45 protein-coding genes, 3 tRNA genes and 1 pseudogene (2 of these 49 running past the window's edge) are annotated in these 57671 nt (G+C 70.4%); 19 read left to right on the forward strand and 30 right to left on the reverse strand.

What is annotated here, in order from left to right; genetic code table 11:
- Both AB0M95_RS07215 and AB0M95_RS07220 read right to left on the reverse strand, forming a co-directional pair.
- Positions 1-792 carry the 5' portion of an NAD(P)H-dependent glycerol-3-phosphate dehydrogenase gene (locus tag AB0M95_RS07215; protein WP_363760694.1) on the reverse strand. Its footprint begins 216 nt before the window's first position, so only the first 792 of its 1008 coding nucleotides appear in the window; the start codon lies at positions 790-792; its stop codon lies beyond the left edge, outside the window.
- Positions 793-833: 41 nt separating this feature from the next.
- Complete coding sequence (locus AB0M95_RS07220) at positions 834-1553, reverse strand: lysophospholipid acyltransferase family protein (protein WP_358511915.1); 720 nt, start codon at positions 1551-1553, stop codon at positions 834-836.
- A 162-nt stretch (positions 1554-1715) separates the two neighbouring features.
- Here AB0M95_RS07220 and cofC point away from each other — a divergent pair, with 162 nt between their 5' ends.
- Complete coding sequence (cofC, locus tag AB0M95_RS07225; protein WP_363760824.1) at positions 1716-2336, forward strand: 2-phospho-L-lactate guanylyltransferase; 621 nt, start codon at positions 1716-1718, stop codon at positions 2334-2336.
- Positions 2337-2398: 62 nt separating this feature from the next.
- Here the strand turns inward: cofC and AB0M95_RS07230 are convergent, their stop codons facing one another.
- Entirely contained in the window at positions 2399-4108 is a 1710-nt protein-coding gene (locus AB0M95_RS07230; RefSeq protein WP_363760697.1) for an MFS transporter, read from the reverse strand.
- Between the two features lie 236 nt (positions 4109-4344).
- Between AB0M95_RS07230 and AB0M95_RS07235 the strand changes: the two genes are divergently transcribed.
- Complete coding sequence (locus AB0M95_RS07235) at positions 4345-5082, forward strand: TetR/AcrR family transcriptional regulator (protein WP_363760700.1); 738 nt, start codon at positions 4345-4347, stop codon at positions 5080-5082.
- Between the two features lie 70 nt (positions 5083-5152).
- Positions 5153-5356: a hypothetical protein gene (locus AB0M95_RS07240; protein ID WP_358511906.1), complete on the forward strand. Its 204-nt coding sequence runs from the start codon at positions 5153-5155 to the stop codon at positions 5354-5356.
- 98 nt (positions 5357-5454) lie between these two features.
- Here AB0M95_RS07240 and AB0M95_RS07245 read toward each other — a convergent pair whose 3' ends face one another.
- The 4 genes from AB0M95_RS07245 to leuC form a co-directional block, all read right to left on the reverse strand.
- A complete protein-coding gene (locus AB0M95_RS07245) occupies positions 5455-5754 on the reverse strand; it encodes an HU family DNA-binding protein (protein WP_358511903.1) in 300 nt (99 codons plus the stop codon).
- A gap of 166 nt (positions 5755-5920) precedes the next feature.
- On the reverse strand, positions 5921-6226 hold the full coding sequence (locus AB0M95_RS07250; protein ID WP_363760705.1) for a hypothetical protein: 306 nt from the start codon (positions 6224-6226) through the stop codon (positions 5921-5923).
- A complete protein-coding gene (gene leuD, locus AB0M95_RS07255; protein WP_363760708.1) occupies positions 6205-6792 on the reverse strand; it encodes a 3-isopropylmalate dehydratase small subunit in 588 nt (195 codons plus the stop codon). The genes AB0M95_RS07250 and leuD overlap by 22 nt, the downstream gene beginning before the upstream one ends.
- Positions 6793-6805: 13 nt before the next feature.
- Positions 6806-8182, reverse strand: a complete 1377-nt coding sequence (gene leuC, locus AB0M95_RS07260; protein WP_363760711.1) for a 3-isopropylmalate dehydratase large subunit — start codon at positions 8180-8182, stop codon at positions 6806-6808.
- Positions 8183-8321: 139 nt separating this feature from the next.
- On the opposite strand from leuC, the gene AB0M95_RS07265 reads away from it, so the two are divergent.
- On the forward strand, positions 8322-9038 hold the full coding sequence (locus AB0M95_RS07265; protein WP_358511891.1) for an IclR family transcriptional regulator: 717 nt from the start codon (positions 8322-8324) through the stop codon (positions 9036-9038).
- A gap of 218 nt (positions 9039-9256) precedes the next feature.
- Entirely contained in the window at positions 9257-10903 is a 1647-nt protein-coding gene (locus AB0M95_RS07270) for a hypothetical protein (protein WP_363760714.1), read from the forward strand.
- A gap of 82 nt (positions 10904-10985) precedes the next feature.
- On the opposite strand, the gene AB0M95_RS07275 is transcribed toward AB0M95_RS07270, so the two are convergent.
- Positions 10986-12248: a transposase gene (locus AB0M95_RS07275; RefSeq protein ID WP_363760717.1), complete on the reverse strand. Its 1263-nt coding sequence runs from the start codon at positions 12246-12248 to the stop codon at positions 10986-10988.
- A gap of 34 nt (positions 12249-12282) precedes the next feature.
- On the opposite strand from AB0M95_RS07275, the gene AB0M95_RS07280 reads away from it, so the two are divergent.
- A complete protein-coding gene (locus AB0M95_RS07280; protein WP_363760720.1) occupies positions 12283-12432 on the forward strand; it encodes a hypothetical protein in 150 nt (49 codons plus the stop codon).
- Between the two features lie 220 nt (positions 12433-12652).
- On the opposite strand, the gene AB0M95_RS07285 is transcribed toward AB0M95_RS07280, so the two are convergent.
- The 3 genes from AB0M95_RS07285 to AB0M95_RS07295 all read right to left on the reverse strand — a co-directional run bounded on the left by AB0M95_RS07285 (position 12653) and on the right by AB0M95_RS07295 (position 13123).
- Positions 12653-12725, reverse strand: a tRNA-Glu gene (locus tag AB0M95_RS07285).
- A gap of 36 nt (positions 12726-12761) precedes the next feature.
- Positions 12762-12837 (reverse strand) — tRNA-Glu (locus AB0M95_RS07290).
- A gap of 214 nt (positions 12838-13051) precedes the next feature.
- Positions 13052-13123 (reverse strand) — tRNA-Gln (locus tag AB0M95_RS07295).
- 248 nt (positions 13124-13371) lie between these two features.
- Between AB0M95_RS07295 and AB0M95_RS07300 the strand changes: the two genes are divergently transcribed.
- On the forward strand, positions 13372-15366 hold the full coding sequence (locus tag AB0M95_RS07300; protein WP_363760723.1) for a M3 family metallopeptidase: 1995 nt from the start codon (positions 13372-13374) through the stop codon (positions 15364-15366).
- A 77-nt stretch (positions 15367-15443) separates the two neighbouring features.
- On the opposite strand, the gene gltX is transcribed toward AB0M95_RS07300, so the two are convergent.
- Both gltX and AB0M95_RS07310 read right to left on the reverse strand, forming a co-directional pair.
- Entirely contained in the window at positions 15444-16829 is a 1386-nt protein-coding gene (gltX, locus tag AB0M95_RS07305; protein WP_363760827.1) for a glutamate--tRNA ligase, read from the reverse strand.
- Between the two features lie 31 nt (positions 16830-16860).
- Complete coding sequence (locus AB0M95_RS07310) at positions 16861-17637, reverse strand: fumarylacetoacetate hydrolase family protein (RefSeq protein WP_363760726.1); 777 nt, start codon at positions 17635-17637, stop codon at positions 16861-16863.
- Positions 17638-17791: 154 nt separating this feature from the next.
- On the opposite strand from AB0M95_RS07310, the gene AB0M95_RS07315 reads away from it, so the two are divergent.
- Positions 17792-18160: an antibiotic biosynthesis monooxygenase gene (locus AB0M95_RS07315; protein ID WP_363760729.1), complete on the forward strand. Its 369-nt coding sequence runs from the start codon at positions 17792-17794 to the stop codon at positions 18158-18160.
- A 417-nt stretch (positions 18161-18577) separates the two neighbouring features.
- Here the strand turns inward: AB0M95_RS07315 and AB0M95_RS07320 are convergent, their stop codons facing one another.
- Positions 18578-19579: a YafY family protein gene (locus AB0M95_RS07320; protein WP_363760732.1), complete on the reverse strand. Its 1002-nt coding sequence runs from the start codon at positions 19577-19579 to the stop codon at positions 18578-18580.
- A gap of 227 nt (positions 19580-19806) precedes the next feature.
- Between AB0M95_RS07320 and AB0M95_RS07325 the strand changes: the two genes are divergently transcribed.
- Positions 19807-21534, forward strand: a complete 1728-nt coding sequence (locus tag AB0M95_RS07325) for a heparinase II/III family protein (protein ID WP_363760735.1) — start codon at positions 19807-19809, stop codon at positions 21532-21534.
- Between the two features lie 120 nt (positions 21535-21654).
- Here AB0M95_RS07325 and cimA read toward each other — a convergent pair whose 3' ends face one another.
- The 5 genes from cimA to serA all read right to left on the reverse strand — a co-directional run bounded on the left by cimA (position 21655) and on the right by serA (position 29578).
- Positions 21655-23262 carry a citramalate synthase gene (gene cimA, locus AB0M95_RS07330; protein ID WP_363760738.1) on the reverse strand — a complete coding sequence of 536 codons (1608 nt, stop codon included), beginning with the start codon at positions 23260-23262 and terminating at the stop codon, positions 21655-21657.
- Between the two features lie 401 nt (positions 23263-23663).
- Positions 23664-24761, reverse strand: coding sequence for a branched-chain amino acid aminotransferase (locus tag AB0M95_RS07335; protein WP_363760741.1), 1098 nt, complete (start codon positions 24759-24761; stop codon positions 23664-23666).
- A gap of 209 nt (positions 24762-24970) precedes the next feature.
- Positions 24971-26035: a 3-isopropylmalate dehydrogenase gene (locus tag AB0M95_RS07340; protein WP_363760744.1), complete on the reverse strand. Its 1065-nt coding sequence runs from the start codon at positions 26033-26035 to the stop codon at positions 24971-24973.
- 70 nt (positions 26036-26105) lie between these two features.
- Positions 26106-27263, reverse strand: coding sequence for an ROK family transcriptional regulator (locus tag AB0M95_RS07345; protein ID WP_358511860.1), 1158 nt, complete (start codon positions 27261-27263; stop codon positions 26106-26108).
- Positions 27264-27988: 725 nt separating this feature from the next.
- On the reverse strand, positions 27989-29578 hold the full coding sequence (serA, locus tag AB0M95_RS07350) for a phosphoglycerate dehydrogenase (RefSeq protein ID WP_358511855.1): 1590 nt from the start codon (positions 29576-29578) through the stop codon (positions 27989-27991).
- Positions 29579-29841: 263 nt separating this feature from the next.
- Between serA and AB0M95_RS07355 the strand changes: the two genes are divergently transcribed.
- Entirely contained in the window at positions 29842-30756 is a 915-nt protein-coding gene (locus AB0M95_RS07355; protein WP_363760748.1) for a hypothetical protein, read from the forward strand.
- Positions 30757-31068: 312 nt separating this feature from the next.
- A pseudogene (locus AB0M95_RS07360) lies at positions 31069-32375 on the forward strand (MFS transporter).
- A gap of 65 nt (positions 32376-32440) precedes the next feature.
- On the opposite strand, the gene AB0M95_RS07365 reads toward AB0M95_RS07360, so the two are convergent.
- From AB0M95_RS07365 to AB0M95_RS07385, 5 genes are all read right to left on the reverse strand, one after another.
- Complete coding sequence (locus tag AB0M95_RS07365; RefSeq protein WP_363760751.1) at positions 32441-35128, reverse strand: FtsX-like permease family protein; 2688 nt, start codon at positions 35126-35128, stop codon at positions 32441-32443.
- On the reverse strand, positions 35125-35922 hold the full coding sequence (locus tag AB0M95_RS07370; RefSeq protein ID WP_363760754.1) for an ABC transporter ATP-binding protein: 798 nt from the start codon (positions 35920-35922) through the stop codon (positions 35125-35127). The genes AB0M95_RS07365 and AB0M95_RS07370 overlap by 4 nt, the downstream gene beginning before the upstream one ends.
- The gene (locus tag AB0M95_RS07375) at positions 35912-36538 is read right to left on the reverse strand and encodes a PadR family transcriptional regulator (protein ID WP_358511840.1); all 627 of its coding nucleotides are present in this window, start codon (positions 36536-36538) and stop codon (positions 35912-35914) included. The genes AB0M95_RS07370 and AB0M95_RS07375 overlap by 11 nt, the downstream gene beginning before the upstream one ends.
- Before the next feature lie 206 nt (positions 36539-36744).
- Positions 36745-37269, reverse strand: coding sequence for a PIN domain-containing protein (locus AB0M95_RS07380; protein WP_358511837.1), 525 nt, complete (start codon positions 37267-37269; stop codon positions 36745-36747).
- A complete protein-coding gene (locus tag AB0M95_RS07385) occupies positions 37250-38068 on the reverse strand; it encodes a hypothetical protein (RefSeq protein WP_363760758.1) in 819 nt (272 codons plus the stop codon). Before AB0M95_RS07385 ends, AB0M95_RS07380 begins: the two co-directional genes overlap by 20 nt.
- 660 nt (positions 38069-38728) lie before the next feature.
- Between AB0M95_RS07385 and AB0M95_RS07390 the strand changes: the two genes are divergently transcribed.
- The 7 genes from AB0M95_RS07390 to dacB all read left to right on the forward strand — a co-directional run bounded on the left by AB0M95_RS07390 (position 38729) and on the right by dacB (position 47221).
- Positions 38729-39097 (forward strand): metalloregulator ArsR/SmtB family transcription factor, encoded by a 369-nt coding sequence (locus AB0M95_RS07390; RefSeq protein ID WP_358511831.1) that lies wholly within the window; start codon positions 38729-38731, stop codon positions 39095-39097.
- Positions 39081-41732: a magnesium-translocating P-type ATPase gene (gene mgtA / locus AB0M95_RS07395; protein ID WP_363760761.1), complete on the forward strand. Its 2652-nt coding sequence runs from the start codon at positions 39081-39083 to the stop codon at positions 41730-41732. The genes AB0M95_RS07390 and mgtA overlap by 17 nt, the downstream gene beginning before the upstream one ends.
- A gap of 211 nt (positions 41733-41943) precedes the next feature.
- Positions 41944-42207, forward strand: a complete 264-nt coding sequence (tatA, locus tag AB0M95_RS07400) for a Sec-independent protein translocase subunit TatA (protein ID WP_363760764.1) — start codon at positions 41944-41946, stop codon at positions 42205-42207.
- 241 nt (positions 42208-42448) lie between these two features.
- A complete protein-coding gene (locus AB0M95_RS07405; protein ID WP_363760767.1) occupies positions 42449-43867 on the forward strand; it encodes an LCP family protein in 1419 nt (472 codons plus the stop codon).
- A 595-nt stretch (positions 43868-44462) separates the two neighbouring features.
- A complete protein-coding gene (locus AB0M95_RS07410) occupies positions 44463-44771 on the forward strand; it encodes a 4a-hydroxytetrahydrobiopterin dehydratase (RefSeq protein WP_363760770.1) in 309 nt (102 codons plus the stop codon).
- 117 nt (positions 44772-44888) lie between these two features.
- A complete protein-coding gene (locus tag AB0M95_RS07415; RefSeq protein ID WP_358511808.1) occupies positions 44889-45431 on the forward strand; it encodes a DUF1707 and FHA domain-containing protein in 543 nt (180 codons plus the stop codon).
- A 227-nt stretch (positions 45432-45658) separates the two neighbouring features.
- A complete protein-coding gene (gene dacB / locus AB0M95_RS07420; RefSeq protein ID WP_363760773.1) occupies positions 45659-47221 on the forward strand; it encodes a D-alanyl-D-alanine carboxypeptidase/D-alanyl-D-alanine-endopeptidase in 1563 nt (520 codons plus the stop codon).
- A gap of 85 nt (positions 47222-47306) precedes the next feature.
- On the opposite strand, the gene ilvC is transcribed toward dacB, so the two are convergent.
- From ilvC to AB0M95_RS07445, 5 genes are all read right to left on the reverse strand, one after another.
- Positions 47307-48293: a ketol-acid reductoisomerase gene (ilvC, locus tag AB0M95_RS07425; protein ID WP_358513011.1), complete on the reverse strand. Its 987-nt coding sequence runs from the start codon at positions 48291-48293 to the stop codon at positions 47307-47309.
- Between the two features lie 39 nt (positions 48294-48332).
- Complete coding sequence (gene ilvN / locus AB0M95_RS07430) at positions 48333-48857, reverse strand: acetolactate synthase small subunit (RefSeq protein ID WP_358511802.1); 525 nt, start codon at positions 48855-48857, stop codon at positions 48333-48335.
- A gap of 58 nt (positions 48858-48915) precedes the next feature.
- The gene (locus AB0M95_RS07435) at positions 48916-50706 is read right to left on the reverse strand and encodes an acetolactate synthase large subunit (RefSeq protein WP_363760776.1); all 1791 of its coding nucleotides are present in this window, start codon (positions 50704-50706) and stop codon (positions 48916-48918) included.
- A gap of 389 nt (positions 50707-51095) precedes the next feature.
- Positions 51096-53753 (reverse strand): EAL domain-containing protein, encoded by a 2658-nt coding sequence (locus AB0M95_RS07440; protein ID WP_363760779.1) that lies wholly within the window; start codon positions 53751-53753, stop codon positions 51096-51098.
- A gap of 243 nt (positions 53754-53996) precedes the next feature.
- A complete protein-coding gene (locus AB0M95_RS07445; RefSeq protein WP_363760782.1) occupies positions 53997-54905 on the reverse strand; it encodes a 2-hydroxyacid dehydrogenase in 909 nt (302 codons plus the stop codon).
- An 82-nt stretch (positions 54906-54987) separates the two neighbouring features.
- Here AB0M95_RS07445 and AB0M95_RS07450 point away from each other — a divergent pair, with 82 nt between their 5' ends.
- Positions 54988-56184 carry a PQQ-dependent sugar dehydrogenase gene (locus AB0M95_RS07450; RefSeq protein ID WP_363760785.1) on the forward strand — a complete coding sequence of 399 codons (1197 nt, stop codon included), beginning with the start codon at positions 54988-54990 and terminating at the stop codon, positions 56182-56184.
- Positions 56185-56195: 11 nt separating this feature from the next.
- Here the strand turns inward: AB0M95_RS07450 and AB0M95_RS07455 are convergent, their stop codons facing one another.
- Positions 56196-57671: the 3' portion of a VanW family protein gene (locus tag AB0M95_RS07455; RefSeq protein ID WP_363760788.1), read on the reverse strand. Its footprint extends 948 nt past the window's final position; the window shows 1476 of its 2424 coding nt (coding positions 949-2424); the start codon falls outside the window, past its right edge; its stop codon occupies positions 56196-56198.

Consider the following 57671-nt stretch of genomic DNA (forward strand, 5'->3'; position numbering starts at 1 on the left):
GCCCAGATTCTCCCCGAAGGTGCGGTTTCTCGACAATGGGGACGTGCAGGTCGCGACGAGGTCCCCCATGCCGGCGAGCCCGGCGAAGGTGTGCTGATCGGCCCCGAGCACCGCGCCCAGCCGGGCGATCTCGGCGAGGCCGCGCGTCATCAGCATGGCCTTGACGTTGTCGCCGAGGCCCATGCCCGCCGCCACGCCCACGGCGAGCGCGATGACGTTCTTGACCGCGCCGCCGAGCTCCACCCCGACGACGTCGGCGTTGGTGTAGGCGCGGAACCACGGCAGGTGGCAGGCCTCCTGGAGCCGCGCGGTGACCTTCTCGTCCACACCGGCGACCACGGCGGCGGCCGGCTCGCGGCGGATCAGCTCGCCGACCAGGTTCGGCCCCGACACGACCGCGACCCGCTCCTCGGGCACGCCCGCCACCTCGCAGATCACCTCGCTCATGCGCTTGGACGTGCGCAGCTCGATGCCCTTCATCAGGCTCACGAGCACGGAGTGGTCCGGGATGTGCGGGCTCCAGGCGGCGAGGTTGCCGCGCAGGGTCTGCGAGGGGACGGCGAGGACGACGAAGTCGGCCCCCTCCATCGCCTCGGCGGGGTCGGTGGTGGCGCGCAGCGACGAGGGCAGGGCGACCCCGGGCAGGTACTCGGGGTTCTCGTGCCTGCGGGCGATGGCCTCCACCACCTCGGCGCGCCGTCCCCAGAGCGTCGTGGAGGTGCCGGCCTCCGCCAAGATCATCGCGAAGGTCGTCCCCCACGAGCCTGTTCCGAAAACGACGGCCTTGGTCATCTACTCACCGTACGCCCAGCCCGGCGCCCCGGCGGACGGCGTCACCCGGCGCGGCTCTCGGACTCGTCGAAGGGAGTGTCCGGTGCCTTCTCGCCGCGCAGGTCGGAGAGCAGGCCGACGACGTCGGCCATGATGTCGGCGGTCGCGTCCTTCAGCACCTGGCCGCGCATCGGCAGACCCTGGTACTTCGACAGGTCGACCGGCGGGCCGGCGATCACGCGGAAGGTCTTGCGGGGGAACAGCCGCGGCTTCTTCTGGCCGTACGGCAGCAGTTCCTGGGCGCCCCAGTGCGCGACGGGGATCACCGGCGCGCCGGTGGCCAGCGCCAGCCGCGCCACGCCGGTCTTGAACGCCATCGGCCAGTAGTCGGGATCGCGGGTGATCGTCCCCTCGGGGTAGAAGATCACGCACGAGCCCTCCTTGAGGGCCTCCTCGGCGTGCTTCAGCGAGCGCGCGGCGTCGGTGCTGCCCCGGAACACCGGGATCTGCCTGCAGGCGCGCACGACCTTGCCGATCAGCGGGATGTCGAAGACCCCGGATTTGGCCAGGTAGACGGGCCAGCGGCCGTTGTTGTAGGTGAAGTGGGCGAGCAGCAGCGGGTCCGTCCACGACAGGTGGTTCGCCGCGATGATCACGCCGCCGGTGCGTGGCACGTTGGCGCGGCCGCGCCAGTCCCTTTTCGTGAAGAGCAGCAACACCGACTTGACGATCACCGTGACGAGTGCTTCCCAGAAGATGGGCGGGCGTCCGGGGCGGCTCAATTGACTCCTCCAGTCATGCCTGTGCGCCATCAGTCTCCCGGTTGGCTCCACGAGATGTCGAGGCGGGATGCTAAGGCTATGCGTACGGCAGACGGTTCGGCAGACGGTCGGCACAGTCACGACAGCGGACGTGGCGGACACGGCACGAAACCTCACTGGACCATCGTGGTCCCGGTGAAGACTCTGATCGCCGCCAAGACACGCCTGGCGGCGCACGCGGGGCCCCACCGCGCGGCGCTCGCCGTGGCCATCGCCTGCGACACGGTGTCGGCCGCGCTGGCCTGCCCGGACGTCGCCCGCGTCATCGTCGTCACCGGCGACCCGGTGCCCGCCGAGGCCCTGGCCGCGATCGGCGCGCACGTCGTCCCCGACCCGGAGGCCGGGCTCAACGCGGCGCTGCGGGCCGGCGGCGCCGAGGCCGTGCGGCTGGCGCCCGGGGGGCCGGTCGGCGCGCTCCAGGCCGACCTGCCGGCGCTGCGGCCCGCGGAGCTGAGCGTCGTGCTCGGCTGCGCCACCGACTTCGACCAGGCGTTCCTGCCCGACGCCGCCGAGATCGGCACGACGTTCTACGGCGTGCGGCCCGGCGTGCCGTTCCGGCCGCGCTTCGGCGGCGTGTCCCGGGCCAGGCACCTCGGGAGCGGAGCCAAGGAGCTGACGCCCGACGGCGTCCCCTCGGTGCGGCGCGACGTCGACACGCCGTCCGACCTGGAGGAGGCGCTGGCCCTCGGCGTCGGCCGGTACACCGCCGAGGTGGTGACGACGATGAGGGGGCCCTCCGCGTAGGAGGACCCCCTCGGTGGCCCCGTGACGGCCCCCGTGTCCGGCGCCACGGGCGTTCGCCCCGGTCAGTGCCCGGCGGCCTCGCCCTCGCGGGCGTGCTTGGGCAGCAGGAAGGCGACGAGGAACGTCAGCGCCAGCATGCCGTCCACGACCCAGAGGATCGTCTTCATCACCTCACTGAAACCGGTCTTGCCCGCCTCGGCCCCGGCGGACGCGAGCGCCTTCTGGACGGCGGCGCCCGCCTGCGGCGAGGTGACGGCGGCGCGGGCGTCGGCCTCCAGCCGGGCACAGGACGCGGGCACCGCCTCGGAGTCCTTGGCGACCGCGCGGTCGTGGCCGCAGGCGCGCAGGCCCTCGACGACGCGGTCCTGCGCCGGGCCGGTGACCTGGACGGCGGCCAGTTCGGCGCGCAGCTTGGGCGTGACGTCATCGGCGGCCGAGGCGACGCTCGTGCCGAGCATGCCGAAGAACAGCGTGCCGAGCAGCGCCACGCCGAAGGCGCTGCCGAGCTGCTGGACCGCGGTCAGGGTGCCCGAGGCCGAGCCGTTCTCGTGGGGCTCGACACCGGCGAGCACGATGTCGAAGAAGGGCGCCATGAGCAGGCCCATACCGGTGCCGGTCACGAGCAGGGCGGGGCTGAGCTGCCAGGGGTTCACGCCGATGCCGGCGAGGTTCAGCGTGAGGATGACGGCCAGCACGCCGGCCGCCATGAGCAGCGTGCCGCCGTGCAGCAGCTTGCGCCCGTACTTCTGCAGGGGCTGGGCGAAGCCGAAGCCGATGACCATGCCGATCGACCACGGCACCATCGACAGGCCGGCCTTCAGCGGCGAGTAGCCGAGTCCGATCTGCACGTACAGGTTGAATACCAGCGAGAAGCCGACCATGCCGGAGAAGAAGACCAGGCCGGTGACCAGGCCTCCGGTGAACGCGCGCTTGCGGAACAGGCTGGGGACGACGAGCGGGTCGCCGCCCTTGGCGCTCTTGCGCCCCTCGAACCAGCCGAAGCCCACGAAGACCAGCACGGCGGCGGCGATCATCAGGAAGGACCAGAGCGGCCAGTCGTGCTCGCGGCCCTGGACCAGCGGGAAGATGATCAGGAAGCCGGCCACCGAGACGAGGACGGCGCCGGGGACGTCGAGCTTCAGCGGGTGCGGGGATCGCGACTCGGGCAGGAACCGCATTCCGGCGAGGACGGCGGCGAGGCCGAGGGGCAGGTTGATCAGGAAGATCATGCGCCAGCCGGTGCCGAAGAAGTCCGCGTCCACGAGCCATCCGGCCAGGATGGGGCCGGCCACGGTGGACAGGCCCATGATCGGCCCGAACAGGCCGAACGCCTTCTGCGTCTCGGCGGGCGGGAACATCTCCCTGATCATGCCGAGGCCCTGCGGCAGCATGACCGAGCCGAACAGGCCCTGGACCACGCGGGCGGCGATCAGCACCTCGGGCCCCTGTGCGACGGCGCACAGCAGCGAGCCCACGGTGAAGCCCACGGCTCCGATGACGAACATCCTCTTACGCCCGAAGATGTCGCCCAACCGGCCGCCCGTGATGAGGCCCACGGCCATCGACAAGGTGTAGCCGGCGCCGAGCCACTGGATGACGGCGGCGCTGCCGCCGAGTTCGGCGCGGATCGCGGGAGAGGCGATGTTGGTGACCATCGCGTCCAGCAGGTCCATGATCTCGGCGGCGAGGATCACGAAGAGCGCCGCCCAGCGCCACCGATAGGGCGTCGCCACGGTCGGCGACTGTTTCAGGGGGATTTCGATCGATGTCATTGCGGTTCCTCCGGCCGCCCACCAGGGGGCAGAACAGTGTTCAGCAGAAGCGAGCGCTGTTCTATCATTGAACTGCATACGTCGTGCAGTGAGACGCTCTCAAGATATGTCGCAAGTGCGGCAAAGACAAGATATATCGCGAAACAGAGTGGTGTTCTGCTCAGACGAGCGGTGTTCTCCAGGCCGACTAGACTGCCCGGGATCCACGCGAGAACGCCTGAAGGCGGGGGTTACGCATGACAGGACAGGACAGCGACGACGCCGTGCCCGCGCCCCCCTGGGAGCGGTCGCGCAGGCGGTCGGCGCAGGTCCGCGTCCCACTCACCCGCGAGCGCATCGTCGACGCCGCGTTCACCGTCCTGGACCGCGAGGGGTACGACAGGCTGAGCATGCGGCAGGTCGCCGGCGAGCTCGGCGTCGCCGTCTCGGCGCTCTACGCGCACGTGGCCGGCAAGAACGACCTGTTCCAGCTCATGTACATGCGGCTGTTCGACTCATGGGTGCTGCCCGAGCCCGATCCGGAGCGCTGGCAGGAGCAGGTCAAGGACTTCGCGCGGTTCGGCCGCGCCCGCCTGCTGGAACACCGCGACATGGCCCGCATCTCCATGGCCCAGATCCCGTTCCTCCCCGAGCTGCTCCCCCAGGTCGAGCGCATGATGGCCCTGTTCCGCGGGGCCGGGCTGCCCGACCCCGTCGCCGCCGCCGCGGGCGACATGCTGTCCACCTTCATCGACGGGTTCGCCTACGCCGAGGCGATGTGGGAGGAACGCCGCCGCAACACCGACGTCGGCTCCTGGGACGAGATGCGTGAGACGATCAAGGGGTACTTCGACGCGCTGCCGCCCGAGCGCTTCCCCCACCTGCTGGCCCTGTCGAGCATGATGTTCGAGGAGACCAACGACGAGCGGTTCGAGGTCGGCCTCGACATCATCGTCCGGGGCCTGGCCTCCTACATCGAGCCGAAGGACGCCTGAGCGGAAGGACGCCTGAGCGGAAGGCGCCGTCCCCGGCCCACCGGACGGCGCCGCTGTTAGACTGGCGCGCGTGCAGGCGACGGTGCGGACCTTCGACCAGCGGACCCGGTCGGGGTCGGTGTTCCTCGACGACGGCACCGAGCTGCCGTTCGACGCCCCCGCCTTCGACGCCGGTCCCCTGCGCCTGCTGCGCTCCGGCCAGCGCGTGAACATCCGCGTCGAGGGCGCCGTCATCACCGCGATCACCCTGTCCACGTTCCCGCTGCCGGACTAGCGCGCCGCTCGTGTCCGACGGGGCGGACACGCCCAGGCATACGGACGCCCGGGACCTGTGGTGGCCCCGGGCGCCGGTCGATCGTCGTCAGACGGTCGTCACTTCTTCTTGGCGGCCTTCTTGCCGGCCGCGTTGACCTGTTCCTTGAAGTCGGCACCGGCCCTGAACTTGGGCCCCCAGCTCTCGGACACCTTGATGGGCTCGCCGGTCGAAGGGTTCCTTGCCTGGCGGGCGGGCTTGTGAGCCATCTCGAAAGCACCGAACCCGGTGATCGAGACCTTCTCCCCGTTCGCGACAGCGTGCTGGATCGCCTCGATTATCGCGTTCACGGCCTCGGTGGCCGTCTTCCTGTCGCCGACCCGATCAACGATCGCGTCCACGAGTTCTCGCTTGTTCATCTCGGTTGTTCCCCCTGGTTACCGCTGTCTGAGGATGAGCGCCGGGGCCGACGGCCCGCGGCCGATCTCACCCGGTGTGGCCAAGCGCGGGGTTCCGGCACGCGCCCACCAGTCAGCGGTCAGAAACCCCTTACCCGCTTGAAATTAAGGTACACAGGGCTAGGACTCAATCACATCCGGCGATGTTTCGGCTACTCGGCGTGTCGGATTCTGCTTCCAGCGTGGCCAGGAAGTCGTCCAGGCGCGTGCAGGCGTGATCGACGTCTCGCTTGGCGAGGTCACAGATCACCACGAAACGGCGCGCGATCCGCTGCTTCTCGTCCGGGGGAAGGCGTGCGGCGGCCACGCGACGATAGGCGTCGCGCAGCCGCCGCGCCAGCATGTCCTCGCGGCTCTCGGCCTGCGAGGCTCTCGTGTGCGGCCCGGCGGTCCCGGGCGTCGCGGCATCTGTCAAACGGTCGTCGGCAGCCATGGCTGCCGACCATTCTCGTACTCCGTTATGTCATCCGCGTGCGTCAGGGTCAGGCCGATGTCGTCGAGCCCTTCGAGCAGGCGCCAGCGGGTGTAGTCGTCGATCTCGAACCCGGCGACCTCGCCGCCCCAGCGGACCTGACGTTCGACCAGGTCGACAGTGACCTCGATGGACGTGTCGGCCTCGACGGCGTTCTGCAGGGCCTCGACCGTCTCGGCGGGCAGGACGATCGGCAGCAGCCCCATCTTGGTGGAGTTGTTGCGGAAGATGTCGCCGAAGCGCGCCGCGACGACGGCGCGGAAGCCGTACTGCTGGAGCGCCCAGACGGCGTGCTCACGCGAGGAGCCGGTGCCGAAGTCGGGCCCGGTGACCAGGATCGAGGCGCCCGCGTAGGCCGCGTCGTTGAGGACGAACTCCGGGTCCTCGCGCCAGGCGGCGAACAGGCCCTTCTCGAAGCCGGTGCGGCTGACCTGCTTGAGCCAGACCGCCGGGATGATCTGGTCGGTGTCCACGTTGCTGCGGCGCAGCGGCACGGCCCGGCCGGTGTGGGTGGTGAAGGCTTCCATCTGTCCTGGCTCCTTACAGGTCGGCGGGCGCGGTGAGACGGCCGGTCACGGCGGTGGCGGCGGCGACCGCCGGGGACACCAGATGCGTGCGCCCGCCCTTGCCCTGACGGCCCTCGAAGTTGCGGTTGGAGGTGGAGGCGCTGCGCTCGCCCGGCGCGAGGGTGTCGGGGTTCATGCCGAGGCACATCGAGCAGCCGGCCTGGCGCCACTCGGCACCCGCGGCCTGGAACACCTCGTGCAGCCCCTCGGCCTCGGCCTCCGCCTTGACCTGCATGGACCCGGGGACGATCAGCGTGCGCGTGGTGACCTTGCGTCCGCGCAGGATCTCGGCGGCGGCGCGCAGGTCCTCCAGCCGGCCGTTGGTGCAGGAGCCGACGAAGACGGTGTCGACCTGGACCTGGCTCAGCGGCGTGCCGGGCGTCAGGGCCATGTAGTCGAGCGCGCGGCGGGCGGCGGCGGGGTCCGAGGTCTCCTCGGGCGCGGGGATCGCGGTGTTCAGCGGCGCGCCCTGCCCCGGGTTGGTGCCCCAGGTGACGAACGGCGAGAGCGTCGAGGCGTCGATCTCGACGACCGTGTCGAAGACGGCGTCGTCGTCGGTGCGCAGCGACTTCCAGTACTCGACCGCGGCGTCCCAGGCCTCGCCGGACGGCGCGTGGGCCCGGCCCTTGAGGTAGGCGAAGGTGGTCTCGTCCGGGGCGATCATGCCCGCCCGGGCGCCGGCCTCGATCGACATGTTGCACACCGTCATGCGGCCCTCCATGGAGAGCTTGCGGACGGCCTCGCCGCGGTACTCGATGATGTGGCCCTGGCCGCCGCCGGTGCCGATCTTGGCGATGATGGCGAGGATCAGGTCCTTGGCGGTGACGCCGTAGGGCAGCTCGCCCGAGACCTCGATGGCCATCGTCTTCGGCCGGTACGCGGGCAGCGTCTGGGTGGCGAGCACGTGCTCGACCTCGGAGGTGCCGATGCCGAACGCGATGCCGCCGAACGCGCCGTGGGTGGAGGTGTGCGAGTCGCCGCAGACGATCGTCATGCCCGGCTGGGTGAGGCCGAACTGCGGGCCGATGATGTGCACCACGCCCTGCCCGGCGTCGCCCATGGGGTGCAGCCGGATACCGAACTCGGCGGCGTTCTTGCGCAGGGTATCGACCTGGGCCTTGGACACGGGGTCGGCGATGGGGCCGAGGACGGTCGGCACGTTGTGGTCCTCGGTGGCGATGGTCAGCTCGGGACGGCGCACCTTGCGCCCCGCCATGCGCAGGCCGTCGAACGCCTGCGGGCTGGTCACCTCGTGGATGAGGTGGAGGTCGATGTAGAGCAGGTCCGGCTCGCCGTCGGCACGCCGGACGACGTGCCGCTCCCATACCTTTTCGGCCAGTGTGCGACCCATGTCGTGAACGCCTCCTTGCGTTTCAGGCCCCCGGCACGTCTCAGAAAATAAGACGGAAATTTCGGGATATGGACAGCCTACCGATCGTTCGCGTAGATACCCAGTTGCATCTCGGATAGCGAGACGGCAGTATCGGGGTATGGACAACTCTAGCGGAGTCGGCGTACTCGACAAGGCCGTGCTCGTGCTCAACGCCCTTGAGGCGGGCCCCGCGTCCCTGGCACAACTCGTCCAGGCCACCGGGCTGGCCCGCCCCACCGCCCACCGTCTCGCCGTCGCCCTGGAGCACCACCGCATCGTCTCCCGTGACACCCAGGGCCGCTTCATCCTCGGCCCCCGGCTCTCCGAGCTGTCCGCCGCCGCCGGCGAGGACCGCCTGCTCGCCGTCGCCTCCCCCGTCCTCACCCAGCTTCGCGACCAGACCGGCGAGAGCGCCCAGCTCTACCGCAGACAGGGCGACGAGCGCGTGTGCGTGGCCGCCGCCGAGCGCGCGAGCGGCCTGCGCGACACCGTCCCCGTGGGCACGGCCCTGCCGATGACCGCCGGGTCCGCCGCCCAGGTGCTGCTGGCCTGGGAGGAGCCCGACCGCCTCCACCGCGGCCTGCGCGGCGCCAAGTTCACCGCCGCCACGCTGGCCAGCGTGCGCCGGCGCAGCTGGGCGCACAGCATCGGCGAGCGCGAGCAGGGCGTCGCCAGCGTCTCGGCGCCGATCCGCGGCGCGGGCGGCAAGGTGATCGCCGCGGTCTCCGTCTCCGGCCCGATCGAGCGCCTCACGCGCACCCCCGGCCGCATCCACGCCGCCCCCGTCGTGGCCGCCGCCGAGCGCATCACCGAGGCGATGCGCCGGGCCAACTGACCCGCTGTTCGCGCAGGGCAGAGGGCAGTACGGGCCGGTCGGCGACCCGCTCGCCGATTGAGTCCGGAAGCAGGGCCAACTGATTAGAGACGGCCGCCGCCAAGCACTAGCCTGGCGGAGTGACAGATCGCATCGAGGCAGCCGCATCGGAGCTGCGCCCCCTCCTTCAAGAGTTCATTCTCTGGGCACCCCAACACGCACCGGACAGTGATCCCGACATGGTGGGACCGGCCGCTCTCTGGCACCGCCTGATCGCCCGCGACGACGTCCACCTGTGGAAACGCGGCGACCTCCGCCCGGTCCTGGTGGAGCGCATGCCGCAGGTCGTGGAGGATCCCGACACGGCGGCAGACGGCATGATCCCGGCCGTCCGCGCCTACCTCACCTTCCTGTCCGAGACCGGCCGGCTGGCCAAGGACTCGGACGACCTCGACGACCTGCTCGACGGGCTCGACGCGATCGAGGACGACTTCGTCGAGGCCATGGAGGAGGTCATCGGCGAGCGCGAGTGGGACGAAGAGGACGAGGACGAAGATCTCGACGAGGAGGAGGTCGAGGGCCTCGGCGACTTCGAGCCCTTCGCCGACGAGCTCGCCGACCTGCCGACCATCCGCCTGCGCCCCGACGCCCAGCTGGCCGACGAGGCCCGCGCCGTCCCGCTCATCTCCAAGGCCCGCGATCTGGCCGCCTGGGTGGGCACCGCGCGCAAGGTCGGCGAAGAGACGCTGCTGAGCGACGACGAGATCCGCGAGGCGCTCGCCATCGTCGGCCTGCCCGAGCCCGCCGAACGCCCGCTGGCCCAGGCCGTCCCCGCGCTGTGGAACCTGTGGAACCTCGCGGTCGACCTGGAGTTCCTCACCCCCGACGGCGAGGACACCGTCAGCGTCGACGAGGACACCGCGGCGTGGCCGTTCGAGAACGACGAGGACGTCCTGGACGCCTGGATGCTCGGGCTCCACTCCGTCGACTACGGCGACCCCGAGCTGGACGACGACGATCTGACGCTCGCGCTGTCCGGGCTCACCCGCGCGCTGCTGGTCCGCCTGCTGCTGGCCGGCGGCGAGCGTCCGCTCGGCGAGCTCACCGAGGAGCTCTCCGAGGCCGCCGCCGAGTTCGACGACCTCGGCGCCACCGCCTGGGCCGAGGCGGGCGACCCGCTGGCCTCCGTCGTCGAGTGGCTCACCGGCTACGGCATGGTCACCGCAGACGCCGGGCGCGTGCGCCTGACGCCGCTCGGCACCGAGGGCGTGGTCCACCTGCTGGACGACGACGACATCGAGGTGGACGCGCGCCCCGCGATCGACGCGATGACCGCTCTCGACCTGCTGTCACTCAGCGCCGACCTGCCCGAGGAGGAAGCCGACGCCGAGTTCGCCGCCTGGATGAAGCTGCGCGACCCCGCCACGGCCGCCGAGGAGCTCCTCGCCGCCGCCGCCGAGGACGAGGCCGACGCACTGATCCGCGTGCAGGCGGCCAGCCTGGTCGGCTCGCTCGGGCCCGTCGCCGTCCCCGCCTGGCAGGAGGCGCTCAAGGAGGCCTCGCTGCGCCCGTACGCCGCGACGCACCTCGCCCAGCTCGGCGTCGTCGGCGCGCCCGAGCCGAGCCAGAGCGACACCCACTGGCTGATCCTCGACATGTGGACGATCTCGGCGGGCCTCGGCACGCCGGAGTTCGTCAGCAGCCTGCACGACATCGGGCCGGCGCCCGTGCTGGGCAATCTGCTGGAGGTCATCTGGAAGGTGCCGCACCCGCACGTCGAGGAGCTGCTGGAGGCGATCGGCGAGGCCCACCCCGACCGGCAGGTCGCCAAGGCGGCCAAGCGGGCGCTGTTCAAGGCGCGCTCGCGCTCCGGGCAGGCCGATTGACGCGCTCCCCGGGCTGAAGGGACCCCGTTGCTGAGGCAACGGGGTCTTGAAGGCCCGGGGATTCCGCCTGTGCCGCGCATGCTCACGCGGCGGCACTTCGGTGGCTTCCTGCTTCCTCGACCGCGCCCTTCCCACCGCGCCGGGGCGCGGAGGTCCGGGTCTTACCAGTCTCCACAGGCGTTTTGGGTCTCCGCTTCCCGCCCATCTCAGGCACGGGTTTCCGTCCAGCGGCGACCTGCCGCCTCCCGGCGGCCAGGATGTTACGCGCGGCGTTGACATCCCGATCGTGGACCACCCCGCACGGGCAACTCCACGACCGGACCTTCAGCGGCATCGACCCGGCGACGGCCCCGCAGTCCGAGCACAGCTTGGAGGAGGGGAACCACCGGTCGATCCGATGAAAGACCCGCCCGTACAGCGCGGCCTTGTACTCCAGCATCCCGACAAAGGATGACCAGCCCGCGTCATGCACAGACTTGGCCAGCCGGGTGCGCGCCAGTCCCTTGACCGCCAGATCTTCCACGTAGATCGCTTGGTTCTCGCGAACTATCCGAGTGGACTGCCGATGGTGGAACTCACGGCGCGCGTCGGCGACCCTCGCATGCTGCCGGGCGACCTTCCGCCGGGCCTTGGCCCTGTTGCTCGACCCCTTGACCTTGCGCGACAGCGCCCGCTGGAGCTTCTTGAGTTTCTTCTCCGTCCGGCGCAGGAAACGCGGCGAGTCGATCTTCCGCCCGTCGGACAAGACCGCGAAGTGCCCCAACCCCAGATCGATCCCTGTCTCGGACTCGACAGGTGCAAGGGGTCGCTGTTCGACGTCGACGACGAACGAGGCGAAATACCTGCCGGCCGCGTCCTTGACCACCGTCACACTGGACGGTCCGGCGGGCAAGGCGCGCGACCAGCGGACCTCCACGTCCCCGATCTTCGGCAGGCGCAACCTCCCGCCGGGCGTGACACAGAAGCGGGCGTTCTTCGTGAAGCGGACCGCCTGCCGGTTGTCCTTCCGGGACCGGAACCGGGGCGGGCCCACCTTCGGCCCCTTCCGCCTCCCGCTGACCGAGTCGAAAAAGTTCCGGTACGCCTGGTTCAAGTCCGCCAGCGCCTGCTGCAACACCACAGCCGACACCTCACCAAGCCAGGAGCGCCCAGGCGTCCTCTTCGCCTCGGAAATGACCCGCTTGGACAACTCACCGTCCGAAACGTACGGCAGCCCGGCCGCGTGGGCGTCGGTCCGTGCGCGCAGCCCGTCGTTGAACACCACCCGCGCGCACCCGAACGCCTTGGCCAGCTCGGTACGCTGACCAGCGGTCGGGTAGAGGCGGAAGTTGTACCTGAGCTGCAAGGCGTCAACGGTATCCCGGTACCGGGCCGGGCGAATGAGTGTTCGAGAACTCGCGACCACCTGGGGCGCCTACTTCTTCACCGGTGAGCCGGCCATCGCCGAACGCCACGGCGAACCCCGCACCATCCTCGTCCACCACGCCCGGCGGATCGAACGGCACAACCATCTCGACTCCGCCGGGTAACGCCGATCCGCCCTTGGCGGCGGATCGGCTTTCCTGCCCCGCTACGCGGGACAGTCCCCTTCACCCCCGGCCTGAAGGCCGGAGCACTACGGACTAACCCGGTATCCGCCGGGCGCGCCGCTCACGCGGCCTGGGGGACGCCTCCAGGCCGCGGCCCTGGGCGGGACCCCGGGAACGCGAAAACCCCCGGAAAACGCGTTTCCGAGGGTTTTCGACCTTGTAGCCCCGACCGGATTCGAACCGGCGCTACCGCCTTGAGAGGGCGGCGTCCTAGGCCACTAGACGACGGAGCCTGGCCTGCTTGATCTCGATCTCTCGACACCGCGGCGTGGTAGTCCCGACCGGATTCGAACCGGCGTTACCGCCTTGAGAGGGCGGCGTCCTAGGCCACTAGACGACGGGACCTCGCGCGCTGCGTATCTGGACCCAAATCTCTGGATCCGAGATCTCGAACCGAGGGAGGCGCCCTTCCGGACGCCTCGCAACGGGCGTAACTCTACCGCACCCGCGAGAGCACGGCCAAACCGATGGTCATGACCTGGCGACCCGCTCGCCCGGATCACCGGAAAACGAAAACGCCTATGTCTCTGAGAGACATAGGCGTCGTTGCGGATGACCGCTGGGGTACCAGGACTCGAACCTAGACTAGCTGAACCAGAATCAGCCGGGCTGCCAATTACCCCATACCCCATTGCTCGCGGGCCCTACTTGCCGTGGGCCTCGCTCGCGACTCCGAAAGAATAGCCCAGCTTGGGGGCCAAGACCAAAACGATTGCCGAACCGCCGGATTCCTCCTGGTGAGCCCGTCGTTCGGCCGCCTCGGGCGCCCTCCGCCGCGCGCGGCCCTCACGTCTCCAGGCGCCCGAATCGGCGGTACCGAGCATGCCCAGGCTGTGTAACCCTTCAGGGAAGACATTTGCCACGTGAGGAGCAGGCGCGTTGACCGATAACCCGTTCTTCGTCCAGAGTGCCCTGCCGTACCGGCTGCCCCCGTACGCGGAGATCCGCGAGGAGCACTACGCGCCCGCGTTCGAGCGCGGCATGGCCGAGCAGCTCGCCGAGGTCGAGGCCATCGCGGCCAGCGCCGACCCGCCGACGTTCGAGAACACGATCGAGGCGCTCGAACGGTCCGGGGAGCTCCTCACCCGCGTCACCACGGTGTTCTTCAACCGCGCCTCCGCGGACACCAGCCCGGGGATCCAGGAGATCCAGAAGGAGATCACCCCGCGGCTGACCCAGCACAGCGACGCGATCCACCTGAACGCGCGGCTCTTCGCCCGGGTCCGCGCGGTCCCGGCCGACGGCCTGGACCCCGAACGCGCGTGGCTCCTCCACCGGTACGTCACCGACTTCGTCCGGGCGGGCGCCGAGCTCGGCCCCGAGGACCAGAAGCGGCTGAGAAGCCTGAACGAGGAGCTCTCCACCCTCTCGACGACGTTCGAGCAGAACCTGCTCGCCGACACGAACGCCTCCGCCATCGTGGTGGACGACGCCGCCCGGCTCGACGGCCTGTCCGACGACGCGATCAAGGCGGCGGCCGAGACCGCCAAGGCCCGGGGCCTCGACGGCAAGTACGTCATCTCGCTCGCGCTTCCCACCCTCCAGCCCGTCCTGGCCGAGCTGACCGACCGCGAGCTGCGCGAGCGGATCCACAAGGCGTCCGTCGAGCGGGGCGCCCGGGACAACGCCGCGCTCGTGCTCCGCCTGGCCGAGCTACGGGCCGAGCGGGCCGCCCTGCTCGGCTACGGCAACCACGCCGAGTACGTCGTGGCCGACCAGACCGCGCCCAGCACCCGGGCCGTCACCGAGATGCTCAGCAAGATGGTCCCCGCCGCCGTGAGCAACGCCCACAGGGAGGCCGAGCAGCTCCGCGAACTGACCGGCTTCGACCTGGAGCCGTGGGACTGGTCGTTCTACGCCGAGAAGGTGCGCCAGGCCCGCTACGCCGTCGACAGCCGCCTGATGCGGCCGTACTTCGAGCTGAACCGCGTCCTGCGCGACGGCGTCTTCTACGCGGCCCACAAGCTGTACGGCCTCGACTTCGCCGAGCGGCCCGACCTGGTCGGCTACCACCCGGACGTGCGGGTCTTCGAGGTCTTCGACGAGGACGGCTCCGCGCTCGGCCTGTTCCTCGGCGACTACTACGCCCGCGCCTCCAAGCGGGGCGGCGCGTGGATGAACAGCCTGGTCAAGCAGTCGGCCCTGGAGGGCACCCGGCCGGTCGTGGTCAACAACCTCAACATCGTCAAGCCCCCGGAGGGCGAGCCGACGCTGCTGACGTGGGACCAGGTCAACACGATGTTCCACGAGTTCGGCCACGCCCTGCACGGGCTGTTCTCCGAGGTCGGCTTCCCGTACTTCTCCGGCACGGCCGTGCCGCGCGACTTCGTCGAGTACCCCTCGCAGGTCAACGAGATGTGGGCGGTCTGGCCGGAGGTGCTGGCGAACTACGCGCGCCACCACGAGACCGGCGAGCCCATGCCGCAGGACCTCGTCGACCGGATGCTGGAGTCGCAGAAGTTCGACCAGGGCCGCGGGACCGTGGAGTACCTCGCGGCGGCGCTGCTGGACTGGGCGTGGCACACGCTGGACGACAAGCCCGCCGACGCCCTGGAGTTCGAGCGGCAGGCCCTGCGCAACGCGAACATCGATCTTCCGCTGGTGCCGCCGCGCTACCGCAGCACGTATTTCGCCCACATCTGGTCGGGCGGGTACAGCGCCGGCTACTACTCCTACATCTGGAGCGAGGTCCTGGACGCCGACACCGTCGAGTGGTTCAAGGAGAACGGCGGGCTCACCCGGCGGAACGGCGACACCTTCCGCCGTGAGCTGCTGTCCAAGGGCGGCAGCGTGGACCCGATGACGGGCTTCCGCGCCTTCCGCGGGCGCGACCCGCGCATCGAGCCGCTCCTGGAGCGCCGCGGCCTGCTCTGACCCTCCCTGAGACGGCGGACGGCGGCCCGGAAACCACTCCCGGGCCGCCGTCCCGTGTCTCGGCCCTCAGACGGCGCTCAGGCGGGCGTCGTGGTCGGCGTCGCCCCGCTGCGCAGCAGGTGGAGGGCGGCGCGCAGCCGGTCGAGGGACTTCTCTCTGCCCAGCACCTCGATCGACTCGAACAGCGGCAGGCCGACCGAGCGCCCGGTGATCGCCACCCGCACCGGGGCCTGCGCCTTGCCGAGCTTGAGCCCGTGCTCGGCGCCGACCTCCTCCAGGGCGGTCTTCAGCGACTCGGGGTCGAACGAGACCGTCTCCAGCCGCGCGAGGTAGCCGGCGAGGATCTCCTCGGCGCCCGGCTTCATGGCCTTGGCCCAGCTCGCCGGGTCGAACACCGGCTCGTCCAGGAACAGGAAGTCGACGTTGGCCGTGATCTCCGAGAGCACCGCGATGCGGGTCTGCGCCAGCGGGGCGACCTTGGCGAACGTCTCCCGGCCCCAGCTCGGGTCCAGCCACGGCTCGCACCGCCCGATGAACACCTCCAGCGGCAGCGCCCGGATGTACTCGCCGTTGAACGCCCGCAGCTTCTTCTCGTCGAAGAACGCCGGGGACGGGTTCACATCCTCCAGCCTGAACAGCGGCACCATCTCGGACCAGGGCATGATCTCGCGGTCGTCCCCCGGGCCCCAGCCGAGCAGCATGAGGTAGTTGACCATCGCCTCGGCGAGGTAGCCCTCGTCGCGGTAGGACTCCAGCGCGACCTTGTCGCGGCGCTTGGAGAGCTTCTGCCGCTTCTCGTTGACGATGACCGGGACGTGCGCCCAGACGGGCGGCGCGACGCCGAGCGCGTCCCAGAGCATCTGCTGCTTCGGGGTGTTGGACAGGTGCTCCTCGGCGCGCACGACGTGCGTGATGCGCATCTCGATGTCGTCCACGACGTTGGCCAGGACGAACAGCGGCGAGCCGTCGCTGCGGGCGATGACGAAGTCCTCCATCGCCTGGTCGGGGAACTCCACCCGGCCCCGCACCAGGTCGTCGACGACCGTCACGCCGGAGTCGGGGGTGCGGAAGCGCACCGCTCCCTCGGCGAGCCCCCGGTCGCGGCAGAAGCCGTCGTACCCCTGGTGCTCGGAGCCGGTGCGCGCCTTCACGTCCTCGCGCGTGCAGGAGCAGTGGTACGCCCGGCCGTCCGCGACCAGCTTGGCGACGGCGGCGCGGTGCTGCTCCTCGTACGCGGACTGGAAGTACGGCCCCTCGAAGTACGGCGAGTCGCCGTTGACGCCGATCCAGGCCAGGGCCGAGATGATGCCCTCGGTCCACTCCGGCCGGTTGCGGGCGGCGTCGGTGTCCTCGATGCGCAGGACGAAGCGGCCGCCCGACTGCTCGGCGAGCGCCCAGTTGAACAGCGCGGAACGGGCGCCGCCGACGTGGAACATGCCGGTCGGGGAGGGCGCGAATCGCACCCGCAACGTGGGCTCGGCGGAGCCCTGCTGATCAGTCACGCGGAACCACCCGGTTGGTGAGAGTGCCGATGCCTTCGATGCCCACGCTCACCTCGTCGCCGTCCTCCAGCGGGCCGACCCCCTCCGGCGTGCCGGTGAGGATGACGTCGCCGGGGATCAGCGTCATGACGTCGGTGATGTAGGCGATCAGCTTCGGGATGTCGTGGAGGAGCTGGGACGTGCGCCCGCTCTGCTTGAGATCGCCGTTCACGGTCGTGGTGATCGCCAGGTCGGCGGGGTCGAGCTCGGTCTGGATCCACGGGCCGAGGGGGCAGAACGTGTCGAAGCCCTTGGCGCGCGTCCACTGCCCGTCCTTGCGCTGCAGGTCGCGGGCGGTGACGTCGTTCGCGCAGGTGTACCCGAAGATCACCTCGTGGGCGCGCTCGACCGGCACCTCGCGGCAGAGGCGGCCGATGACCACGGCCAACTCGCCCTCGAAGTCGACGCGCTCGGAGAGCTTGTGCGGGTAGACGATCGCCTCGCCGTGGCCGATCACCGAGGTGGACGGCTTGCCGAAGATCAGCGGCTCGGCCGGCGGCTCACCGCCCATCTCGCGGGCGTGCGCGGCGTAGTTCTTGCCGACCGCGATGATCTTGCTGGGGAGCATCGGCGCGACGAGGCGCACCTCCTGGAGCGGGTAGCGCTCGCCGGTGAACTGGATCGTGCCGAACGGGTGCCCGTCGACCCTGGAGATGAACTCCTCACCCTGAGCGCCTTCGACCACCCCGAACGCGACGCCTTCACCTGTGGAAAACCTTGCGATACGCACCCCACAAGGCTAGTGCCGCCACGCTCCCCCGAGCACATCGGCCGCTCCGCCGGACCGGCCGTCGGGAGGGCGGACGAGGCGGATCATAGGGTGGGCTCAGTGGGGCGGCCGCGCGGCCACCCCAGGGATGGATCCGTCCGGCGAGGGAGTGGTCATGTCGGTTGTGAAGATCAACGTGCTGTCGGTTCCGGCCGAGATGCGGGAGGCGCTGGAGAGCCGGTTCGGCGGCCGCGCGGGCATGGTGGAGTCGTCGGACGGGTTCGAGTGGTTCGAGCTGCTGCGGCCGGTCGAGGGCACCGACAGGTACCTGGTGTACACCCGCTGGCGCAGCGAGGAGGACTTCCAGCGCTGGCAGCAGAGCGAGGCCTTCCAGGCGGGCCACGCCCGCGCCGCCGCCGAGGCCGCCGCGCAGGGCCAGGGTCACGGGCAGGGTCACGGGCACGGCCAGGGCGGTCCGGCCGCGACGGGCTCGGAGCTGTGGACGTTCGAGGTCGTCCAGTCGGCCGGGCGCAAGAAGGACTGACAGTTCGGGGCGCGGCGGTGTTCTGGAGGAGGAGGGAGGAAGGGGTGAGGAACGAACCCCTTCCGAGTGACGACGGAAGAACGCCGCCTAAAGGAGCGCCCCGGACCGCCGTGCCGGAGGCGCGGCCATGAGCACGGTTCGGGGCGCGGCACCGGGGCCGGTTTCAGTGCTGTCCAGCCAGGAACCTCGGGTGTTCACACCCGAGAGGAATGGCTTCCCTGCTTGTGGTTTCGGTGTTGCTCTCGGTGATGCGGTGACGGGATTGAACGCACCCGGTTCGCTGGGGAACGGCTCTCTGATCCGTTATCGGCACTGCGACACGCGGCATGGCTTGCCATGCCGGGCAGTGAGTCACGCTGCCGTACGCGGCCCGAACCGTCGACGCCATCGACGGCGAGGAGCTGCAAGCTCGGTCGTTCACGACCGAGAAGCTGACGCGGTCTCGCCGGTGCTCCCGGTCCCGGTGCTCCCGGTGGAGCGCAGGAAGCGGGCCGACCACTCGCGCAGCCGGTCGGTGAGCTCGGGCGGGTGTACCACTTCGAAGTCCGCCCCACTGACGCCCAGCGCGAACACCGGCCACTCCAGGTTCTCCGCGGTCATCCGCAGGCGGCACCGCGTGGCGTCGATCTCGTCGATCGTCGCCCACTCCCCGAGCCGACCGCGGAGCTCGCCGGCGGGCGTGTGCACGATCACCTCGACGCTCACCGGCGCGACGATCGTGTCGATGCCCGCGCGGACGAACGCGGCGGCGTCCTCGGCGGGCAGCTCGCGCGGCCGGAAGCGGTCCCGCGTGCCGCGCGGCTCGCTCAGGCGGTCGAGCCGGAAGCTGCGCCAGTCGTGCCGGGTGAGGTCGTAGGCCACGAGGTACCAGCGGCGGCCGAGCGAGACGAGCCTGTGGGGTTCGACGTGCCGCTCCGTGACCTCGCCCGCCCGCGCGGTGTAGGAGAACCGCAGCTGTTCCTCGTCGCGGCAGGCCTGGGCCACGGTGGTGAGCGTCCCGGCGTCGACGGTCGGGCCGGCGCCCCAGACGGTCGGCTGCGTGGCCGCGCGCAGCGCCTCGATCCTGCGCCGCAGCCGGGGCGGCATGACCTGCACGACCTTGGCGAGCGCGCGCACCGAGGCCTCCTCGATGCCGGCGACCGCTCCCTGAGCGGCCACGCGCAGGCCGATGGCGAGGGCGACGGCCTCCTCGTCGTCCACCACCAGCGGGGGCAGGGCGGCGCCCGCGGCGAGCTGGTAGCCGCCGTCGACGCCGCGGTGGGCCTCGACGGGGTAGCCCAGTTCGCGCAGCCGGTCGACGTCGCGGCGCAGGGTGCGGACGGAGATCTCCAGCCGCTCGGCGAGTTCGGCTCCCGGCCAGTAGCGGTGGGTCTGCAGGAGGGAGAGGAGCCGCAGCGTACGGGAGCTCGTGTTCGCCATGACTCCAGCGTGCCCGACATTGCGGCCGGAAACTGACCGCTGGTCCTCCCAGTACCTCTCGGGAGACGCCCGCGCCCCCTAAGAGGCCCTGCCTACGGCCTCGGGACGGCCGCCGTACGCATCCGGTTGTTAACGATGTGACAGAAGTGATGCGCGCCACTTGACCATACCGGTGTGATTCGGACACCATGATCCGCCTCCACCCCTGGTCAAGGAAGGAAACTGGCGTGCGCCGCCGCACACGAGCCCTCGGTATTCTCACGACTCTCCTCCTGGCCGGTGGAGCCCTCTCCCTCGCCGCCCCGGCCGGCGCCGGAACCTCCGACGCCCGTACGACAGGGGCCGCCTCGGCCACGAAGGCCGCCGCGAGGACCACGGCCGAATGCCAGGGCGACTGGCTTCCCGCCACGCCGACCTCGGCCGACATCATGGCCGGTCAGGTGCAGTTCCTCGACCTCCCGCCGGTCAAGATCGGCAAGACGATCGACTGGAACTGGAGCCCGTACAAGAACCGCTCCTGGGACATGGTCTTCTCCTCGCTGCGCTGGATCGGCCGGCTCGTCGCCGACTACGAGACCTCCGGCGAGCAGGGCCTTCTGACCCGGGCCACCGAGCTGACCAAGAGCTGGGTGGAGAGCAACCCCCGGGGAAGCTCACGCGCCAGCAAGTACGCCTGGGACGAGCACCCCATCGCGCTGCGCGCGCCCGTCCTGGTCTGCCTGAGCAGGCACGTCTCGGCGTCCTGGCTCACCGGCAGCCTCGCCGACCACGCCGTCATGCTGGCGAACCCGGCCCTGTACGAGAAGGGCCACAACCACGGCCTGGACCAGGACATCGCCCTGCTGCGCATCGGCTGCCGCACCGGGCACAAGGAGTGGGCCGACCTCGCGATCCGCCGCATGATCGGGTCGGTGAAGCTCGACATCGACGCACAGGGCGCGCTCCAGGAGCAGGCGCCGCGCTACGGCATCTACGTGCACGAACGGCTCAAGGTCGGCATGGACGCGATCAAGGACTGCGGCCGCGCGATCCCCGCCGAGATCCAGAAGCGCTGGGAGTCGCTGCTCGGGTACATCACCCACGCCACCGAGCCCAGCGGGTTCATGGTGCCGATCGGCGACGGCGGCGCGGACGTCAAGCCGTCGGGGTACGAGCACCCGAAGAAGACCGTGCAGGTGTTCAGGGCCGGATACGTCTTCGGCCGCACGGCCTGGGACAAGCCCGAGTCGGCGTACTACTCGATCCGCTTCGGCCCGGGCCTGAAGTTCCACGGCCACGAGGACCACATGGGCGTGACCTACTACGCGCAGGGCCGCGACGTGCTGGTGGAGGCGGGCTTCCACTCCTACGAGCGGACGGCGTACCGGTACTGGACGATGTCCCCGGAGGCGCACAACGTGCCGGTCGTGGCCGGCAAGCCGTTCCGCGGCCGTACGGCGACCTCGCTGGTGCGCTCGTCGATCGGCGGCGACCGGCAGTCGTACAAGCTGGCCGACAAGGCGTACGGCGTGACCCGCACGCGGTCCGTGCTGGTCAATCACGGAGACGACGTGATGGCGGTGCTGGACACGGTGCCCGCGGGCGCGAAGGCGCGGAGCTACTGGCACCTGGACCCCGCGCTGACCCCGGTGTCCACGAGCGGCGGGCGCGTCGTGGTGAAGGACAAGTCCGGCTGGAAGGCCACGGTCGTGCAGGTCGCGATGCCGTCGTGCAAGCCGGTCTCCGGCCAGTCGGTGGTGCGCGGCCGGACGAACCCGTACCAGGGCTGGATCTCCCCGTCCTACATGAGCAAGGTGCCCGCCTCGGTCGTCGTGTCGCCGCCGGCCGGGTCCCTGCTGACCATCGTCGTCCCCGACGCCGGCGACCCCGAGGTGACCTGCGCGGGCACCCGCGTCAAGGTCACGACCTCCGGCGGCACCGTCTCCTTCCGCGCCGCCTCGGGGAACCTGTCCTAGCGTCCCCGCTCGGATGATCGCTCCACCGGATGTAGCCAGGTATGCGGGGTAATGCTTGCCTGACCGTGCGAGAAGCCGACACGCCCCTCGCACGGTCTGCACCCTGCCGCTGGTTCCTGGTCAGGCGTTGTGGCCCACAGAGGTGGTCGCCGGATCTGCGCCGTAGCCCGCGCGCAGGAGGCCGTACGTGACTGCCTGCTCCAGGGCCTGCCAGGACGCTTCGATGATGTTCTCGCCGACGCCGACCGTCGCCCACTCGCCCGCCGCGTCGCTGGAGGCGATGAGCACGCGGGTGATCGCGTCCGTGCCGTGGGTGCCCTCCAGGATGCGGACCTTGAAGTCGATCAGCTCGACCTCGGCCAGCTCGGGGTACAGCTTCTCCAGCGCGACCCGCACCGCACGGTCCAGGGCGTTGACGGGGCCGTTGCCCTCGCCGGTCGCGACGATGCGCTCGCCCTTGGCGTGCAGCTTGACGGTCGCCTCGCTGACGACGTCGCCTCCGGGGCGCCGCTCGACGATCACGCGCCAGGATTCGACGCCGAAGTACCGCCTGCGCTCGCCGGCGACCGTGTCGCGCAGCAGCAGCTCGAAGGACGCGTCGGCGGCCTCGAAGGTGTGCCCCCGGGACTCCAGCTCCTTGACGCGCTCGACCAGTTCGCGGGACTGCGCGGAGGTGAGGTCGTACCCGAGGGCCTTGCCCTTGAGCTCGACCGACGCCCGCCCGGCCATGTCCGAGACGAGCATGCGCATGTCGTTGCCGACCTTGGCGGGGTCGATGTGCTGGTACAGGTTCGGGTCGACCTTGATCGCGCTGGCGTGCAGGCCCGCCTTGTGGGCGAACGCCGAGACGCCGACGTAGGGCTGGTGGGAGTTCGGCGTGACGTTGGTGACCTCGCTGATCGCGTGCGCGATGCGGGTCATCTCGGCGAGCGACTGCTCGGGCACCAGGTCGAACCCGCGCTTGAGCTGCAGGTTCGCCACGACGCTGAACAGGTTGGCGTTGCCGGAGCGCTCGCCGTACCCGTTGGCGCACCCCTGGACGTGCGTGGCGCCGGCCTTGACGGCGGCCAGCGTGTTGGCGACGGCGCAGCCGGTGTCGTCGTGGCAGTGGATGCCGATGCGCGCGCCCGTCCCCGCCGCCTCGTGGACGACGTCGGCCAGCTCGTCCGGCAGCATGCCGCCGTTGGTGTCGCACAGGACGATCACGGACGCCCCGGCCTCGGCGGCCGTGCGCAGGACCTCCAGCGCGTACGCTGAGTTGGACTTGTACCCGTCGAAGAAGTGTTCGGCGTCCAGGAAGACGCGCTGACCCTCCGCGCGAAGGTGGGAGACCGTGTCGCGGATCATCGCGAGGTTCTCCTTGAGCGTCGTGCGGAGGGCCAGCTCCACGTGCCGGTCGTGGCTCTTGGCGACAAGAGTCACGACCGGCGCGCCGGATTCGCGCAGCGCGGCGACCAATGGGTCGTCGGCCGCCTTCACCCCGGCCCGGCGGGTCGCGCCGAACGCGGCGAGCTGCGCGTGCTTCAGGTCGAGCTCTGTTCGAGCCCGCCGGAAGAACTCGGTGTCCTTCGGGTTGGCGCCCGGCCATCCCCCCTCGATGAAACTGACGCCCAGATCGTCCAGATGGCGCGCGATGGCGAGCTTGTCGGCGACAGTGAGGGTCAGCCCCTCCTGTTGCGCGCCGTCGCGCAGCGTCGAGTCGTAGACGTGGAATCGGTCGTCAGCCATGGTTTTCTCGTCTCCTTCGCGGATGCGATCGTTTCGCCGCGCGCGGATCCTCGGGGCGGAAGTTCGTGCCCAAACAAAAAGACCCCTCACGGACGTGAGAGGTCTGCGCGCCGGCGGTGTCCCTGTGTCAGCCGGCGCGCCTGCTGATAATGAGCAGACCGTAGAGCATGGTGTTCCGAAGTCTGCCACAACTCCCCACCATGTGGCACATCGATCTCACCATCCGGGATCCGGCTCCCATAGCCGACGACCTGGCTTTCGCCAGGAACATCTAACGATTTCCGGGCGGGCCGTAACCCGTTGCCATTACTTTGCGCGATGACAAAACCACGTTACGGCAACCCGCCAGGAGGGAACCCGGCCGCGAGAGAGCGGCCGGGTTCTGCCTGGTGGGTCGGGGGTCAGCAGATCTTGTGGACCCAGCCGTGGGGGTCGGGGCGGGTGCCGTACTGGATGCCCATGAGTTCCTCGCGCAGGCGCATCGTGAGGGCGCCCGGGATGCCCTCGCCGACCGTCCAGCCGCCCTCGACGCCCTTCACCGAGCCCACGGGGGTGATCACGGCGGCCGTGCCGCACGCGAAGACCTCGGTCAGCTCGCCGGAGGCGCAGCCCTCACGCCACTCGTCGATGGAGATCTTCCGCTCCTCTGCGGCGAACCCGAGGTCGGCGGCCATGGTGAGCAGCGAGTCGCGGGTGATGCCGGGGAGCAGCGTGCCGGTCAGGTCGGGGGTGACGAGGCGGTCGCCGAAGACGAAGAACAGGTTCATGCCGCCCATCTCCTCGATGTAGCGGTGCTCGAACGCGTCCAGCCAGACGACCTGGTCGCAGCCCTGGGCGACGGCCTGCCGCTGGGCGACGAACGCGGCGGCGTAGTTGCCTCCGCACTTGGCGAAGCCGGTGCCGCCGGGGGCGGCGCGGGTGTAGTCCTGGGAGAGCCACACCGAGACGGGCTTCACACCGCCGGAGAAGTACGCGGCGGCGGGCGAGGCGATCACCATGTACTTGTAGGACTTCGAGGGGTAGTTCACGCCGAGCCCCGTCTGGGTGGCGATCATGAAGGGCCGTAGGTAGAGGCTGTGGCCCTCGGTGGTGGGCACCCAGTCGCGGTCGGTCTGCACGAGCAGTTCCAGCGACTCGACGAACGCCTCCTCGGGCAGCTCCGGCATGGCCATGCGCCGGGCCGAGGTGTTGAAGCGCGCCGCGTTGGCGTACGGCCGGAAGGCGACGATCGACCCGTTCGCCTGCCGGTACGCCTTCAGGCCCTCGAACAGTTCCTGGGCGTAGTGGAAGACCGCGGTGGCCGGTTCGAGCGTGAGGGGACCGTACGGCTCGAGGCGGGCGTCGTGCCAGCCGCGGCCCTCGGTGTACTCGATCGTGATCATGTGATCGGTGAACGTCTGCCCGAATCCGGGATCGGCCAGTACCCGCTCGCGCTCGGCCGGGGTACGAGCTGCGTGGGAGAGCTGCGCGTCGAAGCTGAGCTTGGGAGCGGTGGTCATGTCGAAGATCCTTCTCTTCCGTGGTCTCGCCTGCATCCATTGTGCGACTGACCGGGTAACGGGAAACTACTGCATCATTTGGACACACGGGAGTGTGCCGGCGGGGTCTTCGACGCGAATGGTTGTACGGGCGGCCTCGGTACGCGAAAAAACGCGCACGGCGGCCCGTCCGGGGGCCACCATGCGCGTCGGTCGGCGTCGGGAGGCCCCTAGCCGGTTACTCGTGCGGTGATGTCGTCGCCGATCTCGCGGGTCGAGCGCCTCGCCCAGGCCGTCTGGCGCCCGACGAGGTCGTCGGCGACGGCCTGCTCGACGCGGGCGGCCTCCTCGGCCAGCCCGAGGTGGTCCAGCAGCATGGCGGCGGACAGGATGGTCGCGGTCGGGTCGGCCTTGCCCTCGCCCGCGATGTCGGGCGCGCTGCCGTGCACGGGCTCGAACATGCTGGGCGCCCACGACTCCGAGCCCGGGGTGGCCGGGTTGACGTTGCCGCTGGCGGCGAGGCCGATGCCACCCGCGATGGCGGCGCCGAGGTCGGTCAGGATGTCGCCGAAGAGGTTGTCGGTGACGACGACGTCGAACCGCTGGGGCTGGGTGACGAAGAACATCGAGGCGGCGTCGATGTGGCAGTAGTCGGTGGCGACCTCGGGGTACTCGGCCGAGACGCGCTCGACGACGCGGGACCACAGGTCGCCGGCGTAGGTGAGGACGTTGGTCTTGTGGACCAGCGTGAGCTTCTTGCGGGGCCTGGCCGCCGCCTTCTCGAAGGCGTACCGCACGACGCGCTCGACGCCGAAGGCGGTGTTCAGGCTCTCTTGGGTGGCGATCTCCTGGGGAGTGCCGCGCCGCATGACGCCGCCGGCCCCCGCGTACGGGCCCTCGGTGCCCTCGCGGACGACGATCATGTCGATGTCCTCGGGGCGGGCCGTGGCGATGGGGGTCTCGACGCCGGGGAAGAGCCTGACCGGGCGCAGGTTGACGTAGTGGTCGAGCTCGAAGCGCAGCTTGAGCAGCAGGTCGCGCTCCAGCACGCCGGGCGGCACGCTCGGATCCCCGACCGCGCCGAGCAGGATCGCGTCGAACCCGCGCAGCTCGGTGAGGGTCTCGTCGGGCAGCGTCTCGCCGGTGGCGTGGTAGCGCGCGGCGCCGAGGTCGTACGTCGTGGTCTCGAGCTTGAGGCCGACCGCGTCCAGGACCTTGAGCCCCTCGGTGACCACTTCACGGCCGATGCCGTCGCCCGGGATGACCGCCAGACGGATGTTGTGGGAATCCCGCATGCACGTACCTTACCGGCCCGTCTCGGTGGACGAACACACTATCTCAGCCACCGGACATCGAGCGCCCGCGTCAGCCGGGGGGCGCCTGGGCGACCGTGCGCTCGAAGACCAGGTCGCGGGCCGTGGTGAGGCCGACCGCCATGGCGCCGAGCAGCACGGCCTCGGTGCCGAGCGTGGAGGCCTTGATCATGGGGACGCGCAGGGCCACCAGGTCGCGCAGGACGTCGGTGACCGGGCCGATCAGCAGGTCGCCCGCCTGGACGCCGATGCCGCCGCCGAGCACCACCATCTCGGGGTCCAGCACGGCGATCACGCCGGCCAGGGCGTGCGCGAGGTGGTCGGCCTCGGCCGCGACGACCCGGCCCGCGAGCTCGTCCCCGGCGCGGGCGGCGTCGAAGACGTCCTTGGCGCTGGTCACGCCGCGCATGCCGAGCCGCGTGGCGAGGGCGACGACCCCGTCGGCGGAGGCGACGGACTCCAGCATGCCGCGGCCCCGGTTGACGAGCGGGTCGCCCTCGCCGACGGGCATGTACGAGATCTCTCCGGCCGCCCCTTGGTAGCCGCGGTACAGCTTGCCGTCGATGACGATGCCCATGCCGATGCCCGTGCCGATCCAGACCAGGGCGAAGTGGGCGATGCCCTGGCCGAGGCCGTAGGCCCCCTCCCCCACGGCGGCGAGGTCGACGTCGTTCTCGACGAGGTAGGGCGCCTCGCCGGCGACTCCCGCCAGCAGTTCGATCGCGCCGGGCCGCTCCCACCCGGGGAGGTTCGGCGCGAGCTGCAGCGAGCACGTCTCCTTGTCGTGGATGCCGGGGGTGCCGAAGACCGTGAGCGTGATGTCGGCGAGGTCGACCCCGGCCTCGTCGACGAGCTCGCGGGCCAGCCCGGCGAGCCAGGAGACGAGCTCGCCGGGCGTCTCGCCGCCCTTGCGGTGCTCGTCCCTGCGCGCGGCGATGTCGCCCACGAGATCGGCGAGGGCGAGCCGGACGAACTCGCGGCCGACGTCCACGGCGAGCACCCAGCCCGCCTGCGGCCGGATCTCGTACAGCAGGGCGGCACGGCCGGCGTTGCCGGTGCGCAGGCCGATGGGACGGACGAGACGCGCGCGTTCGAGGTCGGCGAGGGCCATGGATATGGTCGGTTTGGACAGGCCCGTGGCCTGGGCCAGCTCGGGCCGGGAGACCTTTCCCAGCTTGAAGATCTCCGCGAACACAGCCCGTTCGTTCATGACACGGAGCACCGCTGTCGTGCTGGCCGTCCCGCCGATTCTCACCACGCCCCCCAGACTGGCACATTTGCTCGGGCATGGACGACGCCCCTCTGTACGGGGCCCTGGCGCTCACGCCGACCGCGCGAGCCTGAAGGACGCCGTAACCGGCCGGAGCCTCTGAACCGGGCGCGGGGCGGCGTACACCGTCGTCCCGCGGCCCGGGGCTCCCGCCTGGGCGACTCAGCGGTCGGGGGCTCCGCCGTTGTCGCGCCGGTCCAGGGCCGTCTGGACGGCGTGCGGGGCCTCGTCCTCGTACTGGTGCTGCTCTTCGGGGGCGTCCCAGTGGTACATCTCGTACATTTCGCCTCAATCCCTGAGAAGCGCACGCTGCGGCGTACGCGATGGTCGGGAACGTCGGATTCCGGTCGCGAATCCGGACCGGGGCTCCACCCCATCCGGGTCACGGATCGGGAGGGGGGACTCACAGCCGACCAACGCCACAACGCCGCGGCGGGTCGTCGGCCTGCCCTGTCAGGCCCCGCCGCGGCAGGTAATGAGTACGAGAACCTGGCGCGTCATCGCTTTCACGCTACCTGGCGGTAGCCGTACTGTCTCGTAGGACGACCTACTATCTCGCCATGTGAGATGAAGAAGGCCCGCGTCCCCCCGAGGGACGCGGGCCTTCCGGTCTATCCGCGGACGTGACGGTCCGTTCTATCCATGTCTATCCATGGACGAGACGGTCAGTCGCCGAGGTCGACCGTGCGGCCGCCTTCGGCGCCGATCTCCTGGCCGATCTGCTCCACGACCTCGGCCGGGATCGCCGAGTCGACCGTGAGGGCGATGAGCGCCTTGCCGCCCTTGGCGTCCCGGGAGACCTGCATGGAGGCGATGTTGACCTGACGCTCGCCGAGGATCTTGCCGACGATGCCGACGATGCCCGGCCGGTCGGTGTAGGTGAAGAACGCCAGGTGCTCGGTCGGCTCGATCTCCATCGCGTAGCCGTTGACCTCGACGATCTTGGTGATCTGGCGCGGCCCGGAGAGCGTGCCCGACACCGAGACCGTACGGCCGTCGGCCAGCACGCCCTGGACGGTCACGACGTTGCGCCAGTCGGGGCTCTCGTCGCTGGTGACCAGCTCGACGGTGACGCCGCGGTCCTTGGCGAGGAGCGGCGCGTTGACGTAGGTGACGGTGTCCTCGACGACGTCGGTGAACACGCCCTTGAGGGCGGCGAGCTCCAGCACCCGGACGTCGTGGGCGGCGATCTCACCGCGGACCTCGACGTCCAGGCGGGTGGCGACCTCCCCGGCCAGCGCGGTGAAGACCCGGCCGAGCTTCTCGGCCAGCGGCAGGCCCGGCTTGACGTCCTCGGCCACCGCGCCGCCCTGGACGTTCACGGCGTCCGGCACGAACTCGCCCGCGAGCGCCAGCTTGACGCTGCGCGCGACCTGCGTCCCGGCCTTCTCCTGCGCCTCGTGCGTGGAGGCCCCCAGGTGCGGGGTCACCACGACGCTGTCCAGCTCGAACAGCGGGCTGTCGGTGATCGGCTCCTTGGAGAACACGTCGATGCCGGCGCCGGCGACCCGGCCCTCCTTGACCGCCGAGTACAGCGCGGCCTCGTCCACGATGCCGCCGCGCGCGACGTTGATCACCCGGGCCGTCGGCTTGACCATGTGCAGCTCGCGGTCGCCGATGAGACCGATCGTCTCCTTCGACTTCGGCAGGTGGACGGTGATGAAGTCCGCCTGCTGGAGCAGCTCGTCCAGGGACACCAGCCGCACGCCCATCTGGGCGGCGCGGGCGGGCTGGAGGTAGGGGTCGTAGGCGATCAGCTCGACGCCGAACGGCGCGAGGCGCTGGGCCACGAGCTGGCCGATGCGGCCGAGGCCGACGATGCCGATGACCTTCTCGTCCAGCTCGACGCCGGTGTACTTGGAGCGCTTCCACTCACCCGCCTTCAGCGCGGCGTGGCCCTGGGCGACGTTGCGGGCGCTGGCGAGGATCAGCGCGACGGTGTGCTCGGCGGCGCTGACGATGTTGGAGGTCGGCGCGTTCACGACCATGACACCGGCCTTGGTGGCGGCCTCGACGTCGACGTTGTCCAGGCCGACCCCGGCGCGGGCGATGACCCGCAGACGCGGCGCGTGGGACAGCGCCTCGGCGTCCACCTGGGTGGCGCTGCGGACGATGAGCGCGTCCACTTCGGCGAGAGCGGGCAGGAACTGCGAGCGGTCGGCGCCGTCGGTGTGACGGACCTCGAAGTCCGCCCCGAGCACGGCGAGACCTGCTTCGGAAAGCTCCTCTGCGACCAGGACGACGGGCTTGTTCACGGGTGGGTCCTTTGGGAAGTGCGGATGCACGGACAAGGTTCGAGTCTATCCGTGCTTGTGAAAGCACTCACTAGCGTCCGCCATGCGAGACAGTGCCCTGACCCGACTGGGGGCGGCCGGGTACCCACGCCGCGCCGACTGAAGGCCGGGCCGGGTACCCACCTCATGCTGATTCCATCCGCAAGCCGCCATCTTGGTATTGATCGCAACATTTCTTCACGATTAGGCTCATAACCTGTGGCCCACTACCTATCGTGTGTCGTATGAGCATCGGGAACCCCTCTCTCGGAGAAGTGCTCGCGCAGCACGGCAGCCCACACCGGCTCCTGGCGGCGCTCGCCGAATGGGGCATCCTGGTGGCCGTACGGCCTGACCGCTCCGTCGTCCTCGGCACGACGCAGGCGGGTGAGCGCGTCCTCCTCGGGTACACGGGCCCGGGCACCTACGCCCGGCACCGCGGCAACCACTCGCTGTCGGCCTGCGACGCCGACACGATCCTGGACATCCAGCGCGTCACCGGCGTACGCGAGATCGTCATCGACGCCGCCGGGCCCGCCGCCGCGGCCGTCCCCATCGAGGACCTCCAACGCTACCTCGCCTCCACGCGCGGCGGCCGGGGCGCCCCCGCCGCGACCGCGATGTCGAGCGCGACGCCCACGGCCTACGCCACCGGAGCCATGGCGACGGTCTCCCAGCGGACGACCACACAGGGCTCGTACGAGAGCTCCTACGGCCGCAACGAGACGCTGACCGCCCCGGTGCCGCCCAGCGCGCCCGAGGCCCCGGCCATGCCGTGGATCCCCGCGCCGCGGCCCCACCTGTCCGGCCCGATGCAGCAGGTGGACCCCGGGTACAAGCGGTGCGTCCACCCGATCCTGCCCGCGCTGCGGGTGGCCATCGCCGAGTTGCTGCGCGACTTCCCGCTCGTGCACCACGTGTGGATCAGCGAGGCCCGCACCGTCTCCGGCTCCTCCGGGATCATGCTGCACGTCAAGGTGCACACCCGGGCCGCCGAGGACATCGTGCGGGACCTGCACCGCATGGTCCGCGCCCGCCTGCCGCAGCTCGCGGCGAGCGAGGCGCCGGTGCTGATGGCCCGCGTCGCCGACGCCTACACCGAGCGCCGGATGATCGAACTCGGCGCCCACGTCGTCTGCGCCGACGTCCGCGACCACTGACTGCGTTAATGGCCGCGCCTCCGGCACGGCGGGTCCGGGGCGCCTTTTAGGCGATGTTCTTCCACCGTCCCACGCGAGGGATCGTCCCTCACCCTCGCGCGTGCCGGCTCCAGAACACCGCCGCGCCCCGAACCGTGCCCATGGCCGCGCCCCGAACGGCCTATGACCGCGCCTCCGGCACAGCGGGTTCGGGTACGTCCGATGGTTTCAATGTCGTGATCTGATTCGGCTGGCGACAGGGGGCGCGCTGGGCTGTAATGACCAAATGGACCCTCGACGGAGGCGCACGCGGTCCGCGGCGTCTCGCGCGGTGTGCGGCTCGGCTACGGCGTCGGATCGTTCTGCACGGCGACGTTCACCACGATCCCTGGCCTGCTCCTGCTGTTCTACCTGACCAACATCCTGGCCGTACCCGCATGGCTGGCCGGTGTGGTGGTCTTCGCGCCCAAGGCCTGGGACTTCGTCATCAACCCGCTGGTCGGCCAGTGGTCGGACCGCACGATCTCCCGCTGGGGCCTCGCCGCCCGTGGCTGCTCGGCGGCGCAGCGATCCTCCCGGTCGGCTTCGCGCTCACCTTCATCGGCCCCTCACTGAAGGGCGTGCCCGCCGCCCTGTTCGTCGGCCTGTTCTTCCTGGTCTCCGCGACCGGGTACGCGCTGTACGAGGTGCCTTACAAGGCCATGCCCGCCGAGATGACCGACGACTACCACGAGCGCACGTCGCTGCTCCAATGGCGCATGATCTTCGTGGCGCTCGCGATCGCACTCGGCGGCGTCGTCGCCCCCATGATCGCCGGGGACTCCCTGGACGGCTACCGCCGGATGGGCCTGGTCATCGCCGCGGTCCTGCTGGTGTCGATGCTCGGGTCCTTCTTCGGGACGGCCCGCGCGCCGCTCACCGGCGTCTCCGAACCCGAGGCGAACCTGCGCGCGCCGCTCGCCGCTGCCGGCTCCAGCCGCCCGTTCCTATGGCTGCTCGGCCTGTCGAGCGCGCAGACCCTCGCCGTCGGCGTGATGCTCGCCGGAGCCCCGTACTTCGCGTCCTACATCATCGAGGACCCGAAGGCCACCAGCACGCTCTTCGCCGCGCTCGTGGGGCCGATGGCCGTCACGATGCCGTTGTGGGTATGGATCGCCCGCAAGATGGACAAGCGCGGCGCGATGATCCTGTCCAGCTCGCTGTTCATGACCGGCGCGCTGCTGACGGCGCTGACCCCCGCCCTCGGCGCCCTCTACGCCCACCTCGCGATCGTGCTCATCGGCATCGGGTACGCCGGGTTGCAGCTCCTGCAGTTCTCGATGCTCGCCGACGTGATCGCCCACGACTCGGCCGTCAGCGGCAAGCGCAGGGGCGGCGTGTTCACCGGCCTGTGGACGGCCGCCGAGAGCGCGGTCAGCGCCTTCGGCGCGCTGGTGTTCGGCTGGGTGATCGCGTCCGGCGGGTTCATCTCCTCCGACCCGGAGAACCCCGTCACCCAGCCGGACAGTGCGGTCACGGCGGTCCTGATCGCCGAGACCGTGATCCCGGCCTTCATCGTCTTCTTCGGCATCCTGATGACCCTGAAGTACAGACTCACCGCCACCGACCTGGCCAAGGCGACCCCCGCCCCGGCCAGGTGACCACCCTCGCAAACCGCCGCGCTGACACGCCCGGCTCTACGTGACCGCCGTACGCCCGGCCACCGTCACTCCACGCGCCGCGCGAGCGGGACCCTCGTCCGCGCGAACACGCCCGCGACCAGCGCGGCGAGCAGCGGCAACAGCAGCACGAGCGCGACGATCGGCGTCCACGGGATCACGACCGGTGGCGGCTCCGCGAATTCCGACAGCGGGACGTACGTGGTGAACCCGTGCGGCGGGAACTCGACCGCCATGGACTGCCACGTGACGGCGAGACCCGGGACGAACCCCACCACCGCGCCCAGGGTCACGCCGGTGGCCGCGATGAACCACGCCTGCCCCGCCGTGACGAACCGCCTGACGCGCGGCGGCGCCCCGATGGCGCCGAGCGTGGCGACGTCCGGCCTGGCATCGGCGGCGGCGAGCCCCGTGGCGGCGAACGTCCCGCCGAGGACGAGGGTGATCGCAGCCGCCAGCAGGAGAACCGTGACGATCGACCCGGCCCGCTGCGGACCTCGCTCGACGCGGACCTGAGCGACGCGCGTGACGGCTGCCACCTGACGGACGACCCGATCCTCCTCGGCGAGGGTGACCCGGTGGACGGCCGGATCGATCAACAGCTCCGCCAGACGAGGCGCGAGCTTGAGGTCCGTGGCGAGGGAGACCGGCAGCAGTACATCGGTCCGCCGTCCCTTCGCGAGTGTCGCCGTCACCGCGGGCACCTCGGCCTGCCGGTATATCTCTCTCAGGTCCGTGGCGCCCATGGTCGAAATCTTCAGCGACGCCTTCCCGTCCTCGACGGCGGCGGGCTGGAACACCACGGCCTTTCCGCTCGCCAGGGCCGCGGCCAACGCCGGATCGTCGCGGCCCAGCAGGTAGCGGAGAACGTCAGGGCCGCCGATCACCGTGAGGCTGTACAAGCTGCCGCAGTCGGCGTCACCGCCGCACGAAGCCCCGACGAGGGCGACGCTGTACTCTCTGCTCCCCTCGTAGAACGGTCGCAGCACCGGGATCACCGGCACTCCGGGGAGCGCCCGCTCCACGGCCTCGCGGACCAGCGGCATCTCCTCGCCCGTGCCGCTCAGCCCTTTGACGGTCAGGGAACCCTCGGCCTTGACCGGCACCTGGTAGCCGCGAAGAACCTCCTGGTCATGGGCCGTCGAGGTGATCAGCACTGTCACCAGCCCGGCTGTGGCGGCCATCACGGCGGCCACCGCCGGAGCGGTACGCCCGCGGTTGCGGGCGGCGTCGCGCGCGGCGATCTTGAAGGGCAGTGGCAGGCGGACGGCGAGGCGCGCGGCCACCCCCACGAGGAACGGTGTCACGGCCACCAGCCCAAGCATCGTGAGCAGCGACCCGGCGATGACGCCGAGGAAACGAGGCAACGGGTCGCGCACGATCCCGTCCCCGCCGAGGAACCAGGTCAGGCCCGCCCTCGTGCCGGCGAACGTGACCGTCACGCCGAGGGCCGTCATCACCAACCCCGCGAGCGGCCAGCCCCTGCGGGCAGGCGCGGCGCCACGACGTCCCGAAAGGGTGGCCACGACATCGGTGCGCGCGGCCTGACGCGCGGGGACCACCGCGGCCAACACCGCGCTGACCAGGCCCAGCGCGGCCACCCCCGCGACCTGCCCCCAGGGCACCTCGAACGGGCCCGTGGGCGGTTCGAGCCCGAACCACGACAGCAGCGGGTCCGCGGCCCATGCCAACACGAGCCCGCCAGGGACGCCCAGCGCCGCGGCGAGACCGCCCAGCACGAACCCATCGGCGAGCACGATGCGGCGAAGCTGCGGCGCGGAGGCGCCCTGGACGGCGACCAGCGCCAGTTCCCGGCGCCGTCGCCTGATGCCCACGGCGAACGCGGGCCCGGCCAGCAGCACGACCTCCAAGACAATCATGGTGACGGACAATCCGTAGACCAGTGCCTGCGACTCCTGCCCCGAAGGGCCCTCATACGTCCGCAGGGCCTCCGGGGTCGGATCGAGGAGCAGCGCGCGGGACATGGCGGCCAGCCCGTGCGCGTTGAGCCGCTTGACATCGTCCCAGCTCACCGGCTCACGCGTGTCGGCGAGCCATTCCGTCGACGGCACGGTGGTGGTGGCCAGGCCGGAGCCGGGGAGGCCCACGACGAGCTGCCGGCTGTTCCGCTGGGGATCGGCGACGATCCCCACCACGCGGTAGGTACGGGTCTCGCCCGTCAGCGTCAGCGTCGACCCGAGCGTGACACCGTACTGGGCGAAGTTGCGCGAGACGGCGACCTCGTCCTTCGCGGCAGCGAAACGACCGCTCACGAGCCGGTAGGCGCCGCGCGCGATGGGGTCGCGCGCGTCGATCTCGCTGACGAGGGTGTCCGCGAACCACCGGTCTGTCCGGTAGTACTCGACGGTCTCCGTCCTCGGAATCAGCCTGCTCCCGGCGGGCAGCAGCGCGGTGATCTCCTCGGCGGTCCAGGGCCGCGCGGGCTTCGCGCCGAGAGGCGATTCGCCGAAGTTCACCCCCACGCCGGTGTAGTCCTGCGTCACCGGGACGCGGTCCCACCACCACCGTCCGGGAGCGTAGATGAGCGCGTCCGCCGCGCCCAGACGCTCACTCATGTTCTCGCGCGGGGACAGGTCGAAGGTCACGATCAAGGTGGCCAGGGCCGTGACCACCATGACGGGCAGGCCCACCATGAGCACGACCAGCGAGCTTCGCCCCTTGGAGCGCCAGGCGTCCCTGCGCGAGACCCGCAGGACAACGCGCAGCCCGCTCATCCGGCGACCCCCGGACGTCCGGCGACGATCGAACCCTCGCCTGGACCATCGCCCGCGGCCTCGCCGGACCCTCCGCCGAGGCCGCGACTCGAACCCTCGCCCGGGCCGCCGTCGGTACGGTCGACGATCGCGCCGTCTCGTAGGAAGATCACCTTGTCGGCCCAGGCGGCGTGGCGGGGCTCGTGGGTGACCAGCAGGACGGCCGTGCCCGCGTCGCATCTGGCCCTGAGCAGCGCCAGGATGTCCTCCCCTGCGGCGGTGTCCAGCGCGCCGGTGGGCTCGTCCGCGAGCAGTAATCGCCGCTCCCCCACCAGCGCCCGCGCGATGGCCACCCGCTGCCGCTGTCCCCCGGACATCTCATCCGGAAAGCGGCCGGCCACCTCGACGACCCCGACCTCCCCCAGCACCTCGCGCGCCTCCCGCCGGGCCCGCCGGGTGCGGACGCCGTCCAGTTCGCGCGGGAGCATGACGTTCTCCTCGCCCGTCAGCGAGGGGATCAGGTTCAGGTCCTGGAAGACGTACCCGACGTGCCTGCGCCGCAGCCGCGCCAGCGCCTTCGCCGACAGCGGCCCGAGGTCCACGCCCTCGACGGCGACCGTGCCGGTGGTGGGCCGATCGAGCCCTCCGGCGATGTTCAGCAGCGTGGACTTCCCCGACCCCGACGGGCCCATGACGGCCACCAGTTCCCCGGCGGCCACCTCTAAGCTCACCCCGTCGAGCGCCCGCACGGCCCGCGCCCCGTCCCCGTGCACGCGGGTCACGTCCGCGAGCCGGACGACCCGATCACTCGTCATCGTTGGTCTCCTGTGAAGTCTGATTTGTGAACGGCGAAACGGTCTGCGAGCTGTGCGAATCGCCCGGACGCTCCGCCTTCCGCGTATCGGAGGGCCGCGGAGTTCGGCCCCCTGGCGCATCGGCGAGTACCGCCTCGCAGTGGTCCAGCCAGCGCTGCTCGGCCTCGGCGTGGAAGATCATGGAATCGAGCACCAGCCGCTGCGCGGCCCCGGCTTCGGCGCGCTTGGACCGCGTCAGCTCCTGCAACCCGCGCATCGTGGCCGTTCGCTGGGCCTGGACCACCTGACGCACGTCGACGTCCCCGGCGGTGACGGCCATGGCAAGCTTGATCACCAGCTCGTCCCGGGGCCGGTCGGACTGGACGATGGGGGTGCCGAACCATCGCCGCAGCTCCGACCGGCCCTTCTCCGTGATGGCGTACACGACACGGCCCTGCTCGTCCTGCTCGCCGGGCGCCACCAGCCCGTCCCGCTCCATGCGCGACAACGTCGTGTACACCTGCCCGATGTTCAGCGGCCAGGTCGCCCCCGTCGACGCCTCGAACTCGACACGAAGCTGATAGCCGTAACGCGGCCCCTGCGTGAGCAGCGCGAGCAACCCATGACGGATCGACATGGATACTGAGTATGCATACTCGGTATGCTGATCACAAGTGGATGCCCCGAATCGGTCCCAGACCAACGGAGCGAACCCCAGGTACGTCGAACACAGACAGCCGACGATCCCCACCGATGACGCAGAAGTAAGGGGCCGGCGCGAGGAGAGTCGCGCGCATAGGGATGGAAAGAGTCAGCGCCGGGCTCGAAATGTCAGAATGCCACCTATTGCAGGAACAGGGTCTCCTGCCAGACCACCGCGGGGCGGATCACCTCGACGCCGTCGATCACCGTACCGATGGGGAATCCCTCGTCGTGCGTCATGAAGTAATGCGCGCGGGCTCGTAAGGCGGCGGCGAGGTGGAGAGCGTCCGCCGACTTGAACGGCTTCGGCCCGACATGGCTCTTTCCGTACTCCTCGCGCAATCGAACGGCGTCTCTGACGAGAAACCGATCGATGTCAACCCAAAGGGTCCTCGGGGAGGCGAACCAGGTCGCCAGCAGCTCGGCCACACGTTTGGACGACTTACTACGTTCCAACGTGGCGCCATTGACCATCACCTCGGCCTCTATCAGAGGTGATGCGGCCAGGCGCGCGTGCCCGGCGGCCACCGCCTCGAAGACCACACGCGCGGATTCCCAGCGAGCGACCTTGGTCGCCTTGTTGAGCACTTCGTTGCGCGTGACGAGATCGAGGTAAACGTCCGAGTCGACATAGAGCAGCGGGCCTTCAGGCACGACGTTCCTCATGCAGGTAGGCGTCGACGTCCTGGCCGCCCAGCCAATCCGGGTCGGCGCCCAGCAACTCGGACACCGCGGCGCGCTTGTCGTCGTCCTGCGGAAGCGGCTCGATGTGGTCGATCCTGATACGGACGATCTGGCCCCGTTTGTTTCTCGTGATCAGGCCACGCGCCAGCACCCGCTGACGCCAGAACCGCTGCATGGCCGCTTCCATGTCCGGAGCCAGTACGCCCGTGACGGCCCGGCGAGTGAGGGGGTCATAAAGACCGACGCGAAGTACCCCTTTGGCCACCCGGCGTGCGTTCATCTCATCGAGCCAGCCCGCCACCGAACCGAGCGAGTCGTACGCGCCGGCGACGGCTTGCCGCGCGTTCTGGCGTACCGGCTCGGATATCGGGAAATGATGTCCGACCGTATCGTTCACCGTGGCCAAAGACACTTCTTGGACTCCCGCGCCCGGCTCTCCGATCTTCAGCAGCCGTTCCAGCGTCGACTCGGTGTAGTACTGCGGCAGCTCGGGTTCCCGCTGCAGGGTCTCTACCCCGGCGACGAGCGCGTTGAGCGGCGCGACCAGGGAAGGCCACTCCCGCCCTCGCGACTCTCTGGCGGTAAGCCTGACCAGCAGATCGTGCCCCTGCTGGGCCAATTGCTGGACCACCCATTCGGGCCTGGGAGTACGGCTGTACAGGTACACCCGGTCAATTTCTTCAAGCGCCACTTTGACCTGGGTCAACGTCTCCGTGAGGCGCGTGACGCCGATGCGCTCCGCGCCTTCACGAAGGCGGACTTCCAGCGCATGCGTGCTCATGACTTCACCGTAACTCGACGGGACCGGCATGGATGCGAGCCGGACCGTACGGATGGACGGTGTCATGGGCCTCACCAGCGTTCGCGGCAGGGATGCCGATAGGGCACCTGTGGTCGTCATGCCTCACCGTCTGTTTGCGGTCCAACCTTGCGGCGAAGATGACTCACCGTGCAACTGCGATCACCCTATCGGACATCACCTGACGCGCCCCGCCGATCACCGAGGGCTATGTGTCCTCATCCGGCCACCCATGCCCCGGGGTAGTAGCCGTCAGAGCGCCTCTCGTACGGCGCGCGGGGGATCGGTGGGGGGGCAGCCCGCGCTGCTCGCCGCCACGCTTCTCAAGGCCGCCGACCGCGACGCGATCCCCCGCAAGGACCTGAGGGCCGCACGGGTCCCGGCGATGGGCCTGGTCCCCACCGCGTCGTCCCGCTTCTCCTGGTGGTCGACCCACCCTCCGATCGCCAAGCGGCCTCACCGCCTCGCCCTGACACCAGGTGTTCTCCGGCGCGGGGTCACGAGTCCGGCCGGCCGGGGTCCTGAACCCATCGATCGACGCCGTCCGATCCGCCTTGTCGCCACGTGTCCATGGATCCCTCGCCGCTCCTACACTGGGCTCTTGCGAGATGAGCGCAGGTCCTGGGCGGATGGGGAGTGACGGTGGCGACGAGTGGCGGTGACTTCCAGGATCCGCCCGTCGAGGTGCTGGCTGAGGCCGCCGCGACATTCGGCCTGCTCGCGTCGTCCGCGCGGCTGCACATCGTCTGGGCACTGGCGCAGCGCGAGAGTGACGTGAGCGGGCTCGCGGAGCGCGTGGGGGGCGCCTTGCCGGCTGTGAGCCAGCATCTGACGAAATTGAAGCTGGCAGGCTTGGTGCGGTCGCGGCGGGAGGGCCGCCGGGTGGTCTACCTGGTCGACGACCCCGATGTGGTGGCCATGGTCCAGTGGTTGGTGGGCCGGTTCGCCGACCGCGCCGACCGGGCCGATCACGGCGGGACACCAGGGCGCGCCCGTGGTCTGGGCGCCTGACGCTCCGGCGGTCTGCCCGGACCTCGCTTCGCCGATCCAGCGTCCCACCGCCGCCACCATGGCGCCGCTCACGCGGTTCGAGGTGCTCAGGCGGCTTGATACGGGGTTGCGCGGGCTGGTGGAGGCGCACGCCGAGGAGCGCCTGTTGCGCCACGGCGAGAACACGATACCGACGGCACTTCCCGTGTCGTGGCCGCGGCGCTTGGTGCGGAGCGTCCGCGATCCCTTCACGCTGGTGCTGCTGTGCCTGGGACTGGTGTCGGCGGCCATCGCGGCATGGGGCACCGCCGGCGTCATCGTGGTGCTGGTCGCGATCAGCTGCGTGCTGAGGTCCAGCGGCGAGTATCGCGCCGATCGCTCGACCGCCGCTCTTCGGCGGCTGCTTCCCACCACGGCGACCGTTCAGCGACGGGTACACGTGGGCGGGACGCCGGTGTCGCGGGAGATCCCGGTAGAGCAGCTGGTGCCGGGTGATGTCATCAAGCTGGGTCCGGGTGACCTGGTGCCCGCGGACGTGCGGCTGTTGCGCTGCAGCGGGCTGACCGTCCACCAGGCCGCCCTGACGGGGGAATCCGGCCCCGTCGCGAGGCATGCCTCGGACGCGCCGGCACCTGGCGGTGACCTGCTCGCCCTGCCCCATCTCTGCTTTCAGGGCACCAGCGTCGTCTCCGGCAGTGCTCTGGCGGTCGTCGTCGCCACCGGCGCCGACACGCGACTCGCCGGAGCCGGGCGGCCCGTAGGCAGGCGGGCGGCGTCGGCCTTCGATCGGTCGGTCAACGGGATCTCCTGGAGCCTGGTCCGGTTCATGGTGCTCATCCCACCGCTCGCCCTCATCGTCAACGTCGTCCTACGTGGCAGAGGGCTGGAAGCTCTGCCGTTCGCCGTGGCGGTGGCGGTCGGGCTCACGCCGGAGATGCTGCCGGTCGTCGTGACCGCGGCGCTGGCGCGGGGCTCGGCCGCGCTGGCGCGCGGCAGAGAAGTGATCGTCAAGAGGCTGCCCGCGCTGCACGATCTTGGTGCGATGACCGTCCTGTGCACGGACAAGACCGGCACTCTTACCCAAGACCGTCCGATCGTGGACTGCGCGATCGGGCCGGACGGCCGCCGAGATGAGCAGGTACTCCGCTGGGCGGCCGTGAACAGCCTATGGACGCTACAGCTCGCGGACCTGCCGTCGCCGGACGCTCTGGACGAGGCGATCCTCCAGGCCACCGAGGAGTTCGAGGGGTTCGAGGGTGTGGCGGCCCTGCCGTTCGATCCGGTGCGCCGCATCTCCTCCGCGGTGGTGCACCATCCTGGATCCGCGGACTCGCAGACGCTGGTGGTCAAGGGCGCCGTCGAGTCGGTGCTTCAACGGTGCACGCGGGCGCGCACCGCGGGTACAGATCACCGATTGGACGCCGCCACCCTGGACCGGCTGCACCACCTCGCCGAGAAGAAGGCCGGGGAAGGGCGGCGGCTGATCGCCGTCGCCATCGCGCGGCGTCCGGGGCGCACCGGCCCGTACGGCCCCGAGGACGAGCAGGACCTGATCTTTCTCGGCTTCGTGGCATTGCGCGACGCTCCGGTGCCCGGTGCCGCCGACGCGCTCGCCGTCCTGGCCCGTCGCGGAGTCACCGTCAAGGTCCTCACCGGCGACCATCCCGCGACCGCCGCGCAGGTCTGTCGTGATCTCGGCATCGACCCAGGTGTGGTCGTCGTCTGCGACGAGATCGACGGCCTTGACGACGCGGCCCTGCGTGAGCTGGCCGGCCGGACGACGGTCTTCGCCCGATGCTCCCCCGACCACAAGGCGCGGATCGTGCAGGCCCTGCGGGAAGCCGGTCACAATACCGGTTTCCTGGGGGACGGAGTCAACGATCTTCCCGCTCTGCGCGCCGCCGACGTCGGGATCTGCCCACGTGACGCCGTCGATGTCTCGCGCGAGGCCGCAGATGTGGTGCTGGCCGCCAAAGACCTCGCCGCCATCGGCCACGCGATCCTGGTCGGCCGCCACAGTACCGGCAACATCGTCACCTACCTGCGCGTGGTCCTGTCGTCCAACCTCGGAAACGTCATCGCGATGCTCGGCGCGGGGCTGTTCCTGCCCTTTCTGCCCATGCTTCCGATGCAGGTCCTGGTGCAGAACCTGTGCTTCGACGCGGCACAGCTCGCCTTCGTCTTCGATCGGCCCGACCCCGCGGCGCTGCGCCGTCCTTCCCGGCTGATGCCGCGAGGGCTGCTTCGTTTCGTCGTGGGCTTCGCCTCGCTCAACGCGATGGCCGACCTGGCCACCTTCGCCGTGCTGGCCTCGGTGGTATCCGGCTCCACCGAAGCCGGCGGACAGGCGTTCTTCCACTCAGGATGGTTCGTCGAGAACCTGCTCACCCAGGCGTTGATGATGCTGCTGTTGCGCCGGCGACGAGCTGTCTCTGTTCCGCTCTTCGTCGCGATCGGCGCTCTGGCCTGCATTGGAATCCTGCTGCCGCTTTCCCCTGCCGCCGCCTTCCTCGGACTTGCCACGCTGCCGGCGACCTTCTACATGGTGCTGGCCGTCGTGGTGGCGCTGTACGGCGGCGCGCTGGCGTCGCTCGCTCTCGCGAGGCGCGCGTCCACCGCCGAACGGTTGCCCGCAGTGGTCGGGGACGACGCCTAAGCCGAGGCTTCGCGGTAACGCGCGGAGCGCTCATCGTGGGACCGGCCAGGGGTCCGGCCGCGGCGGCTTCTTTTCATCCCATGGCGGCTCCTGTTGAAGCGCGCGACATAGGTTGTATAGTTGCGCAATGCAGCAAGTGTGAGGGCTTGGCGTCGAGACGCGCGACCAAGCCCGGCATGTGCCCTGACAGGGAGAAGGGATAGAAGGACCCATGCTCCTTCGCAATGGCCTCGAGCCGTGGCATCTGATGATCGTGGCGCTGGCGGCGATCCTTCTGTTCGGCTCCAAGAAGCTCCCGGACGCGGCCCGGGCTCTAGGCCAGTCGCTGCGCATCCTCAAACACGAGACCGCGGCCATGAGGGACGACGACGCCGATGGCCGGTCATCGGAGCCTCGGGCGCGACAGGGGGCCGCCTCAGGCGCGATCACCGCCGGCGACAACGGCGTGGCGCGTCCGGACGGCACCGCCGGCTGAGTCCTGGCACGGGGAGGGGAGTATGGCGGCCGCACACCCACGAACCGCTTTCGGCCGGAGGTCCCAGCGACTGGCGGCGATCGCGATGTGGACGTTGGTGTGGATGTTGCATGCCTACGACGTGTGGCTCCGCTGAGCCGGCGACGTCGGGTCTCATCGCGGAACCTACGCACGCGGCTCCAGGAGCCGACGGGAATCCTTCCAGGGCAGCGCCCCTGGCTTCGTCTCCATGGAGTTTCACTTGAGCACCGGGCTTGCGGACACCCGCCCTCCCGCGCCCGCCGAGGCGCCGCCGCGGCGCCGTAGACGGCGTTGGCTGTGGTGGGTCGTGGCGATCGTGATGACGGTGGTACTCGTCATCGTCGGCGTCGTGGTGGCGGTCTACGTGAAGCTGAGCGGCAACGTCAAGCACATCGACGTGACCGCCGACGATCTCGGCGCGACCCGCCCGCCCAAGGCCACCACCACCGCCCTCAACGTGCTGATCGTCGGTTCCGACCAGCGGGACGGCAAGAACGCCAAGTACGGGCACCACATCGACGGCGAGCGCACCGACACCATCATGCTCGCCCACCTGTCGTCCAAGCGCGACAACGCGATGGTGATCAGCTTTCCGCGTGATTCCCTGGTCCCGTTGCCCGCCTGCCGCGCGAAGGGCAAGCTGCCGGGCCGGCGACCCCACCTCGGCATGATCAACGAATCCTTCAACAGCGGCGGCATCGGATGCACCTGGAAGACGATCGAGACGCTCACCGGCATCCGGATCGACCATTTCGTCAAGGTCGACTTCACCGGATTCAAAGGCATGGTGAACGCGGTCGGCGGCGTCGAGGTCTGCCTGCCCGAACCGATCAATGACCGAAAGGCACTGCTGCGCCTGCCCGCCGGCCGCCAGACCCTCAAAGGAGAACAGGCCCTGGGCTACGTGCGCGCTCGCTACAGCCTGGGCGACGGCTCCGACATCGGCCGCATCCAGCGGCAGCAGATGTTCATCGCCTCGATGATCAAGAAGGTGATGAGCGGCGAGACGCTCACCGATCCCGCCCGCCTGCTGGGCTTTCTCGACGCGGCGACCAAGTCCGTGACCACCGATCCCGAGCTCACCCCCGGAGTCATGAAGGACCTGGCCGACAGCGTCCAGGGATTGGCGGCCGGGCAGATCCGGTTCATCACCACGCCATGGCGCTACTCCCTCGCTCACCCCGGCCGCGTCGAGTGGGTTCAGCCGCAGGCGCGAACCCTGTTCCGCGTCGTGGCAGGGGACAAGACCCTCGCGGGAGCGGATGTCAAGGGCGGCCAGACCAAGGTGCCTCGCTCCAAGGTCCAGATCGAGTTGCGCAACGGCACCTACCGCAGCGGCCTGGCGAATCAGGTCGCCGCCGCCTTGGAGCAACGGGGCTACCACGTCGCCAAGATCGGTGACACCGCACGCAAGCCCTACCCCCACACCGTCATCCTGTACTCGCCGGGCGGAGCCTCCCGCGTGCCGACCCTGACCAAGGATCTGACCACCTCCACGACGAAACTCGTCCCGGGGGCCAGTACCTCACGGCTGGTGGTGACGCTCGGGGACGACTGGAACGGGCTCAAGGCCGAGCGGCCGGAAGACTCCGAGGCCCTGCGGGGCATCGACGCCGACCATGACTCCTGCGCGACGTGACCCGGCCTGGAATGCCATACCTATCCCCCATGTCCGGCGCGATCACGGTCACGGGCGCCCGAACGACGGAGCGTCGTCCACTGGCCTCCTATTCGCGGCTTTTCATGGCGTACCTCAGCCTTTTACCTAGCGAGGCGTAATCGTCCATTTGGGATGCTCGGGGAATTTGCACTGTTTCACCGCTATCGTCGGCAGGTGAAACGGAGGCGTGTCTCCACGTGGCCGCGCCTGGAACGGCGGGCCGCACAACCGGCGGACGCACGCCTCGCCATCGCGACCGCCCAGGCTCAAGGCCGGATCACCGAGGTGGTCGAGCCGAACCACCCATCACACCCGTCCCCGGAGAGTTACCATCACCGTAATCGCTGGATGGCGGACCGCGGTGAATTCGTCATCGCCTTTCCTCGCGGCACCGATCCGGCGAGCGGCATACGGTACAAAATCGAATATGCGGCCCATTATCAGCAAACCTCGGCTGATCATCCCCATATAGGACGACGAGGGCTGGGCTCCAGAATGGCCGAATCCGCACGGCAAGCCGCTGCTCGCACTTTTCGCATCCGCGAGCCGCGTAGACCGCAGTAAGGAGAAGACGATGCCCCCTCAGCCGTTGACCGACGACCAGATCGTCATCCAGCTTGGCGGCCTGCCTGGATGGAAGCGTGACGGCCACACCATCACGCGGACGTTCAAGCACTCCTACCACGAGTGCGTGCACCTGGCGATGTACATCGCCGCCAAGGCGCGCGAGATCGGTCACCATCCTGACATCCACATCACCTGGCAGCGGATCCAGTTCGCGATCACCACGCATGACTCCGGAGGCAGGCTGACGGCCAAGGATTTCGACCTCGCGCGCCACATCGACGCGATCGCCACCGGCCACGGCGCCACCCCGGCCTGAGCGCGAGGACGTCACAGAGACGCGAGGTTCCTCTGGGAGCGGTGGGGTGGGCGGCGAGGGGGGACGAGATCCCGTATATTCTGGACACCTTGCCGTTGCCAGACCGATACTCGGGACATGAGTTCGACGCACCCGCCTGTGCGCGCCTCCGACGGGGATCGCGAACGCGCGATCAGTGATCTTCGCGATCATGCCGTCGAGGGGAAGATCTCACACGACACCTTCCTCGGACGGGTCGATCAGGCGCTGCGCGCCCGCAGTCGTGTCGAGCTGACCGATCTGGTGTCCGATCTGCCTCCACGCGGCAAATGGCGGCGCAGGCTGACGGACGCGGTGTCCGCGTTCTCGGAGCTGACGACCCGGGTGGAGAACGCCTGGCGGCGTCCGCGGCTGCCCCGGCTCGCGCTGCCCGTGGACAGCCGGGTGCGGTACGTCGTCGGCCGCGGCTCGGAGTGCGATCTGATCCTCACCGATCTCACCGTCTCGCGCGTGCACGCCGAGCTGCGCCGCGAGAGCGAGGACTGGCTGCTGGTCGACCTCGGCTCGCTCAACGGAACCCGGCTGAACGGCTGGCGTCTGGTCGGCCCGGCCCGGGTGCGCATCGGCGACGAGATCTCGTTCGGCGAGTGCGCGTTCATGGTCTCGTCTCCCGTGGCCTGACCCGCGCGCACGGGGCCTGCCGTCGCCCGGCCCACCGGCGAGCCTTCCACGGCGTCCCTCGCCGGCCCAGGGGCGGCCCGCGCCGTTCCGGGACGGCGGGCTGGTGATCTCTGTACCGTTCGGGGGTACAGGGGATTGTGGCGTCGTGGATACGTAGGTTTCCGTATTGTCCGGCGGCGCCGGTGTTGTCGATGATCCCCCAAGGCCGAGCCCCTGGAGGCACCCCCATGCGCAGACACCGAAAAGTCACCACGTTTCTGGCCGCCGCCGCGCTGGCCGCGACGTTGACCCAGGCGACCGGCGGCGGGGCGAGCGCCGCGGACCCGGCTCCCGGCGTGACCGACCTCGTCCAGGATCTCGACCAGATCCTCAGCGCGCCGTTCCTCGGCGTGGCGCGGGCGGGCGTCGTCGTCAGGAGCGCCGCGACCGGCGAGCAGCTCTACGCGCAGGACGCCGGCAAGGTCTTCGCCCCTGCGTCCAACGCCAAGCTGCTGACCTCCGCCGCCGCCGTGGACGGCCTCGGTCTCGATTACCGCTTCACCACGACCGTGCTGAGCTCCGGCCGCCGCGCAGGGTCCGCGCTGGCCGGCGATCTGTACCTCAAGGGCACCGGCGACCCGACCTTGCTCGCCGCCGACTACGACGCGCTCGCCGCGAAGGTGGCGGACGCGGGGATCAAGCTGGTCACGGGCAAGCTGGTCGCGGACGACACCTGGTTCGACGACGTGCGGCTCGGCACCGACTGGGCGCAGGACGACGAGCCGTACTACTACTCGGCGCAGATCTCGGCGCTCACCGCTTCACCGAACACCGACTACGACGCCGGTTCGTTGATCGTCTCGGTGGCCCCGGGAAGCGCGCAGGGCTCCGCCGCCAAGGTGAGCACCACGCCCGCGACCGATCACGTCACGATCGAGAACCACGCCACCACGGGCGCCTCGACCGACGTCACGGTCACCCGCGTGCACGGCACGAACCGGATCGTGGTCACCGGCACGGTGGCGAGCACCTACCAGGAGTGGATCGCCGTCGACGACCCCACCGGGTACGCGGCGTCGCTGTTCCGGGCGGCGCTGGCCGAGCACGGCGTGCGCGTCCTCGGGAAGACCGTCCGGGGGGCGACGCCGGGGACGGCGGCGAGCGTGGCGGAGCGCGAGTCGATGCCGCTGCGCGAGCTGCTGGTGCCGTTCATGAAGCTCAGCAACAACATGCACGCCGAGATCCTCGTCAAGGCCCTCGGCCGCAAGGTGTCCGGCCAGGGCACGTGGGACGCGGGGCTGGCGGCCGCCACCGCGTTCGCGAAGGCCAACGGGATGGCGAACGTGCGGCTGCGCGACGGCTCGGGCCTGTCGCGGGTGGACGCCGTCGCGCCGGGCGAGCTGACGGCGTTCCTGATCGCGCTGCGCGCCAAGCCGTGGTACCAGACCTGGTACCAGGCGCTGCCGATCGCGGGCAACTCCGACCGGTTCACGGGCGGCACGCTGCGCAGCCGCATGGCCGGGACTCCGGCGGCGAACAACGTGCACGCCAAGACCGGCTCGCTGACGTCGGTGAGCGGGCTGTCGGGGTACGTGACCAGCGCGGACGGCGAGCCGCTGGTGTTCTCGATCCTGTCCAACCAGTACCTGACCGGCAACCCGAAGAGCGCGATCGAGGACGCGATCGCCGTGCGGCTGGCGCGGTTCAAGCGCGACACCCCGGTGAACACGGCCGTCCCGCTGCGGACCGCGCCGGACGCGGGCGAGGATCGCGGGCTGGAGTGCTCCTGGGTCAAGCCCGCCCAGTGCTGACCTGGGCGGCCTGACACGAACTCCTGGACGCGCGGAGGCCGGTCCCCTCACATGGAGCACATGGAGGGGACCGGCCTCGGCGGGATCACTTCTCCTTGAGCCAGCTCATCATCGGGCGGAGCTTGGCGCCGGTCTTCTCGATCGGGTGCTCGGCGAGCTCCTCGCGGTACTTGCGGAAGTTGCCCTGGCCGCCGTCGAACTCCTCGACCAGCTCGCGGGCGAAGGCGCCGGACTGCACCTCGCCGAGGATGCGCTGCATCTCCTTCTTGGTCTCGCTGGTGACCACGCGCGGCCCGCGCGAGTAGCCGCCGTACTCGGCGGTGTCGGAGACCGACCAGTACATCTTGGAGATGCCGCCCTCGTACATGAGGTCGACGATCAGCTTCATCTCGTGCAGGCATTCGAAGTAGGCGACCTCGGGCTGGTAGCCCGCCTCGACGAGGGTCTCGAAGCCGGTCTTGATCAGCTCGGACACGCCGCCGCACAGCACGGCCTGCTCGCCGAACAGGTCGGTCTCGGTCTCCTCGGTGAAGGTGGTCTTCAGCGCGCCGGCGCGGGTGCCGCCGATGCCCTTGGCGTACGACAGCACGAGCGGCCAGGCGTTGCCGGTGGCGTCCCGCTCGACGGCGACGAGCACCGGGACGCCGCGCCCGGCGGTGAACTGGCGGCGGACGAGGTGGCCGGGGCCCTTGGGGGCCACCATGGCGACGTCCACGCCCTCGGGGGCCTCGATCAGGCCGTAGCGGATGTTGAGGCCGTGGCCGAAGAACAGCGCGTCGCCCTCGACGAGGTTCGGCGCGACGTGCTCGGCGTACAGGTGGCGCTGGATGTGGTCCGGCGCGAGGATCATGATGAGGTCGGCCTCTTCGGCCGCCTCCCCCGGCGTGACGACGCGCAGGCCGTCGTTCTCGGCCTTCTCGCGGCTCTTGGAGCCCTCCGGGAGGCCGACGCGGACGTCCACGCCCGAGTCGCGCAGCGACAGCGCGTGGGCGTGACCCTGGCTGCCGTATCCGAGGACGGCCACGTGCCGGCCCTGGATGATCGACAGGTCGGCGTCGTCGTCGTAGAAGATCTCAGTCACTTGCTTGTGCCTTTCGTGGGTTCGTACGGCTCACGCGCTGCGGTCCAGGGCCCGGAGCGAGCGGTCGGTGATGGAACGGGCGCCGCGGCCGATGGCCACCATGCCCGACTGGACGAGCTCCTTGATGCCGAACGGCTCCAGCACCCGGATGAAGGCGTCGAGCTTGTCGGGCGTTCCGGTGACCTCGATGGTCACGGCGTCGGTGGCGACGTCCACGCAGCGCGCGCGGAAGAGGTTGACGAGCTCCAGTACGTGCGAGCGGGTCTCGGAGTCGGCCCTGACCTTGATCAGGGTGAGCTCGCGCTGCACGGACTGGGTGGGGTCCAGCTCGACGATCTTGATCACGTTGACCAGCTTGTTGAGCTGCTTGGTGACCTGCTCCAGCGGCAGCTCGGCGACGTTCACGACGATGGTCATACGCGACACGTCGTCGTGTTCGGTCGGCCCGACCGCGAGCGAGTCGATGTTGAAACCCCGCCTGCTGAACAGCGCGGCGACCCGGGCCAGCACGCCCGGCTTGTTCTCCACGAGAACCGACAGCGTGTGGCGGCTCATGCGTTCCCTCCCGCGAAACCGGTCAGTCGTTGGCGACGTGCGCGGACCCGGGGCCCGGTCACACGTCCTCCTCGTTGTCCCACACGGGAGCCATGTCCCGCGCGATCTTGATCTCGTCGTTGCCGGTACCGGCGGCGACCATGGGCCAGACCATGGCGTCCTTGTGGACGACGAAGTCGACGACCACCGGCACGTCGTTGATCTCCATGGCCTTGCGGATCGTCGCCTCGACGTCCTCGGGGCGCTCGCACCGCAGCCCGACACAACCGTACGCCTCCGCCAGCTTGACGAAGTCGGGGATGCGGCGGACCGACTGCAGGTCGGTGTTGGAGTAGCGCTCGTTGTAGAAGAGCGTCTGCCACTGCCGGACCATGCCGAGATTACCGTTGTTGATGATCGCGATCTTGATCGGCACGCCTTCGAGCGTGCAGGTGGCGAGCTCCTGGTTGGTCATCTGGAAGCAGCCGTCGCCGTCGATCGCCCAGACCACGGCGTCGGGCCGGCCCATCTTGGCGCCCATGGCCGCGGGGACCGCGAAGCCCATCGTGCCCGCGCCGCCGGAGTTGATGAACGTGCCCGGCCGGTCGTAGGTGACGAATTGCGAGGCCCACATCTGGTGCTGGCCGACACCCGCCAGGTAGATTGCGTCCGGGCCGACGATCTCGCTGAGCCGCTTCATGACGTACTGCGGGGCAAGCGAGCCGTCGCCCGGGTCGTCGTACCCGAGCGGGTAGGTCTCCTTGTAGCCGTTCAGGACGGTCCACCAGGCGGTGTAGTCGCCGACGTGGCCCTCGGCCTGCTCGTGCTTGACGGCGGCGACCAGGTCGGTGAGCACCTCCCGGCAGTCGCCGACGATCGGCACGTCGGCGTGACGGTTCTTGGAGATCTCGGCCGGGTCGATGTCGGCGTGGATGACCTTCGCGTGCGGGGCGAAGGTGTCCAGCCTGCCGGTCACGCGGTCGTCGAAGCGGGTGCCGAGCGCGATGAGCAGGTCACTGCGCTGGAGGGCGCCCACGGCGGCGACCGTGCCGTGCATGCCGGGCATGCCGAGGTGGAGCGGGTGGCTGTCGGGGAAGGTACCCCTGGCCATCAGCGTGGTGACCACCGGGATGCCGGTCAGCTCGGCGAGCTCGGCGAGCTCGGCGGAGGCGCGGGCCTTGTGGACGCCGCCGCCGACGTACAGCACCGGGCGCCTGGCCTCGGACATCAGCCGCGCCGCCTCCCGGATCTGCTTGGAGTGCGGCCGGGTGACCGGGCGGTAGCCGGGCAGGCGCATCGTGGGCGGCCAGGTGAACGGGGCCTTGGCCTGGAGCGCGTCCTTGGCGATGTCGACCAGGACGGGCCCCGGGCGGCCGGTCGAGGCGATGTGGAAGGCCTCGGCGATGACGTGCGGGATGTCGGCGACCTCGGTGACCAGGAAGTTGTGCTTGGTGATCGGCATGGTGATGCCGCAGATGTCCGCTTCCTGGAAGGCGTCGGTGCCGATGAGCGGCGCGGCGACCTGACCGGTGATGGCGACGATCGGCACGGAGTCCATGTACGCGTCGGCGATGGCGGTCACGAGGTTGGTGGCGCCGGGGCCGCTGGTGGCCATGCACACCCCGACCTTGCCGGTCGCCTGCGCGTACCCCTCGGCCGCGTGGCCGGCGCCCTGCTCGTGCCGTACGAGGACGTGCCTGACCTTGGTGGAGTCATAAAGCGGGTCGTAGGCGGGCAGGATCGCGCCGCCGGGGATCCCGAACACCGTGTCGACCCCGACGTGCTCCAGCGCCCGGACGAGGGCCTGCGCACCTGTCAATTCTTCGGTCATCGGCTCGTTTCCTTGCGTGGCTGAGCTGGGTGTGGCCATAAAAAATGCCCCGCCCGCCGGGAGGGCGGTGCTGGGGCTGCGCGCAGGCTGGGGACTCTTCGTCAGCGACCCGCGCGCCGGCGAATTACTACGCCATCGAGCCGAGCCCGCAGGCCGGCAATCTGGTCCCCAGTGATACGCATGCCGCAACGATAGCCCCTGACACAACCGACGTGTCAAATCCCCGGACACAAGTCTCACGATATGGGATCGCTGTATATATTGCCGCGCCTCCGGCACGGCGTGTTCGGGGCGCCCCTTTAGGCGGCGTTCTTCCGCCCTCAGGCGCAAGGGATCGTCCCTCACCCTTGCGCCTGAGGACTCCAGAACACCGCCGCGCCCCGAACGGCCTATGGCCGCGCCTCTGGCACGGCGTGTTCAGGGCGCCTTCAGGCGGTGTTCTGCAGGGGGGTGCAGTTCGTGCGCATCAGGGAGTCGACGCCGCGGGCCGCCATCGGGCGGGCCACCAGGTAGCCCTGGCCGCGCGTGCAGCCCATCTCGCGCAGGAGCTCCAGCTGCTCGGGGCGTTCGATGCCCTCGGCCACGACGGTCAGCCCGAGATCGTGCCCGAGCCGGACGATCGTACGCGTGAGCAGGGTGAGCGTCTCGTCGCACCCGAGGCCGGACACGAACGACGGGTCGATCTTGATCATGTCGACGGGAAGCTGGCGGAGCAGCGCGAGCGAGGCGTAGCCGGTGCCGAAGTCGTCGATGGCCAGGCGCACGCCGAGCGCCCGCAGGGACGACAGGCGGGCGATGACCTCTTCGGCGTCCTCGACCAGCATCTCTTCGATCACCTCGAGGGTGAGCGCGCTCGCGGGCAGCCCGCTGTCGGCCAGCGCCGCCTCGACCGTCTCGACGAACCGGGGCGCGGTGATCTGGCGGCTGGACAGGTTGAGCGACAGCCCGATGTCCCAGGACGAGGCCCGCCACGCGGCCACCTCCCGGCACGCCTCGCGCAGGATCCACTCGCCGAGGGGGACGATCAGCCCGGTGTCCTCGGCGGCGCCGAGGAACTGCTGCGGCGGGACGAACGTGCCGCCCGACCACCAGCGCACCAGCGCCTCCACGGCGGTCACCCGCGACGTCGCCAGGTCCACGACCGGCTGGTACTCGACCGCGAACTGCTCGGCCAGCAGCGCCCGCTGGAGGTCGGCGGCGAGCTCCAGGCGGCGTACGACGTCGGCGTGCATGTGGGCGGCGAACACCTCGACCCGGCGCCCGCCGAGCTCCTTGGCGCGGGTCATCGCGACGTCGGCGTTGCGGATCAGATCGCCCGCCGGGACGCCGTCCTCGGCGAACGCCACGCCAACGCTCGCCGTCAGCGCGATGTCGCGGTCGGCCACGCGGAACGGCTCGGAGGACACCGCGCGCACCAGGCGCTCGGCGAGGTCTATGGCGGACTGCCCCTCGGCGCCCCCGCCCGAGCCGCCGGACTCCAGCAGCACCGCGAACTCGTCGCCGCCCCAGCGGGCGAGCGTGTCGTCGGAGTTGACGGCGGCGCGCAGCCTGCGGGCGGCCTGGCTCAGCAGGTAGTCGCCGCTGGCGTGGCCCACGGAGTCGTTCACGCCGGTGAACCCGTCCAGGTCCATGAACACCACGGCCATGCGGGCGGCGCCCCGGCGCGCGAGCAGTTCGCGGGTGCGCTCCTCGAAGTAGGCGCGGTTGGGCAGGCCGGTGACGCCGTCGTGGAAGGTCAGGTGGGCGACCTGGTTGCGGAGGGCGACCTGGTCGCTGACGTCGCGCGTGGAGATCAGGACGAGGTCCTCGCCCTCGCGCGGGTGGCGGGTCGCGACGGACTCGGCGGGCCTCCAGGTGCCGTCCGCCGCGCGCACCCGGCAGGAGACCCGGCAGGCCCCCACGCGGTCGGGGGAGGATTCGTCCTCGGTGGTCATGGTCCGCAGGGCGGCCTGGAGGGCGGGTACGTCCTCGGAGTGGACGTACCCGAAGACCGCCTGGCCGACAAGCTCCTGGGGGCTGTAGCCGTACAGGGCCTCCACGCCGGAGCCCATCTCCTGGATCACCCCGTCGCGGTCCAAGACCAGGACGATGTCGCCGACGTTCTCGGCGAGCTGGATCAGCCGCCGCTCGCCGGTCTCCAGGGTGGTGCGCATGCTGGTCGTCGACAGGTCCAGGAAGAAGACCTTGACCAGCAGCACGAGCATGATCGAACCGCCCGCGACGGGCAGCACCGGCGTCAGCGGCGGGGCCCATCCGGCGACCACGCGCACCGCCACGACGACGGTGGCGACGGCGACCAGGGCCAGCGGCGCGCCGTCCACCACGACGGCCGCGGCGGGGCCGACCGGCCGGGCGTGGGTGCGGGTGGACCACGGCGTTGCCGCGAGCAGCAGCAACGCCACCGGGGCCAGCATGCCCACGACGAGCGGAGGCCCGTCCGAGGCCGTGGCCCGCCCGATGGACGTGGCGAACTCGCCGACCGTGATCGTGGCCAGTACGGCCAGCGCCGCCAGCCCGGCGCGGCGCTCGGCCGAGCGGGCGGCCAGCACTGCGGGCGCCACCGCGCACGTCGCGAGCAGGCACAGCACGGGCGAGGCCAGCGAGGTCGGCTCGTCCGCCTTGGCGTAGACCGGGGCGAGCAGCAGGACCCAGCAGATCGTGAACAGCGACGCCGCGCTGAGATAGGCCCCGGCTACGTACTGGAGCAGGTAGCTGCCGTACGCGGGCCTGCGGGCGGTGCGGCCCGTGCCGAAGGCGAGCAGCAGGGTGCCCACGAGCAACAGCACGTCGGCGAAGGTCAGCACGAAGGGTGTGCCGTCGGCCAGCGGCCGGACGCCGACCCCCGCCACCCAGGTGACCGCCCCGAAGGCCAGCCAGCGCAGGGAGGAGGACCGCCGCCGCGAGCGGCGCGCGGCACGCACGGAGGCGACGAACAGCGAGATCGCGGCGATCAGGCCCGCGACGACCCCGGCCACCGCGGTGACGACCACGGAGGACCCGTTGACCAGGAGGGCCGCCGCGAGCGCCACCGCGCCGAGACCGGCGGCGGCGCTCAGCGGGACCCTCGGGTCACGCAGGCCGTTCAACGTCGTCGCCCATGCGGCTCATCCCTGTCACGTGGCAAGTGTCGCGCCCGAGCGGCGGCGCGGGAGGCGGCAACCGCGAGGTCGTCACCGTTCCGATAACCACCATGCCACCCCGCAACAACTGGGCCCGCAGCAACCGGGCCGGGCGCGCGATGAGACTCACCGTACGCAGCAGAGGTCACGAGGCAGCTACGGTCTGGGTTTGCTTTCCTATCGGTCCGAGTCAGGACGCGCTGTCAACGCTCAGTACAAGCCTGTGATGAGGTTCTTCAGCGGCTCCCCGGACAAGTATCTCAGCATCTGAGACCGCATGAGCCGGCGCAGGCGGCGGATCGAGGCGGGGGTGCTCCCGGCGACGTGAGGGGTGACGAACAGGCCCGGCGCCGTCCACAACGGGTGGTCCTTCGGCAGGGGCTCGGGGTCGGTGACGTCCAGCGCCGCCCGCAGCCGCCCCGATCGTAGCTCGGTCAGGAGCGCGCCGGTGTCCACCACCGGACCCCTGGCCGCGTTGACCAGAACGGCGCCGTCCTTCATCGCAGCGAGGAACCGGGCGTCCACAAGCGCCGCGGTCCCCTTGGTGGACGGCACGAGCAGGACCACCACGTCGGCCTCGGGCAGCAGGCGGGGAAGCTCGTCCTGACCGTGCACGCCCTCGCGGGCCGTCCTCGCCACGCGGACGACGTCCACCTCGAAGCCGTCCAGGCGGCGCTCCAGGGCCTCGCCGATAGCGCCGTACCCGACGATCAGGACCGTGGAGTCGGCGAGCACGCCGGTGTGGCGATAGGTCCACTCGCCGCGCTCCTGGGCCGCGGCGAAGGCGGGGAACTCGCGCAGGACCGCGATCATGGCGCCCACGACCCACTCGGCGGTGCCCGCGTCGTGCACACCGCGGGCGTTGCACAGCACCACCCCGTCCGGCAGGTGCCCGAGGTACGCGTCCACGCCGGCCGTGACGGTCTGCAGCAGGCGCAGGCCGGTCATGCGGCGCAGAAGGCCCGGCAGGCCCGGCGGCGGGATCAGCGAGGGGATCCAGACCTCGACCTCCTCGGCGCCCTCGGGAGGCTCCCCTGTGCCGTCGAAGATGACGCACTCGACGTCGGGCAGGTCGGTCAGAACCTCCGCGACGGCCTGCGAAGGCACCCAAATCTTCATGACCGTCAACCCTAACGACGGTCTCGCGGTGCCCGGAACCTGGCGGCCGGGGCAGGAGTATTGAATCCACGGAGGAGGTCACATGACGAACCGATCGTTCCACCCCGGCCCCCGGCGGGGCGCGGCCACGGCGTCCACCGGAGCGCTCGCCAGGGTGCCCACCGGAGTGCTCGTCAGGGTGCTCGCCGGGGTAACGGCCGTGGCCCTGGCGGCCGGGTGCTCGGCGGGAGATCCCGGACGCGCGGACGGCGCCGGGCCCACCGCGGGGGCGGGCTCCCGGCACGCCTCGCCGCCGGACATCGCGCCCGAGCGCACCCCCGGGACGCCCCGGACGCTCGCGGCGAACCTCGCGGTGCCGTGGGCGATCGCGTTCCTGCCCGGCGGCGACGCGCTGGTCACCGAGCGGGACTCCGCGCGACTGCTGCGCGTCACCCCCTCCGGCCGGGTCTCCCAGGTGGGCGTGATCGAGGGCGTCGACCCGGGCGGCGAGGGAGGCCTGCTCGGCGTGGCCGTCTCGCCCACGTTCGCGCGGGACCACTACGTCTTCGTCTACTTCACGGCCGCGAGCACCAACCACATCGTGCGGTACCGGTACGACACGGCCCTGTCCGACCCGGTGAAGATCCTCGACGGCATCCCCAAGGGCCGCATCCACAACGGGGGCCGCCTCGCGTTCGGCCCCGACGGCTACCTGTACGCCTCCACGGGCGAGACGGGCGACCCTGCCCTGTCCCAGGCCCTCGGCTCGCTGGGGGGCAAGATCCTGCGCATGACCATGGACGGCAGACCCGCGCCCGGCAACCCGTTCGACAACGTGATCTGGAGCTACGGCCACCGCAACGTGCAGGGCATGGCCTGGGACCCCGCGGGCCGCATGTACGCCACCGAGTTCGGCCAGAACGCCTTCGACGAGGTCAACCGGATCGAGAAGGGCCACAACTACGGCTGGCCGGCGGTCGAGGGCTTCGGCGGCGGCGGCGACTACACCGATCCCCTGCTCACCTGGACCCCGGCCGAGGCCTCGCCTTCGGGCATGGCGTACGCGGGCGGGTCGCTGTGGGTGGCGGCGCTGCGCGGGCAGCGGCTCTGGCAGATCCCGCTCACCTCGGACGGCAAGGTCGGCAAGCCGATCGCGCGGTACAGGGGCGAGTACGGGCGGCTGCGGGCCGTGGCGGCGTCGCCGGACGGCAAGGCGCTGTACATGAGCACGAGCAACAAGGACGGACGGGGGTCGCCGAAGGACGACGACGATCGCGTCCTGGTCGTGCCACTACAGTAAAGGGGCTAGAATTAGGACACGAAAGAACCCGTGAAAGGGGTACCGACATCGGTGCCCTTGTCCACGGTCGTTCCCGTTCTGGCCGCTGGTGCCATGAGCATGGCGCTCTGGTTCCCACGGCTGTTCCCATAGCCGTTCTGGTTGCCGTTCGTGTACCGGTTGGGGGAGCCGTTCTTGTTCTGGCCGCCGTTGTTCTGGTCGGAGCCATCTAATCGCTTGTTCCCGTTCGGTACGTCCGACATGGGCTCTGGGGCCTGATCGCCGGTCGGATTATCCGGTTTTGAGCGATGTAATGGTGTTGGATCGGGCGTCGGCCCGATGTCGGGCTTCGCGTCCGGCCGGCGCCGGGGGCCGCTCCCTTCCGCGCCCAGCGATCCGCCGTCCTGGCAGACCACCTTGCGCTGCGGCTCGTACGTGACGGTCTCCGGCTTGTCCCGCCGGACGACCTCGCCGTCCTTGGAGAACACGCGGGTGACCGTCACCGTGAACCCGGGCCCGCCGCCCATCGGGAGGCAACGCGGGTCGTCGTCGGTGACCGTCTCCGGCTGGGTGACGGCGGTCCGCTCGGAGGTCTCGGCCTCGATCTTGTCGTAGGTCCTCGTGCTCCACAGGTTCACCGTCACCGACGTGCCGGTGGAGGCGGTGGTGATCAGCACGCCGTGCTCGGTGCCGTTCTTCCACCGCAGATCCTGATCGGGGTACTCGACCGCCGCGTCCCGCCCCGGCGGATAGCGCATGACGTGGAAGGTGTGCGTCGTGTGCTCGACATCGTCCATGCCGGCGAGGTAGGCCGCGTTGTACATGGTCGTCGCGAACTGCGAGACTCCCCCGCCCATGGCGATGACGAGGTGGTCGTCCTCGATGGCCTGGGCGGCGATGAACCCCCGCGCGACGGTCGGCGCGCCGATGGCTTCGTTGAGCGAGAACGTGTCCCCCGGCCTCACCACGAGGCCGTCCACGAGGCGGGCCGCCCGCTGGATGTTGGTCACCCGCGCGGCGCAGCACGAGAAGGAGGTGGTGAACTCGCCGACCTTCTCCTTCACGCCGAGCTTGAGCGCCTCGGCGTCGGTGAGCGATGGCCGGGTGATCGCGAGCGACACCGGGATCGTCCTGCTGCCGCCCTGGTCGATCAGCCTGGTCAGGGCGCTGGTCAGCTCGGCGTCGTCGATGCCCCTGCCCGTGCGGGCGGGCACGAGCTTCGGCGCGCCGTTCTCGATCACGAACCTGGCCGCCCTCGGCGCCTGGGTGACCCCGACGAGCCCGGCCTCCACGCCGCCGACCGCCTTACGCGCGTCGAACTTCGGCTCGACCATGCCGTTCTGCCGGGGCTCGAAGACGAGGTTCGCGGCGATGACCGCCGGGGAGAGGACGGCCCGCTGGGAGCCGTTCGTCAGGGTGATCGGCCCGGACACCGCGCGGCGGGCATCGTCGAGGAACCCCGCGAACGCCTCCTGGCTCGCCTTCGGGCGGACGGTCACGACCGTGAG

This window comes from Sphaerisporangium sp. NPDC051017 (genome assembly GCF_040683095.1).
GTDB lineage: Bacteria > Actinomycetota > Actinomycetes > Streptosporangiales > Streptosporangiaceae > Sphaerisporangium.

Bases quoted from the DNA above. Each gene is read 5' to 3' on its own strand.
- cimA (WP_363760738.1), bottom strand. From the start codon at position 23,262: ATGGCTGACGACCGATTCCACGTCTACGACTCGACGCTGCGCGACGGC.
- AB0M95_RS07370 (WP_363760754.1), bottom strand. From the start codon at position 35,922: ATGACGAGTGATCGGGTCGTCCGGCTCGCGGACGTGACCCGCGTGCAC.
- AB0M95_RS07320 (WP_363760732.1), bottom strand. From the start codon at position 19,579: ATGGCGAACACGAGCTCCCGTACGCTGCGGCTCCTCTCCCTCCTGCAG.
- ilvN (WP_358511802.1), bottom strand. From the start codon at position 48,857: ATGAGCCGCCACACGCTGTCGGTTCTCGTGGAGAACAAGCCGGGCGTG.
- AB0M95_RS07445 (WP_363760782.1), bottom strand. From the start codon at position 54,905: ATGAAGATTTGGGTGCCTTCGCAGGCCGTCGCGGAGGTTCTGACCGAC.
- AB0M95_RS07375 (WP_358511840.1), bottom strand. From the start codon at position 36,538: ATGTCGATCCGTCATGGGTTGCTCGCGCTGCTCACGCAGGGGCCGCGT.
- AB0M95_RS07315 (WP_363760729.1), top strand. From the start codon at position 17,792: ATGTCGGTTGTGAAGATCAACGTGCTGTCGGTTCCGGCCGAGATGCGG.
- AB0M95_RS07280 (WP_363760720.1), top strand. From the start codon at position 12,283: ATGAGTGTTCGAGAACTCGCGACCACCTGGGGCGCCTACTTCTTCACC.
- AB0M95_RS07265 (WP_358511891.1), top strand. From the start codon at position 8,322: ATGGACAACTCTAGCGGAGTCGGCGTACTCGACAAGGCCGTGCTCGTG.
- AB0M95_RS07270 (WP_363760714.1), top strand. From the start codon at position 9,257: ATGGTGGGACCGGCCGCTCTCTGGCACCGCCTGATCGCCCGCGACGAC.
- AB0M95_RS07250 (WP_363760705.1), bottom strand. From the start codon at position 6,226: ATGGCTGCCGACGACCGTTTGACAGATGCCGCGACGCCCGGGACCGCC.
- AB0M95_RS07380 (WP_358511837.1), bottom strand. From the start codon at position 37,269: ATGAGGAACGTCGTGCCTGAAGGCCCGCTGCTCTATGTCGACTCGGAC.
- AB0M95_RS07235 (WP_363760700.1), top strand. From the start codon at position 4,345: ATGACAGGACAGGACAGCGACGACGCCGTGCCCGCGCCCCCCTGGGAG.
- AB0M95_RS07230 (WP_363760697.1), bottom strand. From the start codon at position 4,108: ATGACATCGATCGAAATCCCCCTGAAACAGTCGCCGACCGTGGCGACG.
- AB0M95_RS07335 (WP_363760741.1), bottom strand. From the start codon at position 24,761: ATGACCACCGCTCCCAAGCTCAGCTTCGACGCGCAGCTCTCCCACGCA.
- AB0M95_RS07365 (WP_363760751.1), bottom strand. From the start codon at position 35,128: ATGAGCGGGCTGCGCGTTGTCCTGCGGGTCTCGCGCAGGGACGCCTGG.
- AB0M95_RS07415 (WP_358511808.1), top strand. From the start codon at position 44,889: ATGAGTTCGACGCACCCGCCTGTGCGCGCCTCCGACGGGGATCGCGAA.
- AB0M95_RS07340 (WP_363760744.1), bottom strand. From the start codon at position 26,035: ATGCGGGATTCCCACAACATCCGTCTGGCGGTCATCCCGGGCGACGGC.
- leuD (WP_363760708.1), bottom strand. From the start codon at position 6,792: ATGGAAGCCTTCACCACCCACACCGGCCGGGCCGTGCCGCTGCGCCGC.
- leuC (WP_363760711.1), bottom strand. From the start codon at position 8,182: ATGGGTCGCACACTGGCCGAAAAGGTATGGGAGCGGCACGTCGTCCGG.
- AB0M95_RS07435 (WP_363760776.1), bottom strand. From the start codon at position 50,706: ATGGCCACACCCAGCTCAGCCACGCAAGGAAACGAGCCGATGACCGAA.
- dacB (WP_363760773.1), top strand. From the start codon at position 45,659: ATGCGCAGACACCGAAAAGTCACCACGTTTCTGGCCGCCGCCGCGCTG.
- AB0M95_RS07450 (WP_363760785.1), top strand. From the start codon at position 54,988: ATGACGAACCGATCGTTCCACCCCGGCCCCCGGCGGGGCGCGGCCACG.
- AB0M95_RS07410 (WP_363760770.1), top strand. From the start codon at position 44,463: ATGCCCCCTCAGCCGTTGACCGACGACCAGATCGTCATCCAGCTTGGC.
- AB0M95_RS07245 (WP_358511903.1), bottom strand. From the start codon at position 5,754: ATGAACAAGCGAGAACTCGTGGACGCGATCGTTGATCGGGTCGGCGAC.
- AB0M95_RS07355 (WP_363760748.1), top strand. From the start codon at position 29,842: ATGAGCATCGGGAACCCCTCTCTCGGAGAAGTGCTCGCGCAGCACGGC.
- AB0M95_RS07345 (WP_358511860.1), bottom strand. From the start codon at position 27,263: ATGAACGAACGGGCTGTGTTCGCGGAGATCTTCAAGCTGGGAAAGGTC.
- tatA (WP_363760764.1), top strand. From the start codon at position 41,944: ATGCTCCTTCGCAATGGCCTCGAGCCGTGGCATCTGATGATCGTGGCG.
- AB0M95_RS07385 (WP_363760758.1), bottom strand. From the start codon at position 38,068: ATGAGCACGCATGCGCTGGAAGTCCGCCTTCGTGAAGGCGCGGAGCGC.